The organism is Thalassococcus profundi (genome assembly GCF_003344785.1).
GTDB lineage: Bacteria > Pseudomonadota > Alphaproteobacteria > Rhodobacterales > Rhodobacteraceae > Puniceibacterium > Puniceibacterium profundi.
Window position 1 is genome coordinate 113,860 of record NZ_QPMK01000008.1, and the last position, 46,513, is coordinate 160,372.

Consider the following 46,513-nt stretch of genomic DNA (forward strand, 5'->3'; position numbering starts at 1 on the left):
TCCACCGCGACATGGACGAGCGCCGCCTTGAACGTGTCGCGGAGCGCGAGAGGCTGGGGCGTTTCGCGGCCAGCCTCGTCTCGGATGGCGAGACGGTCATGATCGACGCCGGGACAACGACGATGGAGTTTGCCCGTTCCCTTGCGTTCGCGGAACGACGCGTGACGGCTATCACGAACTCGCTTCAGGTGGCGATGGTCCTTGGTCAGAGCCAGGCCGCACAAGTGCGCCTCGCACCAGGCAAATACATGCAGCAGGAAGCTGCCGTGATTGGCACGGAAACCTGTGATTATCTTTCGGGCTTCAACGTAGACGCCTGCTTTCTGGGGGCCGCGGGTCTGAGCGAGGCCGGTGTGACCGAAGCGGTCGAGGGGTTTGACGCCATCAAGCGAACGATGCTGCGCCAATCCGCGGCCCGACGCTTTCTGATCGACAGCAGCAAGTTCGGTCGCACGTATCTGTTCCGCATCGCCACGTGCGACGAGATCGGAACTTTGGTGACCGACGCTTTGCCTGAAGGCCCACTGGGAACTGCGATACGCGACACTTCAACAGAGATTCTCGTGGCTTCGGCTGGCCCGGTCTGCGTCGGAACGAAAAGGGCGCCGGCACCGCGTTGAAGTCCAAATGTGGAAGATGATAAGCGCTGTCCGGATGCAGAGAATGACGATGCTTAATACGATATGGTCCCAGTTCATAAAGCCGATCCTGAGACGGCCGTCGCGGTATCAGGTCGCCGCCCTGTGCTTTCGCCGCGTGCGGGGTGAGTTTGAGCTTCTGCTCATTACCTCGCTTGAGACGCGCCGCTGGGTCCTTCCGAAAGGCTGGCCCAAGACCGGCTTCGATGCGGGCGGCGTCGCGCTAGAGGAGGCATGGGAAGAGGCTGGCGTGAAGCCTCGTGGAGGCAAGCCGATGAAGATCGGTCGGTATCGCTATGACAAGCGTCTTCGAGGCGGCATACCGGTGCCAACCGACGTCGACGTTTATGCGATCGAGACCGAACTTCTTTACGACGTTTACCCCGAAGCCGGTCGGCGTGAGCGCTGTTGGATGACGCCGCGCGACGCTGCGGCTGCCGTCGACGAGCCGGAACTGCAACGTCTCGTGTCAAATGTCGATAATCTGCTTGTCCTTTCAACTCGATGAGTTCTGTACCCTACGAAGAGATAGAATATGAGCGAGCAGGATAGATCCTACAGCTGGCAGACGCTCGACCGGGACCTCAACCGGCTGTCGCGGCTCGAGGTGGCAACCATGTATGCCGCACGGCCACTCATTGGGGTCGGACTATCGCTTCTTTTCGTTGGCGTCGCTGCAATCGCTGCCGGACTGATCGTCGGCCAGACGCCGGGCGCGCTTTTCGTGGTAGTGGCGGCGGCGTTCGGTGCCTACATGGCACTGAACATCGGCGCCAATGACGTCGCCAACAACATGGGCCCGGCCGTCGGTGCGCGGGCCCTTTCAATGGCCGGCGCCATTGCCATCGCAGCCGTGTGTGAAAGCGCGGGGGCGCTTCTCGCCGGTGGCGACGTGGTGGACACGATTTCCAAGGGGATCGTTGCGCCCGAAAGTCTTGCCGATGGACAGGTGTTCGTCACCGCGATGATGGCGGCGCTGCTTTCTGCCGCGCTTTGGGTAAATCTCGCCACCTTCATCGGCGCGCCGGTCTCGACCACTCATTCCGTCGTCGGAGGGGTCATGGGGGCTGGGATCACCGCTGCGGGTCTCGGCGCAGTCAGCTGGACGACGATGAGCGCGATCGCGGCAAGCTGGGTGATCTCGCCCGCGCTCGGCGGCGTTATTGCCGCAGCGATGCTCGCCTTCATCAAGTGGAGAGTCATCTATGTCGAGGACAAGATCGCCGCGGCCCGGGTTTGGGTGCCGGTCCTCATCGGTCTCATGGCCGCCGCCTTCGCAAGCTATCTCGCGCTGAAGGGCCTGAAACGCGTCATGTCGATCGACCTCCCGACCGCCCTGTTGATCGGAGCCGCAATCGGCGCGCTCTGCACGCTCGTGGCAGTTCCGCTGATCCGCCACCAGGCACAGGGGCTCGAGAACCGTAACCGCTCTCTGAAGGTGCTGTTCCGCATGCCACTCGTCATATCGGCAGCGCTATTGTCCTTCGCACATGGTGCAAACGACGTTGCCAACGCGGTCGGTCCGCTCGCTGCCATCGTTTATGCGCAGGAAACCGGAGGCTCAGCCGCCGAAGTCACGATCCCCGTCTGGGTGATGCTGATCGGAGCGATCGGTATCTCGGTGGGCTTGATGTTGTTCGGACCGAAGCTGATCCGGATGGTCGGCAATCAGATCACCAAGCTGAACCCGATGCGTGCCTATTGCGTCGCGCTATCGGCCGCCGTCACCGTAATCGCGGCCTCGTGGCTCGGTCTTCCCGTCAGCTCGACACATATCGCCGTCGGCGGGGTCTTCGGCGTAGGGTTCTTCCGCGAATGGCACGCGGAACGGCGGGCGCGTATGATCCAGCAAGCGCGCCCGCCGGCGCAACGCGTTCCGAGCGAAGAGCGCCGCCGCCGCAAGCTGGTCCGACGCTCGCACTTTCTTACGATTGCGGCAGCTTGGCTCGTTACCGTTCCGGCGGCAGCGGGGCTTTCGGCGTTGTGCTACCTGGCTCTGTCGTTCTTTCCCGCCTGACACTCACATCGTCACGCTCGAAATGGCGCACTCGGGGACGTCCAGATCACCCTCTGACCGAAACTGTCCGTGGTCGCGGGGAAGGCTGAGGAGATGCGCGACTGGCAAGTAGGTCTGTGTAGCTAGAGTTCATACCGCCCGACCCAACGGCCTGTGGAAATATCTGAAACGGTAATTCCTCGACACCGACGCGGCGATACGTACGATCTCATTCCCGTTGCCAGATCGCTCGGCAGCGGGCGCTGGAGAAATGGCGCAGAAGGGCGATCAGGAGCGGATTGCGCGCCACTTGCGCGATCGGCTGGTGAAAAGCGTCATCCGCACGCTCGCAAGCCGCGCGGTAGCGTGCCGCCCGTCCCTCGGCGACGCGCCGGCGCAAGAGGTCGATGTCGCCCGGCATGCGCCGCATCGCGGCCGCCGCCGCGACCTGCGGTTCGAGCAATCGCCGCGCGTCCATCAGATCGGCGGGAGAGGTCGCCTCCAGTAGCGGCGTGTCCTTTACCGGGCGGCCCAGAGGGGCCCGCCCCCGGAGCGTTCCCTGACCGACATGCCGCCAGATCTCTCCTTCGGCCTCGGGCGCGGCCAATACTGCGCGAAGGGTTTCCCGGCTGCACCTGACGAGATCTTTCAGCACGCGCTCCGGCGGCAGGCGATCTCCCGCGGCAGGCGCACACTCCTCGAGAACGCGCCACAGTCGATCCCGCGCCACCTGTTTGTCCATTCGCATGCTGCTCTCCAGGGCACGCCGAATTACGGACCTCGCTCTCGCAAAGGCAAGGAGTAGGATGTTTCCGTGTCGGCGCGTTCAGCGAAATCCTGACCTTGGCCGTGGGGCGAGTCCGGGACCCGTGTCCTTTTTTCGAGTATGGCCGTTCACTTTCCGCCACTCAATAAGGCATGCTCCGGAAAATTCGCGTAATACTTCGGCGCCTTAGGAGTCCTCCCACTTGCGAGCGTGGCATCATCTCTACCCGGCTCTGCCGGGATTGCATGGCCGCGAGCAGTTGCGAGCCGGCATCGGCGCGCTGATCGGGATCAGCCTGTGCGCCCTCGTGGTAAATCTCGGAGCCAGTCTTGGGGTGTCACCGCTGTATCTCGTTGCTCCCCTTGGGGCGACGGCGGTGCTGGTCTTCTGCGTTCCGAACTCGCCTCTTGCCCAGCCGTGGTCGGCGATTGTCGGGAATGTCACATCGGCGCTCGCCGCGCTCGCGGTGATCCAGATTGTTCCCGCCCCTTGGTCGGCTGGTGTCGCAGTCGGCGCAGCGATCACCGTGATGATGTTCGTTCGGGCCCTGCACCCGCCGGGAGGGGCCGTCGCGTTGCTGACCGCGCTCGATGCGGCCCCGGCTCTGAATACGGGGCCGCTCTTTGCAGTGATGCCGGTCGGGCTGACCACCGCCGTGCTTGTCCTCGCCGCCATAGTCTATAACAGGGCCACTGGGCGGGTGTATCCGTTCAGACAGCCCGACACTGAAACCGCAGATGAGCCGGAGCAACGGCTCGGTATGTCGTCCGAGCAGCTCGGCCAATTGCTCGAACGATTCAACCAGTCGACAAACGTTGGTGTTGCCGATCTCGGCCGATTGCTGGCCGCGGCCGAAGCCGAGGCGACACGGCATCGGTTCGACGGCACGACCTGCGGCGACGTCATGACCACCGGCCTTATCACGGTGCGCCCCGAAACGCCGCTCCCGGAGGCCGCGCGACTCTTCCGAAGCCATGCGATCAAAAGTCTCCCGGTCGTGAACCCCGACATGCGATTGCGCGGCCTGATGCTCCAAGGGGATCTCCTCGAAGCCGTAGAGTTGAAGGGGCGTCTTGCCGCACTGTGGCATCTCTCGCCCCGCCGCAGCGTGTCGAAGGTTATGCGCCCGGCTGTTCGGGCCGTGTCTCATGATCTCCCCGTCGGCGCGCTTCTCAACCGACTGGCGACGCAGGGAAGCGAGGTCATTCCCGTGACAAAAGACGGCCGCCTCGTCGGTATTCTCACCCGTTCCGACATCATCGGGTTGCTACTTTATGGGGCGGAGGACCGTCCGGCGGCGCAAGCGCCCGCTTGAAAAATCGGTGCGCCAATCCCATCATGGAGGTAGGCGAGGACGACCTTGCCCGGCCAAACGGTCAACACGCGGGACGGCCCGACTTACAATCGGAGCCCTTCCATGCGCAGCACCGCAGACCGTATCCGTCAGGCAGTGAGCTTCGAGCTCCTTGGCATCATGATCGTCACGCCTCTCTTCGCCTGGGTCTTCAATCACCCCATGGGAGACATGGGTGTCCTGGTCGTGCTCGGCGCCACAGCCGCGACGGCATGGAACTATCTCTTCAATCTGGGTTTCGACCACCTCCTGCACTGGTGCAGAGGTGACATCCGCAAGACAATGCTCCTCCGGGTCGGTCACGCGTTGCTTTTTGAGGCGACCTTGCTCGTCCTCCTGCTTCCGATCTTCGCGTGGTGGCTGGACACCTCGCTGATTGCCGTGTTGGCAATGGAGCTCTCGTTCGCGGTCTTTTACATGATTTACGCCTTCGTCTTCACCTGGGGCTACGATACCCTGTTCCCCCCGCAGAGAGCCCAAGGAGCGGCGTAACGATGGAAAGCGAATACGAGAGCGGGGATGCACCTTGCTTTGGCCCTCTGCTGGTCGACGGGCATCCGGTCGATCCCGATACGGCACGCGATGTGGCGCGGTTCAGGCGCGCCGAACGTGCGCGACTTGTAACGGCACGTGCATTGCCATCGGAGGAGCGCGAGGAGGCGACGGCCGCCCTGATTGACGGCCTCGACCGGATCGTCGCCCTTGAGCAAGGCATGACTGTTGCAGCCTACTGGCCGATCCGGGGCGAACCGGATTTGCGTCCCTGGATGCAAAGGGTTCATGACGCCGGAGCGCATGTCCTGCTACCCGTCGTGATCGAGGAGCACACGCCGCTGGAATTCCGCACATGGTCTCCGGACAGCCGGATGGCGCGGGGCGTCTGGAACATCCTCGTGCCTGCTCACGGCGCGCCACGCCGGCCCGATGTCGTCATCGCGCCGCTGGTCGGCGTCGATAAGGCTCTCTACCGTCTTGGCAATGGCGGCGGTTATTATGACTGCTCGCTCATTCGGATGGACCCGAAGCCGCGCATCATCGGCGTCGGGTTTTCCGGATGCTCCCTGCCGACGATCTATCCCATGCCCTGGGACGTGCCGATGGACGACGTGCTCCTGTCGGACGGCACACATCTGACAAGATAGACCTCCGGCACAGGCGCCTGTCAGATCACGAAGAACACTATCGTCAACACCGCGCCGATCCCCACGATCAGGGCGCGGAGGTATTCGGTGTGTCTTATCCGTCGCGCCTGCCGCGCGTCGACATATCCTCCCAGCGCGGTCGAGAGAGCGAGGATTGCAGCCGAGTCCCAGGCGATCAATCCGGCGGTCGCGTAAGTCGTGACCGAGACCAAAGAGAGCACCGCGGAGAGCAGGTTCTTCAAACCGTTCATGCCATGCAGGTTCTGGAAGCCGATGAGGCCGAACACCGCGAGCAGCATGAGTCCCAAGCCTCCGTTGAACTCGCCGCCGTAGCCTGCAACGAGGAAGATCGCGACAGCCGACAGAACCGCACCGATCCTCCCTTCCTGATCCGGGGGGCGGTGACCAGCGGCGCCGCAACCGCTACCGAGGTCTCGACCATCGCAGTCGTCTATTCGCTGGTCATAGGGTCTATCATCTATGGCGGTATTGACATGAAGAGCCTCTACCGGATGCTGGTCGAGACTGCGGCCATGAGCGGGGCGATCCTTCTGATCTTGGGAACCGCGCTGTCCATGGCCTGGGTGATCACTCAGGCTGGCGTTGGCCAGAGTCTCGCCGATTTCGCCACCAGCCTGCCGGGTGGCAGCGTGTCGTTCCTGATGTTGTCCATCGTAATCTTCATGGTCCTGGGCTGCGTTCTGGAGGGCCTTCCGGCACTGGTCTTGATGTCGCCCCTGATGTTGCCAATCGCCAGCGACATGGGCCTGAACGAGATCCACTATGCCATGGTGGTCGTTGTCTCCATGAACATCGGTCTGATGACACCGCCCGTGGGTATCGGGTTCTATTTGGCCTGCCGGATCGGCAATGTGTCTCCAGACAAGGCTGTCTGGGCGGTATGGCTCTATATGTTTGCGCTGCTCGGTGGCCTTCTGCTCATTGCCGCGGTGCCCGCGATCTCGACGGCTTTCCTGTGATGTCCGATGCGTTCCGCAGTACCGCGCCGACCGGTCACCGATTTTCCGGCAAGGTCATCGTGGTGGTCGGGGCCGGCCGGCCGAAGGAAGGATGGTCCAACGGCGCGGCAGCGGCTGCCGCCTATGCGTCCGAAGGTGGGGCTGTTGCCTGCATTGATCGCGATGGCACGGCAGCGATGCGGATCGCCAAGCTGATTCAGGAGGCCGGCGGCACGGCTCTGTCGCTCACCGCCGACGCCACCGATCTGGCATCTATGGACCGGGCGGTGCAGGAGGTGGTGCGCGCCTGGGGCCAGACCGACGTTTTGCACAACAACGTGGGTGCCACGATCATGGGTGGTCCCGCGGAACTGAGCGAGGCCGACTACATCCGCGGTATCGAAATGAATCTCGGCACGGTTTGGCGCAGCAGCAAATTGGTCCTTCCGCAAATGGTGAAGGCTGGTCGCGGCGCGATCGTCAATATCTCGTCGCTCGCGGCGATCCGCTGGACCGGCTACGAATACTTCGCCTATTCCGCCGCCAAGGCCGCGGTGAACCACGCGACGGTCACCATGGCGTTGCAATACGGCCGGCAGGGGATCCGGGCGAACTGCGTGATGCCCGGGGTCATCCACACCCCGCTGGTCTATCGTGAGATCGCCGGCACTTACGGGTCGGTCGAGGAGATGCGCGCTGCCCGGGCCGCGATGGTCCCTTGCGGCTTCGCCGGGCGTCCGCAGGGCGTGGCCGCAGCCGCCCTGTTCCTGGCATCGGACGATGCCCGCTTCATCAACGGTGTCTGCATCCCGGTCGACGGCGGGCAGCACGCCAGCGCCGCGGGCGCACCCCATTCACACTCTTCGCAGTTTGAACCGCCGGAAGGCGTGTCTGCACAAACCTGAAATCGAAAGGAAACGCGATGGTTCAGGAGGCCAAGCTCCACAACAGCCAACTTGCCGAACGGGCCGGACGTGTCCGGCGCAACGCGCTGGTCATGGCAGAAACGCAGGGGCAGGGATACATTGCTCAAGCCCTAGGTGTCGCCGATGTCCTGTCGGTAGCATATTTTCACGCGATGCAAGTTCGGCCGGAGCAACCAGAATGGGAAGAGCGCGATCGGTTCCTGCTGTCCGTCGGCCACTACGGCATCGCGCACTACGCCGTCCCGGCCGAAGCGGGCTACTTCCCCGAGGACGAGCTGACCACCTACGCCGCCGACGATAGCCGCTTGCCGATGTCGGGCATGACCTCGTATACGCCCGGCGCCGAGATGTCGGGCGGGTCGATCGGCCTTGGCCTGCCAATGGCCGTTGGCATGAGCATGGGCCTGAAGCGAAAGGGCTCCAAGTCTTTTGTCTACATACTGATGGGCGACGGGGAATTGGCCGAGGGCCCGACCTGGGAGGCCGCGATCTCGGCCGCGAACTACGGTCTGGGCAACATCATTGCCCCGGTAGACTTCAACCAGGTGCAGGCCGACGGGCCGTCGATGAAAGTGATGAATACAGAGCCTGTCGTCGACAAGTTCGAGGCGTTCGGTTTCTACGTCCAGCGCGTAGACGGGAACGATCTGCCGAGCCTGGTTGCAGCCTTCGACAACGCCCGCGAGCACCCAGAGCCAAAGCCCCGCATCATAATCTGCGACACCAAGATGGGCTGTGGCGTCGATTTTCTCGAAGGGCGCGAGAAAAGTCATTTCATCTGTCTCGGAGATGACGACTGGAAACGCGCCTACGCGGCGCTGGGCGAGAGGAGCAAGGCATGAGCGGGGCAGATCTCAAGCAGATGAAAACCACCAAGAAAGCACCAGACGTGACCGCATCGGCCGTAGACGAAGGGCATCGCACGGTGCCAATGCCCTTCGGTCACGCGCTGATCAAGCTGGCCGAGACGCGCCCCGAGATCGTGGGCATGAGCGCCGACCTGGCCAAATACACCGACATCCACATCTTTGCTGAACGGTTTCCCGACCGTTTTTACCAGATGGGCATGTCCGAGCAGCTTATGGCGACGGCAGCGGGGGGGCTGGCCAAGGAGGGCTTCGTTCCGTTCGCCACCACCTACGCCACCTTCGCCTCGCGCCGTTGCTATGACTTCATGTCTCAGGCCGTTGCCGAACAGGATGCCAATGTGAAGCTGATCGGTGGCCTGCCGGGGCTGACAACCGGCTACGGGCCGAGCCATCAGGCAACGGACGACATCGCCATCTTCCGCGCGATGCCAAACATGACGGTGATCGATCCCTGCGACGCGTATGAAATCGAGCAGATGGTCCCGGCGATCGCGGATTACCCCGGCCCGGTCTACACGCGCATTTTGCGTGGCAATGTCGCCAAGGTGCTGGACGAATACGACTACCGCTTCGAACTGGGCCGGAGCGCCCTGCTGCGCGGCGGCCGTAACGTCCTGATCGTATCGACCGGTTTCATGACCATGAGGGCTCTCGACACCGCCAAGGAATTGCAGGCGGACGGCATCGACGTCGCGGTCCTGCACGTCCCCACCATCAAGCCGCTGGACGAAACGGGTATTCTGCGCGAGGTCCGCCGCACCGGTCGCCTAGTCGTCACGGCCGAGAACCACTCGATCATCGGGGGCCTGGGCGAGGCCGTGGCCAGTCTGATCGGCCGCTCGGGGATGGGCGTGGAGCTGCGCCAGATCGCGCTGCCTGACCGATTCCTCGACGCCGGTACGCTGGGCGTGCTCCAGCATCGTTACGGCATATCGAGGGCCGCGATGTGCGAGAGCATCAAGAGGTGGCTATGACCGGCAGTCAGGGGTCATGGGGGACCCTGGTCCTGACGGGCGGTGCTTCGGGTATCGGCCGCGGGATCCTGGGTCTTGCGGTCGACGCGGGCTACCGCGTCGGCGTCATTGATCTGCCCGGAGAGGCGCTTGATGCGCTGGCATCGGAATTCGCGGAGGCAGCCGTCGTCACCAGCGGCGCCGACATCACCGACGAGGCGGCGGTGGAAGCGGCCATTGCCGGGTTCGCCAAGGGAGGCGAACTGTGCGGCGTGGTAAACTGTGCCGGTGTCGGGCAGAATACGCCTTTCGCCGAGACGACCGCGGACCAGTTGCGCAAGGTGCTCGACGTGAACGTCGTTGGCAGCTTCATCGTTGCCAAGGCTGCCGCGCCTTTCCTCAACAATGGCGCTATCGTCAACATCACTTCGGTCTCCGGGATCCAGGGCAGCGTGGGGCGGGCGGCCTACGGTGCCTCGAAGGGCGCGGTAAACACTCTAACCCGAATCCTCGCGACGGAACTGGCTCCAAAGGGCATCCGCGTCAACGCGATCGCACCCGGCCCGGTGGAGACGGCGATGGCCGCCCGCTGGCACGACGACGAAACCCGCCGAACATGGATTTCGCGCGTGCCGATGGGCCGTTACGGTACGATTGAGGAAATTGCGTCGATGACCCTTGCCCTGCTCGACGGGGACGTCTCGGGGTTCGTGAACGGCAAGGTCATCGCGGTGGACGGCGGCTTCTGCGCGGCACGGCCGATGTCAGAATAGGGAAGGAGACCGCATGCCACGCGCACGGATCGTCGGATGGGAACACAGCAAGTTCGGCCGGGCCGAGGAACCGGATCTGGAAGCCCTGCTCGCTGGCCTGGTGCCAGCTGCCCTCGTCCATGCCGGCCTCGGGGCCGAGGACGTGGACGGAGTCTTTCTCGGGACCTATAACAACGGCTTTTGCCGGCAGGCGTTCGAGGGCTCGATCGTTGGCGTGGCCTGTCCCGAGCTGGCCCATGTCCCTGCGACCCACCTTGAGAACGCCTGTGCCACCGGCTCGGCCGCGCTTTATGCCGCGCTCGATTTCCTCGAAGCCGGGCGCGGTCGGGTCGCGATCGTCGTCGGCGCCGAGAGGATGACCGCAATTCCGACGCGGCAAGCGGGTGAGATCATGCTCTCGGCCTCCTATGTGCCGGAGGAGGCTGACGTGGACGGCGGGTTCGCCGGCCTCTTCGGCCAAATCGCGAACGGCTATTTCCAAGCCAACGGGGACCATTCGCTGGAACTGGCGATGATTGCCGCAAAAAATCACGAAAACGACACCCTGAACCCCTACGCCCACATGCGCAAATCGCTGGGCGTGGAGTTCTGCAACGATGTGAGCGACCGGAACCCGCGCGTCGCGGGACCGCTCCGACGCACCGACTGTGCGCTTATCTCGGACGGGGCCGTGGCGATGGTGCTGGCGGTGCCAGAGGTCGCCGACACCCTGGAGTGCGGCATCGCCTTCCGGGCGCGATCGCAGGTCAATGACGTGCTGCCGCTGTCGCGCCGCGATCCCACCGCCTTTGCCGGCGCCGCCGGCGCTTGGCGCAAGTCTCTAGAGACTGCCGGGCTGAACCTCGACGATATTGATATGGTCGAGACGCATGACTGCTTCACCATTGCGGAACTGCTGGAATACGAAGCCATGGGCCTGGCGCCGCGAGGGCAGGGGGGCCGCGTCATCCGAGAGGGCCTTACCACGCGTGGCGGCAAGCTGCCGGTAAATCCCTCGGGAGGGTTGAAGTCGCGCGGTCATCCGCTCGGCGCAACGGGGGTGTCCGCGCGAGATCGAGGAAAGACTGCTCGAACATCCAGCCATCGCCGAAATCGCTGTGCTCGGATGTCCGCACCCAAAGTGGGGTCAAGTCGGTCTGGCTGTCTGTGTCAAGGCCGAGGGTCGAGACGTCGATCCGCAAGAGCTTTCGGACCACCTGCGACCTAAGCTGGCACGCTATAAACATCCCGCAGCCTATGTGTTCGTGGCCGAGATGCCGAAGTCCAGCTACGGCAAGATCACCAAGCGGCAAGTCGAGGCCATGCTCAAGGAGAGGGGCGTCTGGCCGGATTTCGGTCAAAGTCTTGTACAGTAGCCATTGTGTCTGTCAGGTATCCTGACCAACCCATTTCTGGAGGTACCTGCACGGTGCGTTCGTGAGTGCACAAGCTTTCAGACCACCGCGGCTATGATGACTTTTTGCGGGTTTCTGGCGTTGCGGAGCCGCTGAGCGAAGACTTTAATGGTCGAGGTGCGATGCATGCGCATCTCGCCGGACTTGAGCATGGAGACCACGTTCGGGCGCTCGAAGCCGATCTCGTTGGCGATCTCGCGTTGCGTCTTGCCGCTGGCGTCGATGGCTTCTGCGATCAGGCGGGCGGTAGGGCTGTCGGTCATGTCGTACCTCTACATCATGTTGCTTGTGCAGTGATGATAGAAGGAGGGCAGGGGTCCGTGATCGGACCTGGGGCTGTGGACAAGATGTCCTAGAACGAGTGGGCTTTGGCTTTAGGGGCGTGTTGGGTGCGGGCCGCAGGGTCAGCGTCGATCCTTGGAGTTCGGCTGGAGGAGCGGTTGCGGGAAACTGCCACAATGGTGACTGGCCAATGCCAGCCCAAGCTGACTTTCACCGCCGAAAGGGAATTTTCTCGAGTAAGCGGAAACTTCCTCGGGCCGAGTTCATAGTGAAAGTTCTCGAAGCACAATCTCCTAAGACAGGCAGATAGGGCAGAAAGCGGAAGTCCGTTGAAGGTGCGGAAAGACCGCCACCTAGGTCGAGAAGCTGCTTTTCACGACAGGCGCAAGAACAGGGTCTGCTGCGGATAACGTTCTTTGGTTCGGTGCTGCCGTCGGCGCCGGGCGTGAGAAATGGACGCGTTACGGTTTTTCCGACTTGCATTACGCTGAAAAACATCCATATACCATCCATACAGATGGAGATTGATCGTGAGCAACATCAGACACCTGCGTGACAAGACGCCCGAGAGCGAAAAGATCACCATCAACCTCGGCTATGTGGACCTGGGGCGCATTGATCTGCTGGTACAGGAAGGGTTCTATTCCAATCGCAGCGATTTCATCCGTACCGCGATCCGCAACCACCTGGACAGTCACGCGGATGTCGTCACCAAGTCGGTCGAGCGGCATACGATGGAACTGGGTCTGCGCGACTACAGCCGGACCGACCTCGAAGCGCTGCGGGACGCGGGGGAAGTCCTGCATGTGAAAGTCGTGGGGCTGGCGCGCATCGATCCCGACGTCTCGCCGGAACTCGCTCTCCAGACCATCGGCTCGATCACCGTTCTGGGCGCGCTGCAAGCCTCGAACGAGGTGAAAAAGGCGCTCGCCGACCGCATTCGATAACTCAACATATCTTATCCAAGGACCAACATCATGTTCGATTTCAACATCGGCGCGCGGCGCCCGATGACCGGGGAGGCGCGCGCCAAGAGGCTGGCGGACGCGCAGGAACTGGTGCAGCGCCAGCTTGCGCAGCACGGGCTCGACGGCGCTTCTTCGCCGTCTCAACTGTCCAACGCAGACGGTTTGACGCGGCTGTTGCAGCGGCTACTGCCGGTCGGCGAAAGCCCGACAAGGGCAACTCCGGTCCCGGAGCGGCTGGACCTCCCCGCCGGGGCGCAATTTCTCTCCGGCAGACATCAGGGCAGGAGCGGAAGCCGCGCCTATCGTACTTATGTTCCGGCCTCGGCCGACGCGGGCGCCACTGCGATCGTCATGATGCTGCACGGCTGCACGCAGACGCTCGAAGATTTCGCCATCGGCACCGGCATGAACGCCCTTGCCGAACGGTACGGGTTCGTCGTGCTCTACCCCGAGCAATCGCGCGGTGCGAACGCGCAGACCTGCTGGAACTGGTTCAGCCCGAACGACCAGACCCGCGACAGGGGAGAACCCGAAATCCTTGCCGGCATGGCACGGGAGGCGATGTCGCATTACGATGTCCCGCCCGATCGGTGCTTTGTGGCCGGGCTCTCCGCCGGAGCGGCCATGGCGGTCATCCTCGGGACGACCTACCCGGATGTTTTTGCCGCTGCAGGCGTCCATTCGGGCTTGCCTTACAGGTCCGCAAGAGACGTCGCTTCCGCCTTTGCCGCCATGGCCGGTCAACGCTCCGAGCAATCGGCAGAACCAAGCCACCCCGGGATCCGCACGATCGTGTTTCATGGCTCCGCAGACAGCACGGTGCATGTCTCCAACGGCGACGGCATCGCCCGGAATGCCGATCGAAACGCGCCGTCACCCAGCCTGCAGACGACCCGGACGGGTCAGGTGAACGGACGCACCTGCTCCGTCACGACTTCGACCGGACCCGACGGGCGCGATCATCTGGAACACTGGGTGATCGACGGGTTGGGCCACGCCTGGTCGGGCGGGCAGCCCGGCGGCTCCTACACAGATCCGCAGGGCCCTGACGCGAGCGCGGAAATGATACGCTTCTTCTTCGAATTCAAGGACTGACAGACATGACCATGACACTCACCTTCGATGCCGTCAGCGAGCAGGCGCCCGGAGCAAAATGGCATAAACGCTGGCTGCGGTCGTGGCCCGCCTATGAAGCCTGGTTCGTTGCCCGTGGTGGCGATGCCGGACCCGAGCGGTCCGCCTGCCGTGCCGCACTGGATCGGCATATGCCGGAACTGCTGCCGATCTACGACCAGCTTGTCGCGATCGCCGGCGGCGGTGACCGCGCGGCGCGGTTCCTGTCCACCTGGTGTCCCCCGCGGTATCTGGGTGGCTGCTCTCTCGCCGCGATGTCGGACGGCACCGATGTGCGCCTGCTGCGCAACTACGACCTGGCGCCGGATCTGAACGAGGGTCTGCTCTTGCGCAGCGAATGGAGCGGCAGGCCGGTCATGGGCATGGTCGAATTCCTCTGGGGCCTGTCCGACGGTATCAACGATGCCGGTCTCAGCGTCGCGCTGGCCTATGGCGGGCGGTCGGAGACCGGCGAAGGCTTCGGCGTCACGACGATCCTGCGCTATGTGCTGGAGGTCTGCGATACCGTGGAAGAGGCGCTCATCGTCCTCGACCGGGTGCCGTCACACATGGCCTACAACCTCGTTTTGGCCGACGCATCGGGCGCGACCGCGAGCGTGGAGCTGGCCCCGGGCGGCGGGGCGAAACGCATGCCCCGCGCCATCGCCACGAACCATCAGAGCGGCGCAGCGGTGCCGGATCGCGCTGCCTTCACTCGCACCTACGACCGGCACAATTACCTCAGCACGCTGCAAGTCGGCGTTCGGGACCTGCACAGCAGCTTCACCCGTGCGCCACTTCGGCAGGACCGTTTTGCCGAGGGGTTCGGCACGCTGTTCACCGCCGAATACGATCCCCGGGGGCGGTCAATGCGCCTGATCTGGAAGAACGAGTGCTGGCACCAGACGCTCGCGCAATTCGAGGAGGGGCAGCGCGTCATCGACTATGCAAGCACGGATCGTCACGCCGGAAGTCCCGGCTGGACAGCTGAAATAGACTGGTCTTGGTCTGCATGGATCGATTGGGCCAGGGTGGGACGAGATTACCGTAGCGCTTCCTGTAGCAATCCGATTGCGGCGAGGCCGGAAAATAGCGAAGTTACCTTGTTTTACTGGGCCATTTCGTACAACGACGGGAGAATATTGGTGCCCGGGGGCGGAATCGAACCACCGACACGAGGATTTTCAATCCGTCCTGAAGGTGGTTTTGCACTGGCGTAGCTGCAACGATCCTTACCTAATTCTAGAATATCTCAAGCTGCAGGCGATGTCATTGTGTCAGTATCATCGGTGAGGCAGCTGGTGGCTGGACGCGACGAGAAAGACAACCCTTGTACATAGATGAGCTGGATATCGGGTTCAGATAGCAAATTCAGATTATGTGTACGGTCGAATTTGGTCCGAAGCTGCAGTTCAGCAATAGGTGGTTAAGTCGCCTCGGCATTCGGAGCAAAGCACCCGAAAGACCTCGTTCCAGCTTGCGGCAAAAACCTCTTCGAAAGCGTGGTTTTGGCGGGTGCAGACGGACTGAACCGGCGGGGTGCCTTCCGCCAGTTTCAGAATTTCGCGGCGCCATCCGTCGACAGACCTTTCGCTGACAAGAATGGCGCCATGCGTGACATGGTCGACCAGCCCGTCGACCGGGTTCACCAGCAAAGGGCGTCCTGCAGCCATGGCCTCTATTGCGACGAGGCCATAGGCTTCCCAGGCCGATGGCATCGCGACGGCGTCTACAGCTTCCATCGCGTTTAGCGGGTCCGACGCGAAACCCATGAAACGGATCCTCGGATCGTCCTGGGCCAAGTGACGAAGATGCGCTTCCTCCGCTCCTTCGCCGTAGATATGCAGGGCGAGGTCGGAACGGTTGATCTGGCGAAATGCTTTTATCAGGGTGTCGAAGCCTTTTTGCCTGTCGAGCCGTCCGATCGCACCGAGGATCTTCGCGGGTCTGTCGACGGGTGCAAGGGCGCGGAAGCCGGACAGATCGACACAGGATTGGATGACCGTCAGTTTTTCGGCGGGGACTGCACCACTGCGTTCCAGCCAGCGTCCCTGAGCATGGCTAACCGCGACGGTACGGTCAAAAAGGCGAAAAGCCGTTCGGAGAAGCAGGCCGAACCTGCGTGTGTGAGTGACATTGGCGGCGACGAAGCCCTCGGTGTAGCTGTGCTCGACGTGCACAAGCGGCGTGCGCGGATGGAAAGCCCGCAAGGTCGCAACCAGCGGCATCATGCGCCAGCTGATTGCCAAGTGAGAGACGATGGAATCCGCCCGGACACGATCGGCGAGCACGCCGTAGCGGTCCACGACCCGCAGTTCATGATCCGCATCTCGCGACAGCGCGTGGCTGGTCAGGATGTGATCCAGCACTCGCATGACGCCGCCGGCCGTTGTGTCGTCGACAAGGTGAACGACCCGCAGGCGACCCATCAGACTGCCTCCGACGTACAAAGCCGCTGGGCGTACTTCATGATTCGTCGCAGGACGGCCGTGCCGCAAAGTGACAACACCGCGGTTGCTGCGAGGGTGACGAGAGATTTCGCCGGTTCCTCGATCAACGGCACAGAGGAGTGTGCCATCCAGTCGCGCGAGAGGGCCGCCGCGCGGGGGGCGTCGAGGTCGCTGATCGCGCGCCGTGCCAGGTACCGGAGCTGGTAGGCCCGGGCGGCGGGGGTGTTGACGTCGAAGAAAGCGGGGTTGAGCGGGGTGAGCTTCGTCACCATCCGTTCCCACGCGGCACGCTGGCGGTCGGTCGCAGCCGACAGCCCGCCCGCGTTGATCCGGTACTGGGTCCATAGACCCGGAATGCCTTCAAAGACCCACTCTGTCCTGAGCGCGATCCGGAGCCAGCATTCGATATCCTCGGACTGCCGGAAGGTCTCGTCGAAATACCAGTCGCGCAGGGTCTCGTGGCGCGGGCGGAAAGCGATCTCGTCGAACACCGCACGGCGCATGACCGCGGCGGAGCCATTGCCGATGGGGTTGCGCTTGAAGATCGTCGCGGCGTCGATGCCGGTCAGGCGCGGGCGCTGCGCCTGGCCCGTCAGCGCGCCTTCGTCGTTCATCAGAGCGGAGCCGCAGTAACTGATTCCGACCTGAGGATTTGCGTCCAGATGCGCGACATGCCGCGCCAGCTTTTCCGGCAGCCACAGGTCATCGGCATCACAAAAGCCGATGTACCTTCCGCGCGCGGCGGCGATGCCGCTGTTGCGCGCTCCGGCGAGGCCGCGGTTGGCCTGCCGTATGACCCGGACACGGGGGTCGCAGGCAAAACGGGCTGCGATCTCGGGGGTGGCATCGGTGGAGCCGTCGTCCACGACAATGATCTCGTAGGCGGGGTGGGTCTGGTGCAGCAGGGCGGTCATGGTGGCCCAGAGGGTGTCGGCGACGTTGAAGGCGGGCACGATGATGGAGGCGAAGGTCATGGGATCGGTCTTTCGGGATCAGGAGAACAGGGAGCGGCGGAAGCCGCGGGGGAGGAGCGGGGCAACGACAGCGGCCAGAAGCGTGGGGAGGCCGCGTCTGAGGGGGCAGAGGAACCCCGACGGGCTTTGCAACAGGCCGGAGATCGCGAACCGCAGCGCGGCGCCGCGTTCGGGAGCGATGCGCAAGGCTCGGCGGGCAAGGTAGCGGTAATGGACTGCGTGGCTGCGACCGGACGGGAAGACGCCGAAGCCCGCAGCCGTTCGGAGCGCTTGTGCCCGCCCGGATGCCATCTTGCCGAGGTCGGTAGAGAGCCCGGTAGGGCTGGTCCGATACCAGGTTTGCATCTGGTCGATGCCGACGACTCGGGCGCCGTAGCCCACCAGCCGGATCAGCCAGTCCAGGTCCTCGTTGTGCACCATCGCCGGATCGAACCCGCCGCTGCGCTGGAACACGCCGCGGCGAAGGGAAATGTTGGACATGGTGCAGACCGGGTTTTCGCCCAGCAGCATGTCGATGGTCAGATCGCCTTTCGGAACCGAAGAGGTGACGCCGGTATCACCCGGCACTTTGTTGAAGAAACCGATCCGCCCATAAATCGCATCGACGGAGCGGTCGGTGAAGGCGGTGCGCAACTGTAGCAGCTTGCCCGGAACCCAGAGGTCGTCGGCATCGCAGAAGGCGAGGAAATCGCCGGTGGCGCATTTCAGCGCGGCCATGTTGCGTGCGGCGCTTGGGCCTTTTGAAGTGTTGCGAACCAGTCGGATGCGGCGGTCATCGCGCGCGGCTGCGCGCACGAGGAAGGCGGTGGCATCGGTCGACCCGTCATCCACGCAGATCGCCTCCCAATCGGTGAAGGTCTGTGCCGACAGGCTGGCCAGCGTTCTGGTTATGGTGGCCTCGGCGTTGAAGCAGGGCAGGATGATCGAGAAAACCGGCATGAAATCAGACCTTTGCGAAACGTTGCCCGAAGGCCAGGGTCAAAGCGGGAAGCGAGGCGCCGAGCATCACCAGGCTGGCGACGACGGCATAGCCGGAGGCCACCGTGACAAGGCCGAAGGGTGCCAGCAGCGCGGTGTTGAGCATCAGCGCGGCGGTCATCGCGGCGGTGACGCCGAATTCGCGGTGGGCCCGCCCGGTGGCGCGCAGCCAACCGGCGGTGGCGGACCAGAGCGTCGTGGGGATCGCGACGAGGCAGAGGATCGACACGATCCGGTCCAGCCCATCCCATCCCTCGCCGAAAAGGATCGGCACATACCAGGGCGCGAGGATAGCCTGAGTGACCACGGCGGGGGTAATCAGGCCCATCGCCAGCAGAATGCTCTGGCGCAGGGCGTGGGTCTTGTCGGGGCTTGCGCAGAGATGCGGAAAGAGCACGGTCGAGAAGGCGACCGAGAAGGAATTGGCGAGGCTGAGCCCTGCGTTGAACGCCATGAAGTAGAGACCCAGCGCCTCGGCTCCCATCAGGGTGCCGACGATCAGCTTGTCGGCCTGCAGACGCAGCGCCTTGATCAGTTCCACGCCCAGCACCGCCCAGCCGAAGCTGAGGAACGGGCGCAGCGGGGCAAAGCCGTTCGACAGGTCACGGGTCCAGGGATGCAGCCTGCGCATCGCCAGCAGCCAGAAGGGCGCCGTCAGCAGGCGCGGCAGGATCAGAGCCAGAGCCGAGGGCCAGAGCAGCGCCAACGCCGCGGACATGAGGTTGGCGCCAACGATCTGCGCGCCGGAAATGGCCGCGGTCTGGCGCAGTTTGCCGGCCCGCATGGCAAGCGCGGTCTGCACGAGGCCCGCCGGCATGAAGAGGTATTCGCCCGCCAGAAGCAGGATCAGCAAGAGCAACTCGGGGCTCCCGCCTGCGGCGTAAAGCGCAAGGCCGATTGCGGATTGCGCCACGAACAGCCCGACGCACCAGGCCCAGAAGATTCGGTGCGCGGTGGCACAGGTCTGCGGCAGATCGGCCTCGGGTGCTGCGATGATCCGCTGCCCGACGCCGTTCTCGGTAAGCGCCTTCAGGATGTCCGCCGCCGCCAGCGCCGCCGCGGCCACGCCGATCTGCGCGAGGTCGAGCGAGCGAGCCACGGCGACCACCACCAAGAGGCGCGACGCCTTCGCCGCCACCTCGGACGCGCCGTAGGCAAAGAGGTTCTGCGCGACGCGCGATGTCTTGAGGAGGGCGGTCATTGTCGGGGTCCAGTCATGTTTGCAGGACCGGTTCTAACCGGGTGGCGTGCTTGCCGTCTCGGACGCCACGGGCGAGCGGCATGGGGCAACAGAACTGCATCATATCCAAACGGATAGGCATCCGATGCGACCGCGCGCTCGACCGGCACAGCGGAAATGCTTAATACGATTACAACCGCAGGTGAAAGCGAGCGCAGGCATGTCCAAGACCCTCAGATTCGGTTCGGTGCTGCTGGCCGTGCTGGCCCTGTCGAACTGCGCCAGCTACGACACGCCCGACAATCTTGAACCGGTGGCGGCGGGCGACGGCTACCAGGCGCAGTATCGCACGCCGGACGTCAGCCGCGGCCAGGCGCAGTTCCTGCGCTCCGCGGATATCAATGCCAGCAAGTGCCGACCGTGGCGCGGCGGGGCCGGGGGCAAGGGTGGCGGCATCGCCGCCGTGGCGCTGCGCGGCGAACGGCTGAGCCGCAACGACCTTGTCGATATTCGCATCGCCGATGACGAGACCTTCAGCGGCGATTACGTCGTGTCGCGGGACGGCACCCTCAAGCTTCCCTTCCTCGCGCCGATCCGTGCGCAGGGGCGCAGCACCGGCGAGATCGAAGCGGATATCGCCGCGCAACTCCTCGCCGGGGATTTCTTCGTAGAACGCCCGCGCATCTCTGTCCGCGTGGCCGATTTCGCCTCGGTCACGGTGGGCGTCTCCGGCGCCGTGTTCGAACCGCGCGCGGTCGAGATCGGCGGCGTTTCGGGCGACCAGGTCGACAGTCGGAGGCAGGGCGCTCTCGGTGCCTCGAGTGAAGGACGCAACCTCTCGGCGGCGCTGCGTGCCGTCGGTGGCGTGCGTCCCGATGCGGATATTTCCGCCGTCGAGGTGCGCAGGGGAGGATCTCTCTTCAAGCTCGACATGCGCGGCGTGTTCGAGGGGCGCAACGCCGTCGACATCATGCTGCTGACCGGCGACGAGGTGTCGGTGCCCAGCCGCGGCTGTTTCCAGGAAGACCTGATGCGGCCCAGCCCGATCAGCCCGCCGGGCGTGTCTCTGTTCCTGTCGAACCTCACGCAACCGGCCACCGGCAATGCGCCGTCTGCCGTGGGCCGCGACGTGCGTGAAGTGCCTTACGGTACGCGCTACATGCAGGCGGTGATCGATACCAACTGTGTCGGCGGGGCGCGGGCGACGAGCGCGGACCGGTCGGCGGTGCTGTTCTCGCGCAACCCGATCACCGAAGTTTCCGTGGTGATCGAGCGCGACATCGAGAACCTGCTGCGCCGCGCGGACCGGGACGATTACGACCCATTCCTGCTCCCCGGCGATTCCATCGCCTGTTACGACAGCACCATCACCAACGTCGGCGAGGTCGCCCGGGTCCTTGGCATTCTCGGTATCTCGGCGCTGGCGCTCTAGGCGTCGGGGGCGTCGTCGCGGTCGGCCCGCATTTGGGGTCTCGTGACGAACCAGATCGCGGGCAGCGCCGCGATGGCCTTGGCCATGCCCTTTTCGTCGCCCGCGTTCGCTGCCGTCTCGACCGCAATCAGCCCGGCGCGCAGCTCGACGGCGCCCAGAGTCGCGGCGCTGCCCGCGATCCGGTGTGCGCGCGCGGCAATCTCGGCCGGGGCGTGGCTGTGGTGATCCGCAAGAAAGGCGAGCGTGTCGTTCACCTCGGTCACGAACCGGTCCAGCAGCGGGCGCAGCGCCTCGACACCAAGCGTTTCGCGCAGGTCGTCGAGATAAGCCCCCGCGACGGCCTTGGAGGCGTCCTTTGCAAATGCCGGGGGATCGGTGTCTCGATGCACGTGATTTGCGATCACCTGCATCAACCCGTCGCGCGTCAGCGGCTTGGTCAGGATGTCGTTCATGCCGTCCGACAGGAACGCCTGTTGTTCCTCGGCCATGGCATTCGCGGTCAGTGCCACGATCGGCGTCCGGGCCGAGACGCCGTTGCCATCGCGGATTTGGCGCGTGGCGGTACGGCCATCCATGACCGGCATGCTGATATCCATCAGGATCAGGTCGAATGTCTTGTTCTGCGCAAGGTCTACCGCGACCTTGCCGTTCGCTGCTTCGGTGACCCTGTGACCGGCGGCGACCAGCATCTCGCGGGCGACCACGCGATTGATCTCGTTGTCCTCGACCAGCAGGACCCGGCTGGGCCGAAGCTCTCCGCTGCGTAGGCGGCGATGGGGGCCAGTAGCGGCCGGCGCGGCGATCGGCGTGATCGGAAAGCGGATCAGGAAGGTGCTGCCCTCGCCCAGCGTGCTCTCGACATCGATCCCGCCCCCCAGCGCCTGCACGAACCGGCGGGCGATGCCGAGCCCGAGCCCGGTTCCGCCAACCTCGCGGTCGTAAGAGCTGTCGCCGGTCAGGAAATCGTCGAAGATCTGCGACTGCAGCGTGTCGTCCATGCCGATGCCGGTATCGCTGACAGTGACATGAAGTTCCGGCGCGCTGTCCGGCGCGCTCAGAACCTCTGCCTGGACCGACACGCGTCCGGCTTGGGTGAATTTCACAGCGTTACCGATAACGTTCATCAGGATGTGCTGGATGCGGTCGCGGTCGGCGTGGATCCAGTCGGCAGGCGGCCCGATCCAGCCCCAGTCCAGCGTGGTGTCGTTGGCCGAGGCAGCGCCGCTCTGGTTATCGATGATGTCCTGCAGCAGCGTGCTGATGTTCATCTGCACCGGGCGCAGATGCAGCTTGCCCGCATCGTACTTGGTGATGTCCAGCACATCGGAGATATGGTTCATCAGCAGCTTGCCGGAGGTGTCCATGTTGTTAATGTAGCGCGCCTGCCGCGCGCTGAGCTTGGTGTCGCGCAGCAGGGACAGGTTGCCCAGAAGCCCGTTCAAGGGTGTGCGGATCTCGTGGCTCATGGTCGCCAGGAAATCGGTCTTGGCCTTTTCCCCGGCCAGCGCTTGGTCCCGGGCGGCGACGAGGTCGGCCTCGGCCTTCACGCGGTGCGAAATATCGCGCAGGAAGGCGATGAAGATCTCGCCCTCGTCGGTCTGCGCCGACTGGATGGCGAATTCCACCGGAAAGACCTCGCCGGTGGCGCGCTTGGCCTCGAGCTTGATGCGCCCCTTGCCGACGACGCGCTTTTCGCCGTGGACGCGCATGCGCTCCATGCCAGCGGCATGGGCGGCGCGGTGATGGTCGGGCACGATCAACCCGCCCAGGTCCGCGCCGATGGCCTCGGCGGCGGAGTAGCCGAAGATCTGTTCGGCGGCGGCGTTGAAATCCAGGATACGGCCTTCGGCATCGCTCACCACCACCGCGTCCAGCGCGGTGCCGGTCACGATTTTCATCCGCTCGCTGGCTTGGACGATTTCGGCCCGGCGCCGCACGTTCTGGGCATTGAGATAGGCGAGGTAGAGCGCCAGCAGCAGCAGCGTCACCAGCAGGACCGTGACCACGGCGGCCATCTGCATCAGGGTCACGGCGATATTGCTGCGGCGGCGGTCCGAATCCTCGGCAAAGTAATTCAGCCCGGAATTGGCCAGTTGCCGGACGTTGGGCCGCACGGCCTCGGCCCGCTCGATAAGCTCGGGCAGAGCGCCCGTCAGCGCCGTGTCGGAGGCATCGATGGTGTCGACGGTCCGGTCGAGAAAGGTCTGCACGATCCGGAGGTTGCGCGAGAACTCGGGCACGTCGCGCAATGCGGAATAGATCGACGCCTGCCGCAACGTATTGATCCGGCTGTAGAAGATATCGAATTCCCGGCGCAGGGTCCGAAGGTCGGGATCAAGGTTGCCTAGGCTCGTATTGAGGTGAAGGTCGTATTCGAGAAACTCCACCTCGGCCTGCGACAGCGTCCATTGCACATTGTCCGACCGGGCCGAGTTGAGCAACCGCAGGTCGCGCACCACGGCCGTCGAGAGATAGAGCGTCACCCCGAGGGCGACGGCACCCAGCAGCAGCGTGATCAACAGCCGCAGACGCACGGGGGAGGCTTTCAGGTTGGACATGAAGGACCGGTCCGATTTGGGCGGCGCCGGAGGCTCCGGCGCCCGGCTACCGCTGATTACTGCATCACCTCGATGCGGTCGAGTTGCCAGATGCTGCGCGAATAGGTCACTTCGGAGCGATAGTCGGAGCTGGCATCGTAGGGGTAGATGACCCAAAGCGGTCCCTTGTCACGTACCGACATCGTCTCGCCGTCCATCCGATAGGCAAGGATGGGGCCGCCTTCGACCGCGTCCGACACGGGAATGTCCACCGCGTAATCGTTGATTGCGGTGGCGCGCAACGTCTCGCCCTCGACCCCCAGGCGCTCAAGCAGCGTGTCGAGCGACACGCCGGTAAAGCTGTGCGTTCCCTCCGTCCAGATGGTCGAAGTTTCAAAGGTGGTTGCGTCCAGCGCCTCCAGCATCTCGAGGTCGAACTGCGCGGTGCCGCCGACGTTTGTAACGTCCAGCGCGCCCGACACCGTGAGGATCACCTCGCCCTCGGGCTCTGCAAGGCTCTGGGCCCAGGCGGGCAGGGCGGTCGCGACGACAACGGCCAGGGCAGGAAAAAGGGAACGGTACATGGGAACATCCTCTTTAAGGTTGTCCCCATATGGCACATCCGCGCGTTGCGCACATGGGGTCAGACGGATAGAGACCTATCCGTTCGGATAGGACGGCCCGTCAGGCCGCCTGCTGCTTCGGCATCGCCCCCGCGTCGAGGAACCTCCCCAGCGCGCCCTGCAAGTCGGGGCGGTCGAGAGCGAAGGCGATCGTCGCCTGCACGAAGCCCGCGACCGATCCACAATCAAAGCGTTCGCCCTGAAACCGGTAGCCGGTCACACCGACCGCCTGCACATCGGCGTTGATCGCATCGGTCAACTGCACCTCGCCGCCCGCGCCTGGACCGAGGTCGGACAGCCGGGCAAAGATCGACGGTTCCAGGATGTAGCGGCCGACGACGGCGCTGGTCGACGGGGCCAGGTTGGGCTGCGGTTTTTCCACCAGCCCACGCGCAGTGGTCAGCCGCCCGGCGGTCCGTGCCACGTCGAGGATGCCGTAGGACGAGGTCTCGGCGCGCGGCACGTCCATCGTCGCGACCATGTGGCCGCGGGTCTTGGCATGGGCGGCGACCATCTGGGCCAGCGCGCCTTGAGGACCGCGAATAACGTCGTCGGGCAGCAAAACGGCAAAAGGCTCGTTGCCTACCAGCCGCCGCGCCAGCTTGACCGCGTGACCCAGGCCCAGCGGCGCGTTCTGACGGAGGAAGGACAGCGTGCCCTCGAGCATCCGCGTCTGCTCGAGCGCGGAAAGCGCAGAGGTTTTCCCGGCGGCGGCGAGGCGCTGTTCCAGCGCGGCGGCGGTGTCGAAATAGTCCTCAAGCGCGCCCTTGCCCGCGGCGGTGACAAAGATGAACTGTTCGATCCCGGCGGCGCGGGCCTCGTCCACCGCGTACTGGATCAGAGGGCGATCGACGAGCGGCAGCATCTCTTTCGGGATCGACTTGGTGGCGGGCAGAAAACGCGTGCCCATTCCGGCGACTGGAAAAACGGCGGTGCGGATATGTGTCATGGTCCGGGTCCTTTTCTGGAGCGAGAGGATCAATAAGCGCCGCGGCCGGAGATTACCGCACCGAAGGTTCTGAAGATCAGCACGAGATCGACGAGCAGCGTGCACGAAGAGGCGTAGGTGAGGTCCATCTCGACCATCTGGTCGAAGCCGACGGTGGCGCGGCCCGACACCTGCCAAAGCCCGGTAATGCCCGGTTTGACCGCAAGCCGACCCAAGGCACGGCGGGGGTAGGCTTCGACTTCGCAGGGCAGGGCGGGGCGCGGGCCGACGATCGCCATCTCGCCGCGCAGCACGTTCAGGATCTGCGGCAGCTCGTCGATGGAAAAGCGGCGGATGATGCGCCCGACGCGAGTGATGCGCGGATCGGTGCGCGATTTGAAACAGACACCCTCGCGGTCCGAACTGCCCAGCAGATCGGCGCGCTGCTTTTCGGCATCCGTGGTCATGGAGCGGAATTTGAAGATGGTGAAGGGCGTGCCATTGCGGCCCACGCGGGTCTGCTTGAAGAACACCGGACCGCGACTGTCGACCTTGATCGCGAGCGCAGTCAGAGCGAGCAGAGGCGACAGCAAGAGCAGCGCGCCAGCCGACACGGTGAGGTCCAGGAACCGCCGTTGGATATCGGCGAAGGAGCTGCGGCGTGCGACGGTCAGGGCGGCATGGGTCAGGAAAGCAAAATTTCCGGCAAGGTAGCGCTTGGCGAGCCGTCGCGGTTCCTGCGCAAGACGCCAGGCCCATTCCATCTTGATCCGGCGCACCGCCTTGGGTGCACGCACGACCGTCCCCGCCAAGAAATCGAAGAGCGCACCGACGGCCAGCGTCAGGGATGCGTCCAGACGGTGCGCATGTCGGTGCAGCCACAGCTCCTGCATCGGCACGCCCAAGGCGACAAGCACGATATCGGCGCCGCTGTCGTTGATTTCGGCGATGACCGCCTCGGCATCCGCCGCGCCGCCGTACCCGTCGCGGGTGCCCGCGATGCGCAGGTGCGGTATGGTGTGGATCAGGCGGCCGGCCGCGGCCTCTGCCGTGCCCGGGGTGCCGCCGAACAAGTAGACCGACTTGCCCATCCGCGCCGCCTTGGACAGCAGCATCGGCACAAGGTCGGTGCCGTTGAGGTTGGCGGTCAGTTTCTGGCCGGTCATCTTTGCGGCCAGTTCGACGCCGATCCCGTCGGGCAGCAGAATGTCGGCCTTGGCCACGGCGTGGGCATAGGCCGGATCGCGGCGACGCAGGTTGCAGCAATGCGCGTTCATGAAGAACGCCCGGCGGCGGCCCGGCGCCAGCAGATGGGTGATCGCCTGATCAGGCGTCGCATCGACCAGATCGAGTTTCAGCGCGGGCAAATATTGCGTGGGCAAGGCGGGGGGCGTGATTGCGTCGGAAAGGTCTAAGCGGGTCGGGAAGGCAGCGTGTTTCATCGGTGTAAGTCCTTGAGGTTGCAGAAGTTGCGCTCAAGCTGACGGGAAACATGATGCCGCTCAACAGAGCGGACGGCGAGGCTTTCGGGACATTGGAGGGCCGTCTATGCCCTGCGGTCAGGGGACCTATCCGAACGGACAGCGGTCCGTCCGAATGCGCCGCTTGGCTGCCTTGGTCGCGTTGGTTTATTGACGTGCATCAGCCATGATCTCTGTTTAGTTGTAGAGACCGAAGAGGAGACCGCGATGCGCGTATTGATCGCCGATGACCACGACCTGCTGCGTGACACGCTCGTCATGTTCTTGCAGGCCCAGGGCGGGATCGAGACCAGAACTGCGGCGGATCTCTTTGGCGCGCATCGCCTGATCGAGGCAGAAGCGCCGTTCGACCTGATCCTGCTCGACCTCAACATGCCGGGTATGAACGGCTTGGATGGGCTCAAACGAACCATCGCGCTCCAGGACGGCCAGCGGGTGGCGCTTCTGTCCGGCGAGGCGACGCGGGACATCGTCGAAAAGGCGCTCGACGCCGGGGCGGCCGGCTTTGTGCCCAAGACGCTTCCCGCGAAATCCATGATCAACGCGGTCAAATTCATGGCCATGGGCGAACAATACGCGCCCATCGACTTCATGACGGCGGTTGACACCACGCCGACGCATCCGTTGGCCGAAAAGCTGACCCAGCGCGAATTGCAGGTGCTCAAGGGGCTGACAGAGGGCAAGTCGAACAAGGAGATCGCCCGCGATCTCGATATCACCGAACCGACGGTCAAGCTGCACATGAAGACGCTGTATCGCAAGGTCGGCGCATCCAACCGCACCCAAGCCGCCCTTATCGCGCGCGAGGCGGCACTGTTCTGAGCTATCCTTTCGGATAGGTCTTTGAGGCAGATGCGCCGCCGGTCTCGCCATGCGCGCACGGGCGGGATGGCGCGCGTCACGGTAAGGGTACGGGCAAAGGAGATGCTTGATGACCCTGCAAGAGACCTTTCTGCCCCGCACCAATCTGGCCCCTCGTCCGCGCCGCCTGTCGCTCCGCCGCATCCTCGTCGGCGGGCGGATCGGCGACCTCGGCCGTTTTCCGCGCTACCTGGCGTTTGCCCTGGTCGGCGGAACTCTGATCTGGGCACCGATCACCGGCTACCTGCGCACTGCGCCGCTGGCGTTCAAATCCGGCACCTCGCTGATCCTGCCTGGGTCGGGCGCCTCGGCGTCGATGAACCTCAATGGCATCGGGCAGGCTTCGTCCTACGCCAACTCTGCGTTTTCCAGCAATTCCGTCAGCCCGACCGAAACCTACAAGCGCCTGATCGGCGCGGATCGCATCCTAGAAGCGGCGGCACGGTCGCTGGGGGTGAGCCGGGCGGAGTTCGGTAAGCCCCGGATCGACCTGGTGGACCAGACCAGCCTCATCCATCTCGAGATCACCGGCGGCACCGCCGAAGAGGCGCAAGCCCGCGGCGAGGCGCTGCTTGCAGCCTTCTTTGCCGAACTCGACGCGCTGCGGGCCGACGAACAGGCCACGCGCGAGGACAGCGGGCTGGCCGCGATCGAGGATTACCGCAACTCGGTCGCTGCGACCCGCGCCGACATCGCGCGGTTGCAGGCAGAGACCGGGCTGGTGTCCGTCGATCAATACGACGCAATCGTCGACGCGACCCGGTTGCTGGAGAGCCGCGTGCAGGATCTTGCCGCGACACTGGCCGAAAAATCCCGCAGCGTGGCCGCGCTGGAGGTCAGCCTTGGCGTTCCGGCAGGTGCCGCGGCGGCGACGCTCAAGCTTTTCGCCGATGCCGAATACATTGCGCTGACCGAAGAGTCCGCGCTCCATGCCGCAAGCCTTGCCGAGGCGCGTTCGCAATTCGGAGAGGGCCACCCCAAGGTGCAGGCCGCACGCGCTGCCAACGCAAAGGCGGGCGAAGCGGCCCTGCGCCGGGCGCAGACGGTGACCGGCTTTGCGCCGGAGAAGCTCGAGACGCTCGATCTGGCCCCCGAGGGCGCCCGTGCCGATCTGCTGGCACAGCTTGTGCGCATGGATGCAACGCGCGCCGGTACCGCAAGCGAACACCAGACAATGTCGGCGCGGCTGGCGGACGAACGCGCCATGCAGCAGGTGCTGGCCGCGCCCGCCGCCCGATTGCAGGACTTGCAGCGCGACTTCACCGTGGCCGAGGCGGTCTTTGCCAGCGCCATCGCGCGCACCCAGTCGACCAAATCCGACGTCTACGCGTCCTATCCCCTGGTGCAGGTGCTGGAAAACCCGTCGCTGCCGGATCGTCCGTCGTCGCCGAACCGCAAGCTTGCCGTCGCGGCGGGCGGGGCCGCGACGGTTATGATGCTGTTGGGTCTCCTGCTTGGATGGATGCGCTCTGCCGTGATCGGGCGGCTGATCAAAGCACCGAAAGCGGCGACATGATCCCGCAGAATCCAGCCGAGCGCATGGTCTACAAGACCATGGTCTGGACCTGGCCGTTCTATGCCGTCGGCGCGCTATACGTAGTCGGCCCGGTCCTTGCGTGGCTGCTGGGCGGGCTCGCCGCGCTGGTGCTGTATCTGGGCCCGGCGGTGCGCCTCGACCTGCGCGCGACCGGGCCGGTACCCGGGCTGGTCTGGCTCTGGATCGCTGGCATGTGTATGATGCTGGTGGCGCTTTGGGTCGGGCATCTGGACTGGGGGCTCGGCCTCAAGCAGACGATCAAATCGTCCATCGGCTGGGCGAAGGGCTGGGCGCTGCTCGCGCTCTTTCCGCTGGCGGGAGCGGTTCTGCCGATCCGCCGGGCCATCCTGATCCGCGGCCAGTGCGTTATCGGTGCATGGACGCTGGCGCTGGCCCCCTTGCTGCTGGCGGCGCCCTACCTCGGTTTGCCGGAACGCATATTTACCTCGCCGCTCAAGGCCATCGGCGGGCCGGGACCGGAATATTTCAGCGTCTTCCTCTTTACCTTCGATCCGGCAAGCTGGACACCGCGGTGGCAATTCTACGCCCCATGGTCGCCCTTTGCCGCCCTGCTGGGCGTCGTCATGGTGCTCTTTGCGCTGGAGGAAAAGGACCGGAAATGGATGCTGGCGGGCCTTGGCGCGGGTCTCCTGATGATCCTCGCATCAAAGTCGCGCATGGGGCTTGTTGGGCTTGTCGCCTGCACGATCACGCCGCGCCTGATGCCGCTGATCCTGCGGGGCTGGGCCTGGCAGGCCACGGCGGCGCTCACGGCTTCTTTGGCTGTGCTGGGCACGGCCCTCGCGGCCTTGGTGCAGGATGCAATTTCGACCTTCAAGAGCGCGCGCGCCGACAGCACCCGCGTCCGCGAAACGTTGCAACGCATCGCCTCGGAGCGCTGGCAGAACGAGGCCGTCTGGTTCGGTCACGGCACGGTCCATCCCGGATCCCACGCGGTGGAATACATGCCGATCGGATCGCATCACACCTGGTACGGTTTGCTGTTCGTAAAAGGTCTGGTCGGGTTCGCGGCGCTGCTGGTCCCGCTTGCGTTGCATACATTGGTCGTGATGGTCGACGCCGCGCGCCATCCGCGCGGACGGCTGCCCATGGGCATCCTGATGACGCTTGTTCTGCTGTCCTTCGGCGAGAACATCGAGATCGAAGCCTACATGTTGTGGCCGGGAATGGTCTTGCTGGGCGTACATCTGCGAGAAATGATGCGCGAAAATATAGTATCCTAACGTTAAAGCGAATTAGAGAGACATTTCTCACCACCTAATAACGAATATACTGGTCAAGCCGCCAGCAAATCCTGCTCCAGCTTCTCGAACATCCCGGCATCCTGCTCGGCGTTTTCGAACAGATGACCGTAAACGACCATCGTCATGGTGATCGACGCATGACCGAGTAGGGTCTGGATCTTCTTGGGGTTCCAGCCCTGCTCGATGAAAAGCGATGCCGCTGCGTGACGCAACGCGTGGATGGCGAACTTCGGTTTGCCGTCAGCATCGACGACTCCGTTCGCGATCAGAATCGGACGAAACACGCGGTTGTAGATGTTGGCGTAGTTCTGGACCTTGCCAGCACCGTTCGGGAACACGAGGTTTTGCGGGGAGGCAGGGCCTTCTGCCTGCCACTCGGTCAGTGCGCTCTTGACCTTGGGCGCCATCGGGATGTCGCGGTAGCCCGCCCGGCTTTTGGGCTTGCCGATCTCGCAGGTCTCGTCGGCCCGCTGCCGCACCTGGATCACACCGCGGTCGAGATCGACGGCGTCCCATGTTAAACTGCGGAGTTCCGAGATCCGCATCCCGGTGAAGATCGCCACGATGAACATGGCGCGGTGCGTCTCCGGTGCATTTTCGATGATGATGCGAATCTCGTCTTTGGTCGGGATGACCTTTTCGTCCTGCTCGGTGCGCCGCCGACGCCGCATCTTCGCGTCCGTCGGGGGGTAAAGTGGCTGGATTAACGAAATTCTCAAGATTTATAATGGCTTGGGCGTCTGCAAGGGCGGCCCCGACGCTTCCCTGACGTATCGCTGCCGAGTTTTGGTTTTCGTTTCGGGGGTATAGCTACTACGCAAATGCCATGAACAAAGCCGTCTCCGCATATCTGATCGCAACCCATGGCCGAAGGGAGGTCACGGAAGACCATCCGGCAGTCCGTCAGCAAGTCGCCAACATACGGATATTCGTTCGCAAGGTGCAGTCGCGCACCGAGGAGCAGGAGGGAGGCAAGACCAACTATTACTTTGACTACGCGCGCAAGGTGCGTGGCCTTTCCTCGCTGCCGAAGCTCGAGCGTGCGTTAACGCGAGTCTCCGAGGGCCACTTTCTGATCATGGATGGCCTCAGTCGGCTTTGGCGAGCATGTCCGAACCGGGAGGCAAGGGATCGTCTGCTGGCCGACCTGGAGCTCTATTCATCGAAGCTGTTCGGCGTGCGGCAAATAAGTCCGCTGTCCGATCTGACGCGTGAGACGATAGATTTGCTGATGTCCGGCGCCCTAAATCCTCGTTTCCAGCTTGCGCCAAGAGAGGTCAAACGGCCGCACATCGTGCGCCAGCTTCAGACTGCGTCCGCTAGCGTCGTGTCTAAGAAAGTGCGGCGCAGCGCTGCTGACGCCAAGGCACATGAATTGCATAGAATCCGAGATGAACTGCAGGCTGGGACAGACCGCGTCACCAACAAGATGATCGCCGACCGTGCGAACGAACAGGGATTGCGTACGACCCGGGGAGGCCACTGGCGCCCCGACACTGTCGCACGGCAGCTGAAGCGTCTGTCGGCCGACCCTCACAGCGAGGATGATATCTGAGGCGCGCAGAGGTGGTCGTAGGTGAGCTTGGTGGGATTTTACGATCGAGACTGCACAAAAGGGCAGGACGCAACCTAAGTGCGGCTCAGGCCGTCTAAAGTGCTACCCAAATGATACCCAAGCACAACTGGTCCACGTGCTCTCAATGGAGAAAGGTCTCAAGTTATTGTTTTCATTTGTTTTCTATGGTGCACGGGGGCGGAATCGAACCACCGACACGAGGATTTTCAATCCGTCCAAAGTTAACGATTTGCATTTGCGTAGCGACCACAGGTGGCTTTCGTTTCCAGTCAAAAGGAAATTGGGAGCGATCAGAAAGCGGGGGCGATGTGGCGCATGCCCCCTCTCCCAAGTTTCTGCTGGCAGGCTCAGGCCGCTATCCTACGACCCCGCGCTCTCCGTCGCAGATGACCGCGTCACCTTTTCGTTCAACACCGAAACTGCTGCCCCGGCGACCAGAGCCCAGAACGGTGCGCTGATGTTCAGGAAGAACACGTTGGACATCGCCACGATCAGGGCGATGAAGGCACCGATCTAGTGTCCTGGGTTGCGGTCAAACCGCCGCGTGGCTGTGCGTGCCGGGTCTAAAGGCCAAGCTCGGTCAAGCCGGGATGGTCTTCCGGTCGGGGTCCGTGCGGCCAGTGAAAGAGCCTTTCGCTTTCGGCAATGGGCACGTCGTTGATCGACGCGTGCCGCACCGCCATGTACCCTTCGGCATCGAATTCCCAGTTTTCGTTGCCGTGCGCACGGAACCAGTTACCGTCGGCGTCGTGATATTCATAGCAGAAGCGTACGGCGATCCTGCTGTCGCCATGTGCCCAGATTTCCTTGATCAGGCGGTACCCGTTTTCGGTCTGCCACTTGCGTGTCAGGAAGGCTTCAACCTCGTCTCGGCCATTCAGAAATTCGGATCGGTTCCGCCAGCGGGTCTCCGGTGTGTAAGCTTGCGCCACCTTGACCGGATCTCGCGTGTTCCAAGCGTTTTCGGCCATGCGCACCTTTTGCACGGCGTCTTCGTGAGTGAAGGGCGGGACAGGGGGGCGGGTCATCGTTGTGTTTCCTGCCTTACGTCAGTTAGGCCGTGGCCGGTACGGTGCCGCCGATACAGCACAATGAGATCAATCGGCGAACGGAGGCCGGGACGCAGAGCCCCTGCCTCCGGTGACCCCCGTTACCAGCTGTTGTAGCCAAGGTACTTGCCGGACATTTCGACCTTCACGCGGTCGCCCTTGGGATGCTCGACCCGCGTTACCTGCATGTCGAAGTCGATGGCGGACATGATGCCATCGCCGAATTTCTCCTGGATCAGCGCCTTGAGCGTCGGGCCGTAGACGCCGACGATCTCGTAAAACCGGTAGATGCAGGGATCGGTCGGCACCGTTTGTTCCCAGATCTTCGTCGGGCTTTCGGCCAGCACGCTCGCGGCTTCCTGCGGTAATCCCAGCGCCTTGGTCAGCGCCTCGGCCTTGGCGGGCGGGAAGGCGTTCATGCCCATGCAGGCGGAATGGGTCCAGACCGGGGACATGTCGATCTTTTCGGCGATGCCTTCCCAGGTCAGGCCGGCCTGCTTCTTGGCCGACAGGATCATGGCGGTCACGTCTTCTTTGGTCATCTCGGTCATGGCAAATTGGTCTTTCATCATTGTTGCTCCTCTCCTTGATCTCTGTGGGCGATGCTCAGGTGTTGACCGCGCGCAGCCGACGCGGCGCATCGCCGGGCCCGTCGGCCGCCAGTGCGGTCTTGTCGATGTGCACGGTTTCGGGACGGTTCGTGTCCGAACCCTCGGCCTTGCCCGAGATTTCCTTCGAGCGCTGGCCGAGGAAATGCACGAGATGGTTGCGGATCGCGTAGTAGTTGGGGTGCTCGACGATATCCGTGCGGTTCCGGGGCCGCGGTATGGTGATCTCGACCGATTCCGCCACGCGGGCGAAGGGGCCGTTGGACATCAGCAGGATGCGGTCGGCGAGCAGGATCGCCTCGTCGATGTCATGGGTGATCATGAACACGGTCTGTTCGGTGCCGCCCCAGATCTTGAGAAGCTCGTCCTGGATCGTGCCCCGCGTCAGCGCATCGAGCGCACCGAAGGGTTCATCGAGCAGCAGAAGCTTGGGGTGGTTGGCGAAGGCCCGCGCGATGGAGACGCGCTGCCGCATCCCGCCCGACAGTTGAGAGGGTTTGCGGTAGACCACGTCGCCCTCGAGCCCGACCATGGCGAGGTACTTTTTCGAATGCTCGATAACCTGCGCCTTGGTCCATTCCGGATGGCGCGCGGCGACGCCGAAGGTTACGTTCTTGAGGGTCGAAAGCCAAGGCAGCAGCGAATAGTTCTGGAACACCACGCCACGGTCGAGGCTGGGGCCGGAAACTTCGAAGCCGTCCATCTTGACCACGCCGCTGGTCGGGTCGGCGAGGCCCGCGAGGATGTTCATGATCGTCGACTTGCCGCAGCCGGAATGGCCGAGGATCACGACGAATTCACCCTTTTCGACGCCGAAGGTGGCGTCCTCGAACACGGTCAGGTCTCCGCCCTGGCCGTCGGGATAGATCTGCGTCAGGTTCTCGACGCTGAGAAACGGTTTGGACATCTGCTCTTTCCTTATTCCACGTAGGCCACGGCGCGCTGCAGGATGCCAAAGGCTGAATCCAGCAGCATGCCGACGACGCCGATCATCAGGATCGAGAACACGACCGAGGTGAGGTCGAGGTTGTTCCACTCGTTCCAGACGTAGTAGCCGATGCCGGTGCCCCCAACGAGCATCTCGGCCGCGACGATCACCAGCCAGGCGATCCCGATAGAGATGCGCATGCCGGTCACGATGGTCGGCGCCGCGGCGGGCAGGATGACGGTAAAGGCGGTGCGCAAGTTCCCAAGCTCATGGGTGCGCGCCACGTTGACCCAGTCCTGCCTGACCCCAGCGACGCCAAAGGCGGTGTTGATCAGCATCGGCCAGATCGAGCAGATGAAGATGACGAAGATCGCCGAGGCTTCGGAATCCTGGATGATGAACAGCGCCAGCGGCATCCAGGCCAGCGGCGAGATCGGACGCAGCACCTGGATAAACGGGTTGAGCGCCTTGAACGCCGTCTGGCTCATCCCGATGAGAAACCCGAGCGGGATCGCCACAATGGCGGCCAGCAGGTAGCCCGACAGGACGCGGTAGATCGAATAGCCGATCTGGATGCCGATGCCCTTGTCGTTGGGCCCGGCGTCGTAGAAAGGATTGCTCAGCTCTTCCCACGCCTTGGCAATGACCTGGCTCGGGGCGGGCACACCCGCCTTGGGCGCGCCGCCGCCGGTCAGGCGTTCGTATTCGGTCAACTCGCCCACGGCCTTTTGCGCCGGGATGGCGGCCTCCCAGATCAGGAGGCCGACCGCCAGCAGGACGATGGACAAGACAGCGGCGCGTTGGTTGAGGCTCAGACCAGCCATGCCTTACCCCTTCTTGATCGCGAAGCTGTCGACATAGGCTTCGGGCGTTTCGGGATCGAAGCTCTTGCCCATGATCATGTGCGACTTGTAGGTGATGTCCGGCGCGTCGTAGCCGAGGTCGTTCATCACCTTCTTGCAATCCGCCGCGAGGTAGACCTGTTCGGCCACGGCCTTGTAGTCGATGTCGTTCTCGATATAGCCCCAGCGCTTCATCTGGGTCAGGATCCAGACCCCCATCGAGTGCCAGGGGAACGGGTCGAAGTCGATCCGGTCGGGCACCTGCTTCACCTCGCCCAGGCCGTCGGCATAGGTTCCGGTCAGGACCTGTTCGATCACGGTCACCGGCTGGTTGAGGTAGTTGGTGGGCGCGATCGCTTCCGAGATTTCCTTGCGATTGTCCGGGTTCGAGGCGTATTGCGTCGCGTCGATGATCGACTTGAGCAAAGCGCCGTAGGTGTTGGGTAGCTCTGTGGCGAAGGACAGCGGCGCGGCGAAGGCGCAGCAGGGGTGGCCCTCCCAGATCTCCTTGGTCAGGATGTGGATGAACCCGATTCCCTCGTAGACCGCGCGCTGGTTGAACGGGTCGGGCGACAGGTAACCATCAAGGTTTCCGGCGCGCAGGTTGGCGACCATTTCGGGCGGCGGCACCACGCGGATCTGGATGTCGACATCCGGGTCGAGGCCGAATTCGGCGACGTAGTAGCGCAGCAGGAAGTTGTGCATTGAATATTCGAACGGCACGCCGAAGGTGAAGCCCTTCCACTGCGCGGGGTCGCGTTTGTCCTTGTGCTGGTTGCCCAGGACGATGGCCTGACCATTGATGTTCTCGACGGCGGGCATGATGTACGGCTCGGCCACCGATCCGGCGCCCAGCGTCATGGCCAGCGGCATCGGCGTCAGCATGTGCGACGCGTCGTATTCCCCCGACAGCGACTTGTCGCGCGCCACGGCCCAGCCGGCGGTCTTGATGACCTGCGCGTTCAGCCCGTATTTTTCGTAGAAGCCAAGCGGCTGCGCCATGATGATCGGCGTGGCACAGGTGATCGGCACGAAGCCGATGTTGAGATCGGTCTTTTCCGGCGGCCCGAGGTTGTCGAGGATTGCGGCCTTTGCCTGGTCCATCGGGAAAACCGAGGCGAGCGCGGCGGCGACCGTGCTGCCGCCCATCATCCCCATGAAGGACCGGCGGCCGATGTCGCTCTGGCCAAAGACGGATCGGACGATGGCGCTTTCGACGGCGCGCTCCATCATCTGTTCGGAGGTGGTGATCTCTGCGCCCGTATCCGCATCCGCGGCTCGGGTGGCGCAGCTTTTGCAGCCGCAATCGGCGCCGTGCCGCAGGTCGGTCTTTGCGGAAAAGGGATTTCCGAGGCTCTTGAGTGTCATGTGTGTCTCCCCTGTTGCTGCTTCGATCTTGCGCAAGCGAAGAGGGGGGCAACAGGGGAAGGCGCATGTTTCGATAAAACAAAAATATCAATTTGAATCAGATATTTGATCTTATGATAGCCCAAACATAACTTATGAATTTACGTAAATTATGATTTTTCGTATTGCCTTGCACTGGGTGCTGCGCTTTTTTCGGAGCCATGACCGGCGCTGTTCCCTCGGTCGATTCTCTGGTGGCGGGTGCATTCGGCGCGACACTGGTGATCGATCTCTCGAATGATCGCATTCTGGCGGCCACCGCTGCCGCAGGCGATCTTCTGCGCGATTCCCGTCTGGAAGGGACGCGTTTCTCGGAATTCGTGCCGGGGCAGCTGGGCCAGCTCATCGTGTTCGTCGACGAGGTCCTGCACCGGGGCGGGGCGTGGACACGGCGCATTCCCATCACGGCGCGTAATGGTTCGGCGCTGGAATGCGAACTGAACGGCAAGGTGGTCACGCTGGAGAGATCGAAGGCGCTCCTCCTGCAGATCACCGATCTGGCGGAGCTCGACGCACGAGCCGAAGCAGCGCGCGCGGCAAAGCTTTACGGTGGCGGTCTGCGGGAATGGCAGCGGGCGCAGTCGTTCTTCTCCGAACTTGAACAGCAGAACCAGCTGATCCTCAACGCGGCGGGCGAAGGCATCTACGGCGTGAACGCCGACGGCAAGACCACCTTCGTCAACCGCGCCGCGCAAGAGATGCTGGGCTGGACCTCGGACGACCTTCTGGGTCAGGACATCCACTCCAAAATTCACCACCACCACCTGAACGGCGACGTTTACCCGTCGCAGGAATGCCCGATCTATCAGTCCTTCCGGTTCGAAGAGGTCAACCGAATCGAGGACGAGGTGTTCTGGCGCAAGGACGGCAAGCCGATCCGCGTCGAATACGTCTCGACCCCGATCTACGAGGGCAAGGTTCTGGCCGGGGCCGTGGTGATCTTTCGCGACATCACCGAGCGCTGGGAAAACGAACGCAAGCTGCGCGAGGCGATGGAAGAGGTGGCGGCGCTGCGCGACAAGCTCGAACAGGAAAACGCCTATCTCCAAGAGGCGATCAACATCGAGCGGGCGCATCACGACATCATCGGCCGTTCGCCGTCGATCCGGCAGATCCTCGCCCGGATCGAGATGGTGTCCCGCACCAATGCCAACGTTTTGATCTCGGGCGAAAGCGGCACGGGCAAGGCGATGGTCGCCTCGGCCATCCATGCCGACAGCGATCGTCGTCGGCGGCCCCTGATCCACTTCAAATGCGGATCGGTGACGCCGGACATGATCGAAAGCGAACTTTTCGGCCATGTTCGCGGCGCCTTTACCGCCGCCTTGCGCGACAAGCCCGGCAAGCTGGAACTGGCCCATGGCGGCACGCTGTTCCTGGATGAATTCGCCGAGATCCCGCTGGAGCAGCAGGGCATGCTGCTCGAGGCTCTGCAAAGCGGGCGCGTGACCCGCATGGGCGACACGCGGGCGCGCGAACTGGACCTGCGCGTCGTCGCCTCGACCAGCCGGAATCTCGAGCGCGAGGTCCAGGCCGGGCGCGTGCGACAGGACCTCGTGTTCTTCCTCAACATCTTTCCGATTCAATGCACGCCGCTCAGAGAGCGGGTCGATGATATCCCGCTGCTGACGGCACACCTGCTGCGCCTCGCCTGCAAGCGTCTGGGCATAAAGGTGCCCGTGATCACCGAAGGCATCATGCGCGATCTGCAAAGGTACGACTGGCCGGGGAACGTGCGGGAACTGGCGAACGTGGTGGAACGCGCCGCGATCGTGTCGCGCGGCGACAAGTTGCAGGTCGATATCCGGCCGGCGGCATCGCCGGCCGTGCGCAGCGTCGCGACCCTGATGACCGAAGCCGACGTGGAGCAGATCCGCACCGCGAATACGATTGCCTGCCTGCGCGAAACCGGTGGCAAAGTATCGGGCCCCGGAGGCGCCGCGGAATTGCTCGGTATGCGGCCGACTACGCTCTACTCCCGCATTCGCAAGCTTGGTCTTCATGCCGAAGACTGGAATTGAGAGCCTGCTTGTCTTCGAGAGCGCAATATCGCTTGGCGCCGATAGTTGCCGTCTCGTCTGCCGCGGTGATCTGCAACGGCGACAGAAGTTCGGGATACCAAGACCCGTCTCCGGATAGCCCATCCATCCCCTTGCGGAAATCTATCGGCGCGGTGGCAAGGAAAATCTTGTAGGTGTTTGAAGGAGCAATCATTGAAACCGCTCCGCAACTTGAATTAACTTCAACAGCTCACCCTCGGATAACCCCATCGAGGAGACATCAGTGTGTACCTTTCAGGCAAACCGCAAAGCGGTCAGCCGCCACAAGCACCTCACTCATGTTCGGGAAAATTGGTTTCCGGCTTGCATGCGATTGACAGGATGGCGGCGACCGTTTGCCGGCGGATAGTTTGCTGGCCGATATCTTCAAACAGCTCATCGCCAAAAATCGCGGAGAAGGTCGGCCGGTTCGAAACGTTGAAGAAACTCGCTGCGCTTATTTGCCAATGTAGCGCGACCGGATCGAGCGCCTCGCGGAACACTCCGGCATCCTGCCCGCGCCGACAGATCTCGGTCAACTTGTCGATGGCGGCCACGTTGAGATCGCGGATCACTTGGCTCGCGATCAGGTGCTTTGCCTTGTGGATGTTCTCGATCATCACCATTCGGATGAAGTCGGGATTTGCCCGGTGGTGATCGAAGGTAAACGACACCAGCCGGGCTAGCGCGTCCTGAGGCGCGAGATGATCGAGGTCGAGCTGAGCTTCGCCCTCGCGCACTTTGAGATAGGCAGCCTCCAGCGCCCGGGTGTAGAGGCCCAGCTTGTCGCCGAAATAATAATAGATCATTCGCTTGGAGGTCTGGGTTCGGGAGGCGATCGTGTCCACGCGGGCCCCGGAAAACCCGTTTTCCGCGAACTCCGAGAGCGCAACAGTCAGGATGTCCTGCTTTACCGCTTCGGGATTCTGCGTCCAACCGCGCCGTTCTGCATCCGTCGTCGTACCCATGTCAGCACATATAAAGAAGGTCTGCCGGAAACAAAATGGACCGTGCGGTACATTATGTCTTGACGAATTGTACCGCGTGGAACATTTTCTCCCAATGCGTGGTTGGGAGGCCACGAAAGATGCAATCCGAACCCTCGGCAAAGCTGACAACCGCCTCTGCAGGCTCTTTCCGGATGGGTCTGGTCGGGCGCGGTATCCGGCTGTCGCGTACACCCGCCATGCACGAAGCCGAGGCCGCGACATTGGGCATGACCTGTCGTTACGAGCTGATCGACAGGGATGTAGACCCGGTGCACGACCTGCCGGAAATCTTGTCGCGTGCCGAGGCGGAGGGCTTTGCCGGGCTCAACATAACCTATCCCTACAAGCAGGACGTCATTGCGCATGTTCACCACCTTTCGGACGCCGCAAAGCGTGTCGGCGCAGTCAACACCGTGGTGTTCCGCGATGGGTTGCGGTTCGGCCACAACACCGATTTCTGGGGCTTCAAGGAAAGCCTGAGGACCGGTCTGCCCGGTGTCGAGCTGGACGATGTCCTTTTGATCGGCGCGGGCGGTGCCGGGGCGGCCCTGGCACATGCGATGGCCGACATGGGCGCGGCGCGCCTCCGGATCCATGACACGCGGGGCGGCGCGGCCTTGTCCCTGGCGAAAGGAATCGCCGTCGCCGAACCCGCCCGGGACTTGGCCGAAGCCGCCGCAGGCGCATCGGGCATCGTCAACGCAACACCGGTCGGCATGGCAAAGATGCCGGGCACGCCGATCGCTCAAACTCTTCTGGAAGCCCGGCACTGGGTCGCGGATATCATCTATTTTCCGCTCGAGACCGAACTTCTCCGTACGGCCTCTGCCCTCGGGTGCCGCACTCTGAACGGGGAGGGCATGGCGGTATTCCAGGCCGTGCGGGCCTTCCAGCTCTTTACCGGCCACAGTGCCGATCCATGCGGGATGCGCGCCACCTTTCGCGCGATGGGTGCGGTATGAGCGGGGTGCGGACGGGAATCGCGACAGTAACGATCTCGGGCACACTCGAAGAGAAGATCGAGGCCATCGCCGCTGCCGGCTTCGACGGCATCGAGATATTCGAGCAGGATTTCATCGCCGACATCCGCAGCCCGAAAGCAGTCGGTCAGCGCATCCGGAACGCGGGGCTGCAGGTCATGCTGTTCCAGCCATTCCGTGACTTCGAAGGCTTGCCGAACCCGATGCGGGCGAAAGCCTTCGATCGGGCGGAGCGCAAGTTCGACGTGATGCAGGAGTTGGGTTGCGACCTGATCCTGATGTGTTCGTCCTGTCATCCCGCCGCCCTGGGCGGCATCGACCGCGCCGCAGAGGATTTCGCGGGATTGGGCGAGAGGGCCGCCGCACGCGACATACGCGTCGGCTACGAGGCGCTGGCGTGGGGGCGGCATGTGAATGATCACCGCGACGCGTGGGAGATCGTCCGCCGGGCTGATCATCCCAATGTGGGCCTTGTGCTGGACAGTTTTCACACGCTGGCCCGAAGGATCGACCCGGACAGCATCCGCCGCATCCCCGGCGACAAGATATTCTTCGTGCAACTTGCCGATGCACCCGCAATCGACATGGACCTGCTGTACTGGTCCCGGCATTTTCGGAACATGCCGGGCGAGGGCGATCTGCCTGTCACCGCCTTCATGCAGGCCGTGATGGCAACCGGCTACGACGGTCCGATCAGCCTAGAGATTTTCAACGACCAGTTCCGGGGCGGCTCGCCCGAGACCATCGCCCGGGACGGTCATCGCTCCATCGTCGCTCTGATGGACGATGTGCGTCACTCAGAACCGGATACCGGACCCGGATTACCGCAGCTTCCGCGCCCCGTCACCGTCCGCGATACCGCGTTCATCGAATTTGCCGCCCAAGGCCAAGAGTTGAGCAAATTGGAGACGTTGCTCGACACGCTCGGTTTCCGCCGGGCGGGGCGGCACAAGTCCAAGTCGGTCCAGCTTTGGCGGCAGGGTGATGTCCGTGTCATCCTGAACGCCGAGACCGAGGGGCATGCGGGCAGCGCATGGAATGCCCGCGGCACCACTGTCTGCGATATCGGCCTCAATGTTGGTTCGGCATTAGACACAGTCACCCGCGCGACTGCGCTCGGCGCTAAGCCGTTCACCCAGCCGCTCGGTCCAGGTGAATTGCCCATCCCGGCGATCCGCGGGCTCGGCGGCAGCGTGATGCACTTTATCGACGACGGGGACCTGGCGAATGTCTGGAATGTCGAATTCCTGTCCGACGACAAGACGGCACCCGGCGTCGGCCTGACCCGCGTCGACCATATCGCCCAGACCATGACATATGACGAAATGCTGTCTTGGTCCCTTTTCTACACATCGCTTTTCGACATGGTGAAGGCGCCCATGGTCGACGTGATCGATCCGGATGGGCTTGTGCGCAGCAGGGCCATCTCGACCCCTGACGGGTCGTTCCGGATTACCCTGAACGGGGCAGAGACCCACCGCACGTTGGCCGGATCCTTCCTGACCGAAGGGTTCGGCGGATCGGTCCAGCATATCGCACTGGCGACCGACGATATCTTCGCAACGGCGACCGCATTGCGGGATCGGGGGTTCGAGGCGCTGCCGCTGTCCCAGAACTACTTCGACGATCTGGCCGCCCGGTTCGATATCGCGCCGGATGTGCTTGCCAGGATGCGGGCCGAGAACATCCTCTACGATGCCGACGACAAAGGCGAATTCCTACAGCTCTACTCGCGACCTTTCGCCGGGCAGCTGTTCCTCGAAATCGTGGAACGGCGCGGTGCCTATGCCGGTTATGGCGCGCCCAACGCGCCGTTCCGGATCGCGGCGCAGAAAAGATTTCAACGGCCGAAAGGGATGCCTGCGATCTGATCTGTGCAAATTGCAGGATGACTCTTTCATCCTGGAGAAATTTTCAATCCACCAAAACGGTGGAACGTCAAAGGGAGGAAACCAATGACATCACTCACCCGCCGGACCGCTCTCGCGGCTGCACTCGCCACCACGACCGCCTTTGCCTTGCCGGCCTCGGTCTGGGCTCAGGACATGCCGACGCTGCGGCTTTCCTCGGTGGTCTCGGACAACGACATTCGTGCAGAAGCCTTCGCCGAGATCGCCGAAGCCGTTTCGGGCACGTTCGACATGCAGGTGTTCAACGGTGCGACCCTGGTCGCGCAGGGCTCCGAGATGACCTCAATCCAGCGCGGCAACCTCGAGATGGGCCTGATCGCGCCACAGACCATCGCGGAGCAGATCCCGGAATGGTCGATCGTGACCTCGGCCTATTTGTTCAGCGACGCGGCGCACCTTCAGGCCACTTTCGACAGCGACGTGGGCGACGAGCTAAAGGCGCTGGCCGCCGATGCCGGGATCCACGTGCTCGCACCTGTCTACTTCGGCACGCGGCAAGTGAACCTGGCCCCGGAAATTGACGTGCAGACGCCCGAGGATCTGAACGGGATAACCATGCGGATGCCCGGCGGCGATGCCTGGCAGTTCCTCGGCGAAGCCATCGGCGCGAATCCGACTCCGCTGGCCTATGCCGAGGTCTATACCGCCCTGCAAACCGGCGCGATCGACGGCCAGGACAACCCGCTGCCCAACGATTACAACATGAAGTTCTACGAGGTGACGAGCCAGATCGTGCTCACCGGTCACCTCATTGGCTTCGACGTGCTCGGCATTTCCAAGGAGCTTTGGGACGGGTTCACGCCCGAGCAGCAGGAGACGCTGCAGACGGCTGTCGACGCGGCCATCGCGACCTCGACCCAGCGCCACCTCGACCGTGAGGCCGAGTTGGTCGAGTTCTTCCGCGACGAAGGTCTGCGGGTCTATGAGCCGGACCGGATCGCCTTTCGCGATTACGCCCAGCAGAAGTATCTCGAGTCCGAGTTCGCCGCGAGCTGGCCGGAGGGCATGATCGACCGTATCAACGCACTGGCGGAATAAGCCCGTCACATTGACCGGTTCCGGGCCTGCCCTCGACGGCAGGCTCGGTGCCAACAGGATCACGCATGTCTTCTTCGCCATCGAGACCGACCCACATCCTTCGCACCCTTGCGGATGCGGTGCCTGCAACCCTGCTGGCAGTAATGTTCGTCTGTTTCATCATCCAGGTGTTCATGCGTTACGTCATGGACAGCCCTGTCGGCTGGACCGTCGAGGTCTGTGTCATCGCATGGCTCTGGATCCTGCTCTGGGGCCAGTCCGTTTCCGCTGAAGAACAGGACGAGATCCGCTTCGACATCCTCTACGGGAGCGTCTCCTCCGGTGTGAGACGGTGGTTTCGCATCGTCTTTTCCCTGCTGCTCGTGGGTATCTACGCTTGGTCGCTGCCGGCGCTCTGGGATTTCGTGACCTTCATGAAAATCCAGGACACCTCCTATCTCGATATCCCCTTCAGCTGGGTTTACTCTGTCGCCTTAATCTTCTCCGTCGTGACGATCCTGCGTTACCTGCGAATTTTATGGGGGGCAGCACGCGGAACCGACACCGGCCAAAGTTCGGTTGACGAGCTCGGGCGCAAGGATTTCACCGAATGAGCTGGGAATTCGGCGCTGCGGTCGCCATGATCGTCCTGTCCGCCATCATCGGCCTGCCCATAGGGCACGCGATGCTGGCCTCCTCGGTGTTCTACCTGCTTCTGCAGGGTCAGGACATGTCCATCGCCTTCGAGCAGATGCTGACCGGTCTCTACGGCTCCTATGTCCTGCTGGCGATCCCGCTCTTCATCTTCGCCGCCGACCTGATGAACGTAGGCTCCCTTTCGGACAAGCTGCTGGATTTCTGCCGCGCCCTCGTGGGCCGCTTCCGCGGCGGATTGGGACATGTGAACGTCGTCTCCTCGCTGATCTTCTCGGGCATGTCCGGCTCCGCCATCGCGGATGCGGTCGGCATGGGTCGGATCATCATCAACCTGATGACCAAGGACGGGAAATACCCGGGTGCCTATGCCGGGGCGATAACGGCGGCCTCGGCGATCATCGGGCCGATCATCCCGCCATCGATCCCGATGGTCCTCTATGCACTCGTCTCGGACACTTCGATCGGGTTCCTGTTCCTCGGGGGTGTGGCACCGGGGCTGATCCTGGGCATCCTGCTGATGACGATGAACGCTTGGCAGGCTCGCATCCACGACTACCCCGTGGAAGAGCCCGTACCGCTGCGAGAGTTGCCCGGCATCACGCTGCGCGCGGTGCCCGCCCTGCTGATGCCCGTCATCCTTCTGGTCGGAATTTATGGTGGTGTCACGACCCCGACGGAGGCCGCTGCGCTGGCCGCGCTCTACGCCTTTCTCGTGTCGACGCTGTTCTACAGGTCGGTCAGCCTGCGCCTCGCCTACGAGACCGTGCGCAACTCCGCCAAGTCCACGGCAGCTGTCGGTTTCCTCATCGCCGGGGCGCTTGCCTTCAATTACGTGGTGACGATCGAACAGGTGCCCAACGTGATCCGCGATGCGCTTGGCGATACCGAACTGACGCGCATCACCTTTTTGCTGCTGGTCAACGTCATCCTGCTGTTGCTGGGCTGTCTGCTGGAGGCCAATGCGATCCTGCTCGTGATCGTCCCGATTTTCCTGCCCACCGCCGTTTCGCTCGGGATCGACCCGGTGCATTTCGGCGTAATCGTGGTCGTCAACACGATGATCGGGCTGGCGACGCCGCCATACGGCCTGCTGCTCTTCGTCGTGACCTCGATCACACGATCACCGATCCGCGAGACGATCCGGCACCTTCTGCCTTTTCTCGCCATCATGATCGCGGGACTGGGAATAATCACTTTGGTGCCGGACATCGTGCTCTGGCTGCCGCGGCTTTATGGCTATGGCGGATGACCTTTTGGAGACTTCAATGGACACGATCCTGATCATCAACGGCCCCAACCTCGACATGCTAGGCACCCGCCAGCCCGAGGTCTACGGCTACGACACCCTGGCCGACGTGGAGGCGCTCTGCCAGCGCATCGCCAAGGACGAGGGCGTCGCCATCGACTTCCGCCAGAGCGACAGCGAAGCCGAGATCATGGGATGGATCAAGAAAGGGCGTGGGACGACAGCGGGCCTCATCCTGAACCCCGCCGGCTTCACCTCGACCTCCATTGCGATCCTCGATGCGTTGCTGATCTACGAACGTCCGATCATCGAAGTGCATATCTCGCCGCTGTTCCGGCGCGACGAGTTCCGGCACCTCAGCTACCCGTCCAAGGCCGCGTCAGCGAAGATCGAAGGGTTCGGAATCCGCGGCTACGAGTTCGCCCTGCGCAAGCTGGCCGAATGGGCGCGCGGCTGAACTGGACCTATTTGAGGCTGCAAAGATACGGCAGGATGCGTTCAAAGCGGCTCGAAACGTCGGAGGAATCTTTCGAACCTCTGATCTGGAGCGCCTCGCAAACACATTGCAAGCGACGATTTTCGATCTGTTTGGCTTTGCGCATAGGATAGATCTTGCCGACCGAACAGAGCGCCTGACCGAACATATAGCATGCGACGGCGGAGCAAGACCGCAGGAACGCGCGCGTGAAGGCTAAAGTTAAGCCGCCAGCAAGTCCTGCTCCAGCTTCTCGAACATCCCAGAGGTGGTCCTACATTTTAGACCAGCTTGCAGCCTTTTTAAGATGGATCAGGGATTGATTTAGGCTGCTAATCTCATTGGTTCTGTTTTGCTGGCATAGGCCTCATCGGGGGTCAATATTCCGTGGGTCGAATGCGGGCGCTCGGA

46 protein-coding genes (1 of these 46 cut by a window edge) are annotated in these 46,513 nt (G+C 63.2%); 28 read left to right on the top strand and 18 right to left on the bottom strand.

The window, feature by feature from the left end; translation table 11 throughout:
* The 3 genes in view from DU478_RS12320 to DU478_RS12330 are tightly spaced (at most 49 nt apart) and all read left to right on the top strand, a layout consistent with a single transcriptional unit that may run on beyond the window.
* Positions 1–620, top strand: partial view of a DeoR/GlpR family DNA-binding transcription regulator gene (locus DU478_RS12320; RefSeq protein ID WP_233501219.1) — the 3' portion only. 316 nt of this gene lie to the left of the window's left edge; the window shows 620 of its 936 coding nt (coding positions 317–936); the start codon falls outside the window, past its left edge; the stop codon is at positions 618–620.
* Between the two features lie 49 nt (positions 621–669).
* Complete coding sequence (locus tag DU478_RS12325; RefSeq protein ID WP_114511316.1) at positions 670–1,146, top strand: NUDIX hydrolase; 477 nt, start codon at positions 670–672, stop codon at positions 1,144–1,146.
* 27 nt (positions 1,147–1,173) lie between these two features.
* On the top strand, positions 1,174–2,655 hold the full coding sequence (locus DU478_RS12330; RefSeq protein ID WP_114511268.1) for an inorganic phosphate transporter: 1,482 nt from the start codon (positions 1,174–1,176) through the stop codon (positions 2,653–2,655).
* A gap of 208 nt (positions 2,656–2,863) precedes the next feature.
* On the opposite strand, the gene DU478_RS12335 is transcribed toward DU478_RS12330, so the two are convergent.
* Positions 2,864–3,376: a FadR/GntR family transcriptional regulator gene (locus DU478_RS12335; RefSeq protein ID WP_233501220.1), complete on the bottom strand. Its 513-nt coding sequence runs from the start codon at positions 3,374–3,376 to the stop codon at positions 2,864–2,866.
* 226 nt (positions 3,377–3,602) lie between these two features.
* Here DU478_RS12335 and DU478_RS12340 point away from each other — a divergent pair, with 226 nt between their 5' ends.
* From DU478_RS12340 to DU478_RS12350, 3 genes are all read left to right on the top strand, one after another.
* Positions 3,603–4,715: an HPP family protein gene (locus DU478_RS12340; protein WP_114511269.1), complete on the top strand. Its 1,113-nt coding sequence runs from the start codon at positions 3,603–3,605 to the stop codon at positions 4,713–4,715.
* 102 nt (positions 4,716–4,817) lie between these two features.
* Positions 4,818–5,246 carry a PACE efflux transporter gene (locus tag DU478_RS12345; protein WP_114511270.1) on the top strand — a complete coding sequence of 143 codons (429 nt, stop codon included), beginning with the start codon at positions 4,818–4,820 and terminating at the stop codon, positions 5,244–5,246.
* Positions 5,247–5,248: 2 nt separating this feature from the next.
* Entirely contained in the window at positions 5,249–5,896 is a 648-nt protein-coding gene (locus tag DU478_RS12350; protein WP_114511271.1) for a 5-formyltetrahydrofolate cyclo-ligase, read from the top strand.
* Positions 5,897–5,916: 20 nt separating this feature from the next.
* Here DU478_RS12350 and DU478_RS12355 read toward each other — a convergent pair whose 3' ends face one another.
* A complete protein-coding gene (locus DU478_RS12355; protein WP_325048099.1) occupies positions 5,917–6,261 on the bottom strand; it encodes a TSUP family transporter in 345 nt (114 codons plus the stop codon).
* Here DU478_RS12355 and DU478_RS12360 point away from each other — a divergent pair.
* The 7 genes from DU478_RS12360 to DU478_RS23710 are packed head-to-tail and all read left to right on the top strand — an operon-like array spanning position 6,151 to position 11,731.
* Complete coding sequence (locus DU478_RS12360; RefSeq protein WP_325048098.1) at positions 6,151–6,876, top strand: TRAP transporter large permease subunit; 726 nt, start codon at positions 6,151–6,153, stop codon at positions 6,874–6,876. The two genes, DU478_RS12355 and DU478_RS12360, sit on opposite strands and share 111 nt — an antisense overlap.
* On the top strand, positions 6,876–7,760 hold the full coding sequence (locus DU478_RS12365) for an SDR family NAD(P)-dependent oxidoreductase (protein WP_114511272.1): 885 nt from the start codon (positions 6,876–6,878) through the stop codon (positions 7,758–7,760). The genes DU478_RS12360 and DU478_RS12365 overlap by 1 nt, the downstream gene beginning before the upstream one ends.
* Before the next feature lie 17 nt (positions 7,761–7,777).
* Positions 7,778–8,623 carry a transketolase gene (locus tag DU478_RS12370; RefSeq protein ID WP_114511273.1) on the top strand — a complete coding sequence of 282 codons (846 nt, stop codon included), beginning with the start codon at positions 7,778–7,780 and terminating at the stop codon, positions 8,621–8,623.
* A complete protein-coding gene (locus DU478_RS12375; protein WP_114511274.1) occupies positions 8,620–9,624 on the top strand; it encodes a transketolase family protein in 1,005 nt (334 codons plus the stop codon). The genes DU478_RS12370 and DU478_RS12375 overlap by 4 nt, the downstream gene beginning before the upstream one ends.
* Entirely contained in the window at positions 9,621–10,376 is a 756-nt protein-coding gene (locus DU478_RS12380; RefSeq protein WP_114511275.1) for an SDR family NAD(P)-dependent oxidoreductase, read from the top strand. The genes DU478_RS12375 and DU478_RS12380 overlap by 4 nt, the downstream gene beginning before the upstream one ends.
* A 13-nt stretch (positions 10,377–10,389) precedes the next feature.
* Positions 10,390–11,583: a thiolase domain-containing protein gene (locus tag DU478_RS12385; RefSeq protein ID WP_233501221.1), complete on the top strand. Its 1,194-nt coding sequence runs from the start codon at positions 10,390–10,392 to the stop codon at positions 11,581–11,583.
* Positions 11,474–11,731, top strand: coding sequence for an AMP-binding enzyme (locus DU478_RS23710; protein ID WP_407703161.1), 258 nt, complete (start codon positions 11,474–11,476; stop codon positions 11,729–11,731). The genes DU478_RS12385 and DU478_RS23710 overlap by 110 nt, the downstream gene beginning before the upstream one ends.
* A 77-nt stretch (positions 11,732–11,808) precedes the next feature.
* On the opposite strand, the gene DU478_RS23140 is transcribed toward DU478_RS23710, so the two are convergent.
* Complete coding sequence (locus DU478_RS23140) at positions 11,809–12,033, bottom strand: hypothetical protein (RefSeq protein WP_199488336.1); 225 nt, start codon at positions 12,031–12,033, stop codon at positions 11,809–11,811.
* 549 nt (positions 12,034–12,582) lie between these two features.
* Here DU478_RS23140 and DU478_RS12400 point away from each other — a divergent pair.
* From DU478_RS12400 to DU478_RS12410, 3 genes are read left to right on the top strand one after another with little or no spacing between them, the layout of a single operon-like run.
* Positions 12,583–12,999, top strand: coding sequence for a CopG family transcriptional regulator (locus DU478_RS12400; RefSeq protein WP_114511317.1), 417 nt, complete (start codon positions 12,583–12,585; stop codon positions 12,997–12,999).
* 30 nt (positions 13,000–13,029) lie between these two features.
* Positions 13,030–14,115 (top strand): extracellular catalytic domain type 1 short-chain-length polyhydroxyalkanoate depolymerase, encoded by a 1,086-nt coding sequence (locus DU478_RS12405; RefSeq protein WP_114511277.1) that lies wholly within the window; start codon positions 13,030–13,032, stop codon positions 14,113–14,115.
* Between the two features lie 5 nt (positions 14,116–14,120).
* Positions 14,121–15,353 (top strand): C45 family autoproteolytic acyltransferase/hydolase, encoded by a 1,233-nt coding sequence (locus DU478_RS12410; protein ID WP_114511278.1) that lies wholly within the window; start codon positions 14,121–14,123, stop codon positions 15,351–15,353.
* Between the two features lie 192 nt (positions 15,354–15,545).
* Here the strand turns inward: DU478_RS12410 and DU478_RS12415 are convergent, their stop codons facing one another.
* Genes DU478_RS12415 through DU478_RS12430 form a run of 4 tightly spaced genes read right to left on the bottom strand, consistent with a single transcriptional unit; the run spans position 15,546 to position 19,736 of the window.
* Positions 15,546–16,562 (bottom strand): glycosyltransferase, encoded by a 1,017-nt coding sequence (locus DU478_RS12415; RefSeq protein WP_114511279.1) that lies wholly within the window; start codon positions 16,560–16,562, stop codon positions 15,546–15,548.
* Positions 16,562–17,557, bottom strand: coding sequence for a glycosyltransferase family 2 protein (locus tag DU478_RS12420; RefSeq protein WP_114511280.1), 996 nt, complete (start codon positions 17,555–17,557; stop codon positions 16,562–16,564). The genes DU478_RS12415 and DU478_RS12420 overlap by 1 nt, the downstream gene beginning before the upstream one ends.
* A gap of 18 nt (positions 17,558–17,575) precedes the next feature.
* Positions 17,576–18,496, bottom strand: a complete 921-nt coding sequence (locus DU478_RS12425) for a glycosyltransferase family 2 protein (protein ID WP_114511281.1) — start codon at positions 18,494–18,496, stop codon at positions 17,576–17,578.
* A 4-nt stretch (positions 18,497–18,500) separates the two neighbouring features.
* Positions 18,501–19,736 (bottom strand): oligosaccharide flippase family protein, encoded by a 1,236-nt coding sequence (locus tag DU478_RS12430; RefSeq protein WP_114511282.1) that lies wholly within the window; start codon positions 19,734–19,736, stop codon positions 18,501–18,503.
* A gap of 199 nt (positions 19,737–19,935) precedes the next feature.
* Here DU478_RS12430 and DU478_RS12435 point away from each other — a divergent pair, with 199 nt between their 5' ends.
* A complete protein-coding gene (locus DU478_RS12435) occupies positions 19,936–21,147 on the top strand; it encodes a polysaccharide biosynthesis/export family protein (RefSeq protein ID WP_114511283.1) in 1,212 nt (403 codons plus the stop codon).
* Here the strand turns inward: DU478_RS12435 and DU478_RS12440 are convergent.
* From DU478_RS12440 to DU478_RS12455, 4 genes are all read right to left on the bottom strand, one after another.
* Positions 21,144–23,705, bottom strand: a complete 2,562-nt coding sequence (locus DU478_RS12440; protein WP_114511284.1) for an ATP-binding protein — start codon at positions 23,703–23,705, stop codon at positions 21,144–21,146. The genes DU478_RS12435 and DU478_RS12440 overlap by 4 nt on opposite strands.
* A 56-nt stretch (positions 23,706–23,761) precedes the next feature.
* Positions 23,762–24,268: a molybdopterin-dependent oxidoreductase gene (locus DU478_RS12445; protein ID WP_114511285.1), complete on the bottom strand. Its 507-nt coding sequence runs from the start codon at positions 24,266–24,268 to the stop codon at positions 23,762–23,764.
* A gap of 100 nt (positions 24,269–24,368) precedes the next feature.
* A complete protein-coding gene (locus tag DU478_RS12450; protein WP_114511286.1) occupies positions 24,369–25,256 on the bottom strand; it encodes a UTP--glucose-1-phosphate uridylyltransferase in 888 nt (295 codons plus the stop codon).
* 29 nt (positions 25,257–25,285) lie between these two features.
* Positions 25,286–26,677, bottom strand: a complete 1,392-nt coding sequence (locus DU478_RS12455; protein WP_114511287.1) for a WecB/TagA/CpsF family glycosyltransferase — start codon at positions 26,675–26,677, stop codon at positions 25,286–25,288.
* Between the two features lie 246 nt (positions 26,678–26,923).
* On the opposite strand from DU478_RS12455, the gene DU478_RS12460 reads away from it, so the two are divergent.
* The 3 genes from DU478_RS12460 (at position 26,924) to DU478_RS12470 (ending at position 30,358) form a co-directional block, all read left to right on the top strand.
* Positions 26,924–27,538, top strand: a complete 615-nt coding sequence (locus tag DU478_RS12460) for a response regulator (protein WP_114511288.1) — start codon at positions 26,924–26,926, stop codon at positions 27,536–27,538.
* 109 nt (positions 27,539–27,647) lie between these two features.
* Positions 27,648–29,093, top strand: a complete 1,446-nt coding sequence (locus DU478_RS12465; protein WP_114511289.1) for a GumC domain-containing protein — start codon at positions 27,648–27,650, stop codon at positions 29,091–29,093.
* Positions 29,090–30,358, top strand: coding sequence for an O-antigen ligase domain-containing protein (locus DU478_RS12470; RefSeq protein ID WP_114511290.1), 1,269 nt, complete (start codon positions 29,090–29,092; stop codon positions 30,356–30,358). Before DU478_RS12465 ends, DU478_RS12470 begins: the two co-directional genes overlap by 4 nt.
* Before the next feature lie 53 nt (positions 30,359–30,411).
* Here DU478_RS12470 and DU478_RS12475 read toward each other — a convergent pair whose 3' ends face one another.
* Positions 30,412–31,050 carry a tyrosine-type recombinase/integrase gene (locus DU478_RS12475; protein ID WP_114511291.1) on the bottom strand — a complete coding sequence of 213 codons (639 nt, stop codon included), beginning with the start codon at positions 31,048–31,050 and terminating at the stop codon, positions 30,412–30,414.
* A gap of 155 nt (positions 31,051–31,205) precedes the next feature.
* Here DU478_RS12475 and DU478_RS12480 point away from each other — a divergent pair, with 155 nt between their 5' ends.
* Complete coding sequence (locus tag DU478_RS12480) at positions 31,206–31,934, top strand: hypothetical protein (RefSeq protein WP_114511292.1); 729 nt, start codon at positions 31,206–31,208, stop codon at positions 31,932–31,934.
* Between the two features lie 584 nt (positions 31,935–32,518).
* On the opposite strand, the gene DU478_RS12490 is transcribed toward DU478_RS12480, so the two are convergent.
* From DU478_RS12490 to DU478_RS12510, 5 genes are all read right to left on the bottom strand, one after another.
* The gene (locus DU478_RS12490; protein WP_114511294.1) at positions 32,519–32,983 is read right to left on the bottom strand and encodes a nuclear transport factor 2 family protein; all 465 of its coding nucleotides are present in this window, start codon (positions 32,981–32,983) and stop codon (positions 32,519–32,521) included.
* A gap of 122 nt (positions 32,984–33,105) precedes the next feature.
* Positions 33,106–33,573: a cyanase gene (gene cynS, locus DU478_RS12495; protein ID WP_233501222.1), complete on the bottom strand. Its 468-nt coding sequence runs from the start codon at positions 33,571–33,573 to the stop codon at positions 33,106–33,108.
* 37 nt (positions 33,574–33,610) lie between these two features.
* The gene (locus DU478_RS12500; protein WP_114511295.1) at positions 33,611–34,519 is read right to left on the bottom strand and encodes an ABC transporter ATP-binding protein; all 909 of its coding nucleotides are present in this window, start codon (positions 34,517–34,519) and stop codon (positions 33,611–33,613) included.
* An 11-nt stretch (positions 34,520–34,530) separates the two neighbouring features.
* Positions 34,531–35,364, bottom strand: coding sequence for a nitrate ABC transporter permease (gene ntrB / locus DU478_RS12505; RefSeq protein ID WP_114511296.1), 834 nt, complete (start codon positions 35,362–35,364; stop codon positions 34,531–34,533).
* A gap of 3 nt (positions 35,365–35,367) precedes the next feature.
* A complete protein-coding gene (locus DU478_RS12510) occupies positions 35,368–36,750 on the bottom strand; it encodes a CmpA/NrtA family ABC transporter substrate-binding protein (protein WP_114511297.1) in 1,383 nt (460 codons plus the stop codon).
* A 200-nt stretch (positions 36,751–36,950) separates the two neighbouring features.
* Here DU478_RS12510 and DU478_RS12515 point away from each other — a divergent pair, with 200 nt between their 5' ends.
* The gene (locus tag DU478_RS12515) at positions 36,951–38,810 is read left to right on the top strand and encodes a sigma 54-interacting transcriptional regulator (RefSeq protein WP_114511298.1); all 1,860 of its coding nucleotides are present in this window, start codon (positions 36,951–36,953) and stop codon (positions 38,808–38,810) included.
* Positions 38,811–39,121: 311 nt separating this feature from the next.
* Here DU478_RS12515 and DU478_RS12520 read toward each other — a convergent pair whose 3' ends face one another.
* Entirely contained in the window at positions 39,122–39,796 is a 675-nt protein-coding gene (locus DU478_RS12520) for a TetR/AcrR family transcriptional regulator (protein WP_114511299.1), read from the bottom strand.
* Positions 39,797–39,915: 119 nt separating this feature from the next.
* Here DU478_RS12520 and DU478_RS12525 point away from each other — a divergent pair, with 119 nt between their 5' ends.
* From DU478_RS12525 to DU478_RS12550, 6 genes are all read left to right on the top strand, one after another.
* Positions 39,916–40,779, top strand: coding sequence for a shikimate dehydrogenase (locus tag DU478_RS12525; protein WP_114511300.1), 864 nt, complete (start codon positions 39,916–39,918; stop codon positions 40,777–40,779).
* A 5-nt stretch (positions 40,780–40,784) separates the two neighbouring features.
* On the top strand, positions 40,785–42,668 hold the full coding sequence (locus DU478_RS12530) for a bifunctional sugar phosphate isomerase/epimerase/4-hydroxyphenylpyruvate dioxygenase family protein (protein ID WP_114511319.1): 1,884 nt from the start codon (positions 40,785–40,787) through the stop codon (positions 42,666–42,668).
* 84 nt (positions 42,669–42,752) lie between these two features.
* Entirely contained in the window at positions 42,753–43,745 is a 993-nt protein-coding gene (dctP, locus tag DU478_RS12535; protein ID WP_114511301.1) for a TRAP transporter substrate-binding protein DctP, read from the top strand.
* 65 nt (positions 43,746–43,810) lie between these two features.
* A complete protein-coding gene (locus DU478_RS12540) occupies positions 43,811–44,338 on the top strand; it encodes a TRAP transporter small permease (protein WP_114511302.1) in 528 nt (175 codons plus the stop codon).
* Complete coding sequence (locus DU478_RS12545) at positions 44,335–45,630, top strand: TRAP transporter large permease (RefSeq protein WP_114511303.1); 1,296 nt, start codon at positions 44,335–44,337, stop codon at positions 45,628–45,630. The genes DU478_RS12540 and DU478_RS12545 overlap by 4 nt, the downstream gene beginning before the upstream one ends.
* A 16-nt stretch (positions 45,631–45,646) precedes the next feature.
* On the top strand, positions 45,647–46,084 hold the full coding sequence (locus DU478_RS12550) for a type II 3-dehydroquinate dehydratase (protein WP_114511304.1): 438 nt from the start codon (positions 45,647–45,649) through the stop codon (positions 46,082–46,084).
* Positions 46,085–46,513: the final 429 nt, after the last annotated feature.

Excerpts from the sequence above, each read along its gene's own strand:
- DU478_RS12440 (WP_114511284.1), bottom strand. The coding sequence starts at position 23,705 with ATGTCCAACCTGAAAGCCTCCCCCGTGCGTCTGCGGCTGTTGATCACG.
- DU478_RS12410 (WP_114511278.1), top strand. The coding sequence starts at position 14,121 with ATGACCATGACACTCACCTTCGATGCCGTCAGCGAGCAGGCGCCCGGA.
- DU478_RS12445 (WP_114511285.1), bottom strand. The coding sequence starts at position 24,268 with ATGTACCGTTCCCTTTTTCCTGCCCTGGCCGTTGTCGTCGCGACCGCC.
- DU478_RS12420 (WP_114511280.1), bottom strand. The coding sequence starts at position 17,557 with ATGACCTTCGCCTCCATCATCGTGCCCGCCTTCAACGTCGCCGACACC.
- DU478_RS12435 (WP_114511283.1), top strand. The coding sequence starts at position 19,936 with ATGTCCAAGACCCTCAGATTCGGTTCGGTGCTGCTGGCCGTGCTGGCC.
- DU478_RS12465 (WP_114511289.1), top strand. The coding sequence starts at position 27,648 with ATGACCCTGCAAGAGACCTTTCTGCCCCGCACCAATCTGGCCCCTCGT.
- DU478_RS12475 (WP_114511291.1), bottom strand. The coding sequence starts at position 31,050 with ATGCGGCGTCGGCGGCGCACCGAGCAGGACGAAAAGGTCATCCCGACC.
- DU478_RS12385 (WP_233501221.1), top strand. The coding sequence starts at position 10,390 with ATGCCACGCGCACGGATCGTCGGATGGGAACACAGCAAGTTCGGCCGG.
- DU478_RS12455 (WP_114511287.1), bottom strand. The coding sequence starts at position 26,677 with ATGAAACACGCTGCCTTCCCGACCCGCTTAGACCTTTCCGACGCAATC.
- DU478_RS12405 (WP_114511277.1), top strand. The coding sequence starts at position 13,030 with ATGTTCGATTTCAACATCGGCGCGCGGCGCCCGATGACCGGGGAGGCG.
- DU478_RS12480 (WP_114511292.1), top strand. The coding sequence starts at position 31,206 with ATGAACAAAGCCGTCTCCGCATATCTGATCGCAACCCATGGCCGAAGG.
- DU478_RS12325 (WP_114511316.1), top strand. The coding sequence starts at position 670 with ATGCTTAATACGATATGGTCCCAGTTCATAAAGCCGATCCTGAGACGG.
- DU478_RS12370 (WP_114511273.1), top strand. The coding sequence starts at position 7,778 with ATGGTTCAGGAGGCCAAGCTCCACAACAGCCAACTTGCCGAACGGGCC.
- DU478_RS12515 (WP_114511298.1), top strand. The coding sequence starts at position 36,951 with ATGACCGGCGCTGTTCCCTCGGTCGATTCTCTGGTGGCGGGTGCATTC.
- DU478_RS12345 (WP_114511270.1), top strand. The coding sequence starts at position 4,818 with ATGCGCAGCACCGCAGACCGTATCCGTCAGGCAGTGAGCTTCGAGCTC.
- DU478_RS12500 (WP_114511295.1), bottom strand. The coding sequence starts at position 34,519 with ATGTCCAAACCGTTTCTCAGCGTCGAGAACCTGACGCAGATCTATCCC.
- dctP (WP_114511301.1), top strand. The coding sequence starts at position 42,753 with ATGACATCACTCACCCGCCGGACCGCTCTCGCGGCTGCACTCGCCACC.
- DU478_RS12350 (WP_114511271.1), top strand. The coding sequence starts at position 5,249 with ATGGAAAGCGAATACGAGAGCGGGGATGCACCTTGCTTTGGCCCTCTG.
- ntrB (WP_114511296.1), bottom strand. The coding sequence starts at position 35,364 with ATGGCTGGTCTGAGCCTCAACCAACGCGCCGCTGTCTTGTCCATCGTC.
- DU478_RS12525 (WP_114511300.1), top strand. The coding sequence starts at position 39,916 with ATGCAATCCGAACCCTCGGCAAAGCTGACAACCGCCTCTGCAGGCTCT.
- DU478_RS12450 (WP_114511286.1), bottom strand. The coding sequence starts at position 25,256 with ATGACACATATCCGCACCGCCGTTTTTCCAGTCGCCGGAATGGGCACG.
- DU478_RS12375 (WP_114511274.1), top strand. The coding sequence starts at position 8,620 with ATGAGCGGGGCAGATCTCAAGCAGATGAAAACCACCAAGAAAGCACCA.
- DU478_RS12360 (WP_325048098.1), top strand. The coding sequence starts at position 6,151 with ATGCAGGTTCTGGAAGCCGATGAGGCCGAACACCGCGAGCAGCATGAG.
- DU478_RS12460 (WP_114511288.1), top strand. The coding sequence starts at position 26,924 with ATGCGCGTATTGATCGCCGATGACCACGACCTGCTGCGTGACACGCTC.
- DU478_RS12365 (WP_114511272.1), top strand. The coding sequence starts at position 6,876 with ATGTCCGATGCGTTCCGCAGTACCGCGCCGACCGGTCACCGATTTTCC.
- DU478_RS12380 (WP_114511275.1), top strand. The coding sequence starts at position 9,621 with ATGACCGGCAGTCAGGGGTCATGGGGGACCCTGGTCCTGACGGGCGGT.
- DU478_RS12430 (WP_114511282.1), bottom strand. The coding sequence starts at position 19,736 with ATGACCGCCCTCCTCAAGACATCGCGCGTCGCGCAGAACCTCTTTGCC.
- DU478_RS12550 (WP_114511304.1), top strand. The coding sequence starts at position 45,647 with ATGGACACGATCCTGATCATCAACGGCCCCAACCTCGACATGCTAGGC.
- DU478_RS12425 (WP_114511281.1), bottom strand. The coding sequence starts at position 18,496 with ATGCCGGTTTTCTCGATCATCCTGCCCTGCTTCAACGCCGAGGCCACC.
- DU478_RS12510 (WP_114511297.1), bottom strand. The coding sequence starts at position 36,750 with ATGACACTCAAGAGCCTCGGAAATCCCTTTTCCGCAAAGACCGACCTG.
- DU478_RS12520 (WP_114511299.1), bottom strand. The coding sequence starts at position 39,796 with ATGGGTACGACGACGGATGCAGAACGGCGCGGTTGGACGCAGAATCCC.
- DU478_RS12470 (WP_114511290.1), top strand. The coding sequence starts at position 29,090 with ATGATCCCGCAGAATCCAGCCGAGCGCATGGTCTACAAGACCATGGTC.
- DU478_RS12335 (WP_233501220.1), bottom strand. The coding sequence starts at position 3,376 with ATGGACAAACAGGTGGCGCGGGATCGACTGTGGCGCGTTCTCGAGGAG.
- cynS (WP_233501222.1), bottom strand. The coding sequence starts at position 33,573 with ATGAAAGACCAATTTGCCATGACCGAGATGACCAAAGAAGACGTGACC.
- DU478_RS12490 (WP_114511294.1), bottom strand. The coding sequence starts at position 32,983 with ATGACCCGCCCCCCTGTCCCGCCCTTCACTCACGAAGACGCCGTGCAA.
- DU478_RS12540 (WP_114511302.1), top strand. The coding sequence starts at position 43,811 with ATGTCTTCTTCGCCATCGAGACCGACCCACATCCTTCGCACCCTTGCG.
- DU478_RS23140 (WP_199488336.1), bottom strand. The coding sequence starts at position 12,033 with ATGACCGACAGCCCTACCGCCCGCCTGATCGCAGAAGCCATCGACGCC.
- DU478_RS12330 (WP_114511268.1), top strand. The coding sequence starts at position 1,174 with ATGAGCGAGCAGGATAGATCCTACAGCTGGCAGACGCTCGACCGGGAC.
- DU478_RS12545 (WP_114511303.1), top strand. The coding sequence starts at position 44,335 with ATGAGCTGGGAATTCGGCGCTGCGGTCGCCATGATCGTCCTGTCCGCC.
- DU478_RS12415 (WP_114511279.1), bottom strand. The coding sequence starts at position 16,562 with ATGGGTCGCCTGCGGGTCGTTCACCTTGTCGACGACACAACGGCCGGC.